The 57,076-nt window shown below is 64.3% G+C and carries 49 protein-coding genes and 2 tRNA genes (2 of these 51 running past the window's edge); 20 read left to right on the forward strand and 31 right to left on the reverse strand.

Annotation, left to right across the window (positions count from 1 at the left end; genetic code table 11):
• Positions 1–362, reverse strand: the beginning of a protein-coding gene (locus tag FJ417_RS14365) for a LysM peptidoglycan-binding domain-containing M23 family metallopeptidase (RefSeq protein ID WP_140783903.1). It extends 1,159 nt beyond the left edge of the window; the window shows 362 of its 1,521 coding nt (coding positions 1–362); it begins with the start codon at positions 360–362; its stop codon lies off the left edge, out of view.
• A 382-nt stretch (positions 363–744) separates the two neighbouring features.
• On the opposite strand from FJ417_RS14365, the gene FJ417_RS14370 reads away from it, so the two are divergent.
• Positions 745–1,452 carry an outer membrane beta-barrel protein gene (locus FJ417_RS14370; protein ID WP_140783904.1) on the forward strand — a complete coding sequence of 236 codons (708 nt, stop codon included), beginning with the start codon at positions 745–747 and terminating at the stop codon, positions 1,450–1,452.
• Positions 1,453–1,458: 6 nt separating this feature from the next.
• Here the strand turns inward: FJ417_RS14370 and FJ417_RS14375 are convergent, their stop codons facing one another.
• The 12 genes from FJ417_RS14375 to FJ417_RS14430 form a co-directional block, all read right to left on the reverse strand.
• Complete coding sequence (locus FJ417_RS14375; RefSeq protein ID WP_140783905.1) at positions 1,459–2,112, reverse strand: protein-L-isoaspartate(D-aspartate) O-methyltransferase; 654 nt, start codon at positions 2,110–2,112, stop codon at positions 1,459–1,461.
• 30 nt (positions 2,113–2,142) lie between these two features.
• Entirely contained in the window at positions 2,143–2,901 is a 759-nt protein-coding gene (gene surE / locus FJ417_RS14380; RefSeq protein WP_140646707.1) for a 5'/3'-nucleotidase SurE, read from the reverse strand.
• Between the two features lie 4 nt (positions 2,902–2,905).
• Positions 2,906–4,210 (reverse strand): serine--tRNA ligase, encoded by a 1,305-nt coding sequence (serS, locus tag FJ417_RS14385; protein WP_140783906.1) that lies wholly within the window; start codon positions 4,208–4,210, stop codon positions 2,906–2,908.
• 294 nt (positions 4,211–4,504) lie between these two features.
• Positions 4,505–5,368 carry a twin-arginine translocase subunit TatC gene (gene tatC / locus FJ417_RS14390; protein WP_140646705.1) on the reverse strand — a complete coding sequence of 288 codons (864 nt, stop codon included), beginning with the start codon at positions 5,366–5,368 and terminating at the stop codon, positions 4,505–4,507.
• Entirely contained in the window at positions 5,365–6,078 is a 714-nt protein-coding gene (tatB, locus tag FJ417_RS14395) for a Sec-independent protein translocase protein TatB (RefSeq protein WP_140783907.1), read from the reverse strand. Before tatB ends, tatC begins: the two co-directional genes overlap by 4 nt.
• 83 nt (positions 6,079–6,161) lie before the next feature.
• Complete coding sequence (locus FJ417_RS14400) at positions 6,162–6,380, reverse strand: twin-arginine translocase TatA/TatE family subunit (protein WP_027167260.1); 219 nt, start codon at positions 6,378–6,380, stop codon at positions 6,162–6,164.
• A 179-nt stretch (positions 6,381–6,559) separates the two neighbouring features.
• Positions 6,560–7,315: an SMC-Scp complex subunit ScpB gene (gene scpB, locus FJ417_RS14405; protein ID WP_140783908.1), complete on the reverse strand. Its 756-nt coding sequence runs from the start codon at positions 7,313–7,315 to the stop codon at positions 6,560–6,562.
• Entirely contained in the window at positions 7,312–8,112 is an 801-nt protein-coding gene (locus tag FJ417_RS14410; protein WP_140783958.1) for a ScpA family protein, read from the reverse strand. The genes scpB and FJ417_RS14410 overlap by 4 nt, the downstream gene beginning before the upstream one ends.
• Positions 8,113–8,173: 61 nt before the next feature.
• Entirely contained in the window at positions 8,174–9,193 is a 1,020-nt protein-coding gene (gene nagZ, locus FJ417_RS14415; protein ID WP_140783909.1) for a beta-N-acetylhexosaminidase, read from the reverse strand.
• 132 nt (positions 9,194–9,325) lie between these two features.
• Positions 9,326–12,805 carry an SPOR domain-containing protein gene (locus FJ417_RS14420; RefSeq protein WP_140783910.1) on the reverse strand — a complete coding sequence of 1,160 codons (3,480 nt, stop codon included), beginning with the start codon at positions 12,803–12,805 and terminating at the stop codon, positions 9,326–9,328.
• A 103-nt stretch (positions 12,806–12,908) separates the two neighbouring features.
• Positions 12,909–14,666 (reverse strand): arginine--tRNA ligase, encoded by a 1,758-nt coding sequence (gene argS, locus FJ417_RS14425; protein WP_140646701.1) that lies wholly within the window; start codon positions 14,664–14,666, stop codon positions 12,909–12,911.
• 61 nt (positions 14,667–14,727) lie between these two features.
• Positions 14,728–15,957 (reverse strand): deoxyguanosinetriphosphate triphosphohydrolase, encoded by a 1,230-nt coding sequence (locus FJ417_RS14430; RefSeq protein WP_140783911.1) that lies wholly within the window; start codon positions 15,955–15,957, stop codon positions 14,728–14,730.
• A 70-nt stretch (positions 15,958–16,027) separates the two neighbouring features.
• Between FJ417_RS14430 and erpA the strand changes: the two genes are divergently transcribed.
• From erpA to FJ417_RS14450, 4 genes are all read left to right on the forward strand, one after another.
• Positions 16,028–16,375, forward strand: coding sequence for an iron-sulfur cluster insertion protein ErpA (gene erpA, locus FJ417_RS14435; protein ID WP_140652519.1), 348 nt, complete (start codon positions 16,028–16,030; stop codon positions 16,373–16,375).
• 4 nt (positions 16,376–16,379) lie between these two features.
• Positions 16,380–16,772: a VOC family protein gene (locus FJ417_RS14440; protein ID WP_140652521.1), complete on the forward strand. Its 393-nt coding sequence runs from the start codon at positions 16,380–16,382 to the stop codon at positions 16,770–16,772.
• Positions 16,773–16,779: 7 nt separating this feature from the next.
• Positions 16,780–17,574: an exodeoxyribonuclease III gene (gene xth / locus FJ417_RS14445; protein ID WP_140783912.1), complete on the forward strand. Its 795-nt coding sequence runs from the start codon at positions 16,780–16,782 to the stop codon at positions 17,572–17,574.
• Between the two features lie 73 nt (positions 17,575–17,647).
• On the forward strand, positions 17,648–17,941 hold the full coding sequence (locus tag FJ417_RS14450) for a hypothetical protein (RefSeq protein WP_140783913.1): 294 nt from the start codon (positions 17,648–17,650) through the stop codon (positions 17,939–17,941).
• A gap of 323 nt (positions 17,942–18,264) precedes the next feature.
• On the opposite strand, the gene FJ417_RS14455 is transcribed toward FJ417_RS14450, so the two are convergent.
• From FJ417_RS14455 to FJ417_RS14495, 9 genes are all read right to left on the reverse strand, one after another.
• A complete protein-coding gene (locus FJ417_RS14455) occupies positions 18,265–19,104 on the reverse strand; it encodes a tetratricopeptide repeat protein (protein ID WP_140646696.1) in 840 nt (279 codons plus the stop codon).
• Positions 19,091–20,815, reverse strand: a complete 1,725-nt coding sequence (gene ilvD / locus FJ417_RS14460; protein WP_140783959.1) for a dihydroxy-acid dehydratase — start codon at positions 20,813–20,815, stop codon at positions 19,091–19,093. The genes FJ417_RS14455 and ilvD overlap by 14 nt, the downstream gene beginning before the upstream one ends.
• Positions 20,816–21,094: 279 nt before the next feature.
• A complete protein-coding gene (locus FJ417_RS14465) occupies positions 21,095–22,324 on the reverse strand; it encodes an OmpP1/FadL family transporter (RefSeq protein ID WP_140783914.1) in 1,230 nt (409 codons plus the stop codon).
• A 362-nt stretch (positions 22,325–22,686) separates the two neighbouring features.
• Positions 22,687–25,470 carry a valine--tRNA ligase gene (locus tag FJ417_RS14470; RefSeq protein WP_140783915.1) on the reverse strand — a complete coding sequence of 928 codons (2,784 nt, stop codon included), beginning with the start codon at positions 25,468–25,470 and terminating at the stop codon, positions 22,687–22,689.
• 235 nt (positions 25,471–25,705) lie between these two features.
• Positions 25,706–26,503, reverse strand: coding sequence for a PopZ family protein (locus FJ417_RS14475; protein ID WP_140783916.1), 798 nt, complete (start codon positions 26,501–26,503; stop codon positions 25,706–25,708).
• 285 nt (positions 26,504–26,788) lie between these two features.
• A complete protein-coding gene (locus FJ417_RS14480) occupies positions 26,789–28,171 on the reverse strand; it encodes a TolC family outer membrane protein (RefSeq protein ID WP_140646692.1) in 1,383 nt (460 codons plus the stop codon).
• A gap of 186 nt (positions 28,172–28,357) precedes the next feature.
• Positions 28,358–29,032 carry a protein-L-isoaspartate O-methyltransferase gene (locus tag FJ417_RS14485; protein WP_140646691.1) on the reverse strand — a complete coding sequence of 225 codons (675 nt, stop codon included), beginning with the start codon at positions 29,030–29,032 and terminating at the stop codon, positions 28,358–28,360.
• Positions 29,033–29,125: 93 nt separating this feature from the next.
• Positions 29,126–29,199, reverse strand: a tRNA-Cys gene (locus FJ417_RS14490).
• Positions 29,200–29,363: 164 nt separating this feature from the next.
• Positions 29,364–29,624 carry a hypothetical protein gene (locus tag FJ417_RS14495; protein WP_140646690.1) on the reverse strand — a complete coding sequence of 87 codons (261 nt, stop codon included), beginning with the start codon at positions 29,622–29,624 and terminating at the stop codon, positions 29,364–29,366.
• A 208-nt stretch (positions 29,625–29,832) separates the two neighbouring features.
• Between FJ417_RS14495 and FJ417_RS14500 the strand changes: the two genes are divergently transcribed.
• Positions 29,833–29,907: transfer RNA gene (locus FJ417_RS14500), tRNA-Asn, on the forward strand.
• A 364-nt stretch (positions 29,908–30,271) separates the two neighbouring features.
• On the opposite strand, the gene FJ417_RS33790 is transcribed toward FJ417_RS14500, so the two are convergent.
• Positions 30,272–30,403 carry a hypothetical protein gene (locus tag FJ417_RS33790; protein WP_264295969.1) on the reverse strand — a complete coding sequence of 44 codons (132 nt, stop codon included), beginning with the start codon at positions 30,401–30,403 and terminating at the stop codon, positions 30,272–30,274.
• 50 nt (positions 30,404–30,453) lie between these two features.
• Here FJ417_RS33790 and FJ417_RS33795 point away from each other — a divergent pair, with 50 nt between their 5' ends.
• The 5 genes from FJ417_RS33795 (at position 30,454) to FJ417_RS14525 (ending at position 35,609) form a co-directional block, all read left to right on the forward strand.
• Positions 30,454–30,576 (forward strand): hypothetical protein, encoded by a 123-nt coding sequence (locus FJ417_RS33795; protein WP_281405922.1) that lies wholly within the window; start codon positions 30,454–30,456, stop codon positions 30,574–30,576.
• Between the two features lie 544 nt (positions 30,577–31,120).
• A complete protein-coding gene (locus FJ417_RS14505; RefSeq protein WP_140648186.1) occupies positions 31,121–31,300 on the forward strand; it encodes a hypothetical protein in 180 nt (59 codons plus the stop codon).
• A 1,538-nt stretch (positions 31,301–32,838) separates the two neighbouring features.
• On the forward strand, positions 32,839–33,096 hold the full coding sequence (locus FJ417_RS14515; RefSeq protein WP_181181747.1) for a hypothetical protein: 258 nt from the start codon (positions 32,839–32,841) through the stop codon (positions 33,094–33,096).
• A 491-nt stretch (positions 33,097–33,587) separates the two neighbouring features.
• Positions 33,588–34,664, forward strand: coding sequence for a histidinol-phosphate transaminase (locus FJ417_RS14520; protein WP_246687460.1), 1,077 nt, complete (start codon positions 33,588–33,590; stop codon positions 34,662–34,664).
• Positions 34,665–34,691: 27 nt separating this feature from the next.
• Entirely contained in the window at positions 34,692–35,609 is a 918-nt protein-coding gene (locus FJ417_RS14525; RefSeq protein ID WP_246687461.1) for an allantoinase PuuE, read from the forward strand.
• A gap of 50 nt (positions 35,610–35,659) precedes the next feature.
• Here the strand turns inward: FJ417_RS14525 and FJ417_RS14530 are convergent, their stop codons facing one another.
• The 3 genes from FJ417_RS14530 to FJ417_RS14540 all read right to left on the reverse strand — a co-directional run bounded on the left by FJ417_RS14530 (position 35,660) and on the right by FJ417_RS14540 (position 40,952).
• Positions 35,660–38,077: an FAD-dependent oxidoreductase gene (locus tag FJ417_RS14530; protein WP_140783917.1), complete on the reverse strand. Its 2,418-nt coding sequence runs from the start codon at positions 38,075–38,077 to the stop codon at positions 35,660–35,662.
• 147 nt (positions 38,078–38,224) lie between these two features.
• Positions 38,225–39,880 (reverse strand): ABC transporter substrate-binding protein, encoded by a 1,656-nt coding sequence (locus tag FJ417_RS14535; protein ID WP_140783918.1) that lies wholly within the window; start codon positions 39,878–39,880, stop codon positions 38,225–38,227.
• A 184-nt stretch (positions 39,881–40,064) separates the two neighbouring features.
• Positions 40,065–40,952: a LysR substrate-binding domain-containing protein gene (locus FJ417_RS14540; protein WP_140652546.1), complete on the reverse strand. Its 888-nt coding sequence runs from the start codon at positions 40,950–40,952 to the stop codon at positions 40,065–40,067.
• Positions 40,953–41,122: 170 nt separating this feature from the next.
• Between FJ417_RS14540 and FJ417_RS14545 the strand changes: the two genes are divergently transcribed.
• Genes FJ417_RS14545 through FJ417_RS14585 form a run of 9 tightly spaced genes read left to right on the forward strand, consistent with a single transcriptional unit; the run spans position 41,123 to position 52,422 of the window.
• Positions 41,123–42,520: an MmgE/PrpD family protein gene (locus FJ417_RS14545; RefSeq protein ID WP_246687462.1), complete on the forward strand. Its 1,398-nt coding sequence runs from the start codon at positions 41,123–41,125 to the stop codon at positions 42,518–42,520.
• A gap of 8 nt (positions 42,521–42,528) precedes the next feature.
• Entirely contained in the window at positions 42,529–43,770 is a 1,242-nt protein-coding gene (locus FJ417_RS14550; protein ID WP_140711172.1) for an FAD-dependent oxidoreductase, read from the forward strand.
• 2 nt (positions 43,771–43,772) lie between these two features.
• Positions 43,773–44,039 (forward strand): sarcosine oxidase subunit delta, encoded by a 267-nt coding sequence (locus FJ417_RS14555; protein WP_140783919.1) that lies wholly within the window; start codon positions 43,773–43,775, stop codon positions 44,037–44,039.
• Positions 44,036–46,891 (forward strand): FAD-dependent oxidoreductase, encoded by a 2,856-nt coding sequence (locus tag FJ417_RS14560; protein WP_140783920.1) that lies wholly within the window; start codon positions 44,036–44,038, stop codon positions 46,889–46,891. Before FJ417_RS14555 ends, FJ417_RS14560 begins: the two co-directional genes overlap by 4 nt.
• Positions 46,892–47,479, forward strand: a complete 588-nt coding sequence (locus tag FJ417_RS14565) for a hypothetical protein (protein ID WP_140783921.1) — start codon at positions 46,892–46,894, stop codon at positions 47,477–47,479.
• Entirely contained in the window at positions 47,476–48,384 is a 909-nt protein-coding gene (locus FJ417_RS14570; RefSeq protein WP_140783922.1) for a dihydrodipicolinate synthase family protein, read from the forward strand. The genes FJ417_RS14565 and FJ417_RS14570 overlap by 4 nt, the downstream gene beginning before the upstream one ends.
• Positions 48,385–48,391: 7 nt before the next feature.
• Positions 48,392–49,360 carry a D-2-hydroxyacid dehydrogenase gene (locus FJ417_RS14575; RefSeq protein WP_140783923.1) on the forward strand — a complete coding sequence of 323 codons (969 nt, stop codon included), beginning with the start codon at positions 48,392–48,394 and terminating at the stop codon, positions 49,358–49,360.
• Between the two features lie 20 nt (positions 49,361–49,380).
• A complete protein-coding gene (locus FJ417_RS14580; protein ID WP_140783924.1) occupies positions 49,381–50,922 on the forward strand; it encodes a trimethylamine methyltransferase family protein in 1,542 nt (513 codons plus the stop codon).
• Positions 50,923–50,934: 12 nt separating this feature from the next.
• A complete protein-coding gene (locus FJ417_RS14585; RefSeq protein WP_140783925.1) occupies positions 50,935–52,422 on the forward strand; it encodes a D-aminoacylase in 1,488 nt (495 codons plus the stop codon).
• Here the strand turns inward: FJ417_RS14585 and FJ417_RS14590 are convergent.
• The 5 genes in view from FJ417_RS14590 to FJ417_RS14610 are tightly spaced (at most 7 nt apart) and all read right to left on the reverse strand, a layout consistent with a single transcriptional unit that may run on beyond the window.
• The gene (locus FJ417_RS14590) at positions 52,407–53,072 is read right to left on the reverse strand and encodes an isochorismatase family cysteine hydrolase (protein ID WP_140711178.1); all 666 of its coding nucleotides are present in this window, start codon (positions 53,070–53,072) and stop codon (positions 52,407–52,409) included. The two genes, FJ417_RS14585 and FJ417_RS14590, sit on opposite strands and share 16 nt — an antisense overlap.
• Positions 53,069–54,352, reverse strand: coding sequence for a Zn-dependent hydrolase (locus tag FJ417_RS14595; RefSeq protein WP_140783926.1), 1,284 nt, complete (start codon positions 54,350–54,352; stop codon positions 53,069–53,071). Before FJ417_RS14595 ends, FJ417_RS14590 begins: the two co-directional genes overlap by 4 nt.
• Complete coding sequence (locus tag FJ417_RS14600; protein ID WP_140783927.1) at positions 54,349–55,503, reverse strand: FAD-binding oxidoreductase; 1,155 nt, start codon at positions 55,501–55,503, stop codon at positions 54,349–54,351. Before FJ417_RS14600 ends, FJ417_RS14595 begins: the two co-directional genes overlap by 4 nt.
• The gene (locus FJ417_RS14605) at positions 55,500–56,819 is read right to left on the reverse strand and encodes a Coenzyme F420 hydrogenase/dehydrogenase, beta subunit C-terminal domain (protein ID WP_140783928.1); all 1,320 of its coding nucleotides are present in this window, start codon (positions 56,817–56,819) and stop codon (positions 55,500–55,502) included. The genes FJ417_RS14600 and FJ417_RS14605 overlap by 4 nt, the downstream gene beginning before the upstream one ends.
• Positions 56,820–56,826: 7 nt before the next feature.
• Positions 56,827–57,076, reverse strand: the 3' end of a protein-coding gene (locus FJ417_RS14610; protein ID WP_140783929.1) for a nitrilase-related carbon-nitrogen hydrolase. Its footprint extends 665 nt past the window's final position; the window shows 250 of its 915 coding nt (coding positions 666–915); its start codon lies off the right edge, out of view; it ends in the stop codon at positions 56,827–56,829.

Below are 57,076 nucleotides of genomic sequence, written 5' to 3' on the forward strand. Positions count from 1 at the left end.
GCAAGCGCCGGAGCCGGCGCGAGGGCGGGAGCCGAAGCGGTACGCATCGGCTTTGCCGGCGCCGGCGCCGAGGGAGGCGGCAATTGCTGGGCTGTAACCGGCTCAAGGCTCGAGCGGCTCACCGACTGGGTATGCGTGCCGTCGACCGGCGCAGGCGCGACAGTATCGCCCGGATAGGGCTGGTCGACATTCTGCTTGTTGATGATGGCACGCTGATTGTTGGTGGAGGATGTGAAGACATCATCGACACCGTTGAAGCGCATCGACTGGGAACTGCACCCGGCCGCCGCGCCGGCAATCATCAGGACAGCGCAACCGCGCGCCAGATTGCGTCTGTTTGCCTTCAAGTGATTGAATTGCATCGCACTAACCCGCACAGACCCGGTACAAACTGGCTGCAATTAAAGCGCGTTAATGTTACTGGCCGGTTAACCCATTAGAATCCGGCGAAAATTTTCTTAAAACATTGGCGGAAATTTTGGCGCGGCCAAAATCCGGGCGACGGCGACGCGGACATCTCGGCTTTCCGGCGCATTCGCGGCTGGTTCTTGGGACCGCGGGCTTCGCTTCATTTGCCAGGCCGGGAACAAAGTTCAATCGCCGAACATCGAAGTGATCGGCCCGGACGCCGCAGTCTCCTATCCAAGTATAGTTTGGATTCAAATATTCCCGAGTGTTGCTTCCAGGTAACGGGATTTCCGGATCGAGTTCCGATACCGTCAGGGAACTTGGGAGGGTCCTTCAATGAAATGTTTTCTCGTCGCCGCGGCGTTTGCCGCTGCCTTGGGCGCCGCCGCGCCTGCATCCGCCGCCGATCTCACCGAAACGCCTGTCGCCGCGAGCTATGACTGGAGTGGCTTCTACATCGGCGCCAATGGCGGCTGGGGATCGAGCCACTCATGCTGGGACGCTCAACTTGCCGGCCTTTCTTTCAGTGAGGGCTGTCACAACGCCACCGGCGGCACCGTCGGCGCACAGCTTGGCTATCGCTGGCAGCGCAACGACTGGGTGTTCGGGCTCGAAGCGCAAGGCAGCTGGGCCGATCTGAAGGGATCCAATGTCAGCGAATTCATTCCCCCTTTTATAGATCGTTCCCGCGTCGACTGGTTTGGGCTGCTGACGGCCCAGGTCGGATACAGCGTCGACAACGCTCTCATTTACGTCAAAGGCGGCGCGGCCGTGACTCACGACCGTTTTGAGGTCCTCTTTCCCCCGGATATCCCCGCTGGCAAGACCGGCGATCAGACCCGGTGGGGCGGCGCGCTGGGCGCGGGCCTCGAATACGGCTTCGCCCCGAATTGGTCACTCGCAATCGAATACGATCACCTGTTCATGCCCGACAAGACCACTGCTTTCGCGGCCGTCGGGCTGCCCTTTCCGTTCGGCACGGATCGGATCGGCCAGGACGTCGATCTGGTCGGCTTGCGGCTGAACTTCCACTGGAATGGTTGAGAAAAGCTAGATCACCGCGGCGATGCTGCGCAGGATCGGCTGCAGCCTGACCATGCCGATGTCCTCGCGCTCGAAGCGGCTGCCCACCTTGGTGAGTTTGGCCAGCACCTGCTCGCCTTCCTCCGGGCCGATCGGCGCGATGACGATGCCGCCGCTCGACAGCTGGTCGAGCAGGAAGCGCGGCAGGTTGTCGAAAGCCGCCCAGGCGACGATGCGGTCGAACGGCCCTTCATTGGGCAGGCCGTTGGAGCCATCGGCCTGGCGGGCGATGACGTTGCTGATGGCAAGCGCCTCGAAGCGCTGCTTGGCTTGCTCGGTCAGCGTCTTGTAGCGGTCGATGGTGATGACGCGCGCCGCAAGCCGCGACATGACGGCTGCCGTGTAACCCGAGCCGGTGCCGATCTCGAGCACGCGATTGCCCGGCTCGATGTGAAGCGCTGCGATCACCGCCGCCTGCAGATCGGCGCCCTCGATTGCCTCGCCGCATTCGATCGGCAGCATGCCGTCCGACCAGGCGATCGCATGGAACTGGGCCGACAGGAAACCACGCCTTGGCGTCGCCTCGAAGGCCGCGACCAGCGCTTTCGGCGCCGTGCCCCTGCCCCGCAGCCTGAGCAGGAAAGCGGCGAAACCTTCGCGGTCGTCCATGCCCGTGTTCATGCCAAAACCGTGTTCATGCCAACGCCTTGTTCATGACAGCGCCTTGGTCAGCTGGTCGCGGAGTTCATGGGCGGTGAGGTCGAGTTGCAGCGGCGTCACCGACACCAGCCGGTTGCGCATTGCATAAAGGTCCGTGCCCTTCTTGCCTTCGACCGGCTCGCGGCCGAAACGCAGCCAGTAGTAAGGCAGGCCGCGCCCGTCGCGCCGCTCGTCGACCCACAGGCTGTGCACCAGCTTGCCCTGCGCGGTGACGACGGTGCCCTCCACTTCGTCGGGGGCGCAGTTGGGGAAATTGACATTGAGCAGCACGCCTTCCGGCAGCGGCGTTTCCACCAGGCGCTTGAGCAGCGCCGGCGCCAGCGCCTCGGTCGTCTCGTAAGGAACGACGCGGTCCTCGCCGACATAGGAATAGGCCTGGCTGACCGCGATCGAGCGCACGCCGAGCAGCGCGCCTTCCATGGCGCCGGCAACGGTGCCGGAATAGGTGACGTCGTCGGCGATGTTGGCGCCGGAATTGACGCCGGACAGGATCAGGTCAGGCGGGCCGGGTAGGATTTTTTTCGTGCCCATGATGACGCAGTCGGTCGGCGTGCCGCGCACGGCGTAATGCTTCTCGCCGATCTTGCGCAGCCGGAGCGGCTCCGAAATCGACAGCGAATGCGCATAGCCGGACTGGTCCTGCTCGGGCGCCACCACCCAGACATCGTCCGACAGCGTGCGGGCTATGCGTTCGAGCGACGCCAGCCCCTCAGCGTGGATGCCGTCGTCGTTGGTCAGGAGAATGCGCATGCGGTCACTTCGATTCGATCTTGGTAAGACCACCCATGTAAGGCCGCAGCACTTCAGGAATGGTTACGCTGCCATCCTCATTCTGGTAGTTTTCGATGACGGCTATGAGAGCGCGGCCGACCGCGGTGCCCGAGCCGTTCAACGTATGGACGAAGCGATTGCCCTTGCCGTCCTTGTCCTTGTAGCGGGCATCCATGCGCCGGGCCTGGAAATCGCCGCAGACCGAGCAGGACGAGATTTCGCGATAGGCGTTCTGCCCCGGCAGCCAGACCTCGATGTCGTAGGTCTTGCGCGCGCCGAAACCCATGTCGCCGGTGCACAGCGTCACCGTGCGGAACGGCAGGCCGAGCCGCTTCAGCACCTCTTCGGCGCATTGCGTCATGCGCTCGTGCTCCGCGATCGAGCTTTCCTGGTCGGTGATCGAGACCAGCTCGACCTTGTAGAACTGGTGCTGGCGCAGCATGCCGCGCGTATCGCGGCCGGCGGAACCCGCTTCCGAACGGAAGCACGGCGTCAGCGCGGTGTAGCGCAGCGGCAGCTTCTCATGCGCGGTGATCTCCTCGCGCACGAGGTTTGTCAGCGGCACCTCGGCCGTCGGGATCAGGCCGAGGCGACTGTCGCCATGCGGCGTGAAGAACAGGTCCTCCTCGAATTTCGGCAGCTGATTGGTGCCGAAAAGCACCTCGTCGCGCACCATCAGCGGCGGGATGATCTCTTCGTAACCGTGCTCGGTGGTGTGCAGATCGAGCATGAACTGGCCGAGCGCGCGCTCCAGGCGCGCCAGCTGGCTCTTCAGCACCGTGAAGCGCGAGCCGGACAGTTTCGCCGCGCGCTCGAAATCCATCATGCCGAGTGCTTCGCCGACCTCGAAATGCTCCTTCACCCAGTTCGGGCGTGTCGGTACGTCGCCGACGAGGCGCTTGACGACATTGTCGTGCTCATCCTTGCCAATCGGCACGTCTTCGAGCGGCACGTTGGGCAGCACGGCAAGCGCGTCGTTAAGCGCCGTGTCGAGCTCGCGCTCGCGCGCCTCGCCATTCTGGATGAACACCTTGATGTCGCTGACTTCGCTCTTGAGCTTCTCGGCAAGTGCTGAATCGCCCGAACGCATGGCGTTGCCGATCTCCTTCGAGGCGGCGTTGCGACGCTCCTGCTTGACCTGCAGCTCACTGAGATGCGAACGCCGCGCCTCGTCCTTCGCGACCAGATCGTCGACCGTGGACTGCGCCTCGCCCGCCGACCACGAGCGCTTCACCAGCGCCTCGACAAGGGCCTTCGGGTTGTCGCGAATCCATTTGATGTCAAGCATGGTCGATCCTCAAACTAATGCATGTCGCCCAAAAGTGTGCAGCGGTTCCGGGAAAACGACATGCATGAAAATAGAGACTTAAACCGCGTCGCGCGCTTTAATGCATGTCGCGCAAAAGTGACCTCGGTTTTGCGACAACGACATGCATCAAGCAACGACCTAAAGCGCGTCGCGTGAATCCGTTTCGACGCGACGCGCTTTAAGGATCGAGGGCGTAAACCGCATCCGTCGTCGATGCAAGACGGCGGGCAAATGGACCGCTGCGATTTCCTGCCCCAGGCGGCGCCTTTTAGGTCAGGAGGCCGAGGTGTCCGGCGTGTCGCTCGAAACCGAACTCCCCGCCTCCGCCTGCTCGCGCGCCAGGCGGTCGCGCGCCTGGGCGCGCTCGATCATGCGCGAGGACCAGATGGCAACCTCGTAGAGGATGATGGTCGGGATAGCGAGGCCGCATTGGCTCATCGGATCGGGCGGCGTCAGCACCGCGGCGACCACGAAGGAAAGGACGATCGCCCATTTGCGCTTCTCGGCCAGCGCCTGCGACGACAATATGCCGACGCGCGTCAAAAGGCTGGTCACCACCGGCAGCTGGAACACCAGACCGAAGGAGAAGATCAGCGTCATGATCAGGCTGAGATATTCCGACACCTTCGGCAGTAGGGAGATCTGCACCTGGTCGTTGGTGCCGGTCTGCTGCATGGCGAGGAAGAACCACATCACCATCGGGGTGAAGAAGAAATAGACCAGCGAGGCGCCCATCAGGAACAGGATGGGCGAGGCGATCAGGAACGGCAGGAAGGCGCTGCGCTCGTTCTTGTAGAGGCCCGGCGCGATGAACTTGTAGATCTGCGTGGCAATCAGCGGGAAAGCGATCACCATGCCGCCGAACATGGCGAGCTTCACCTGGGTGAAGAAGAACTCCTGTGGCGCGGTGTAGATCAGCTCGACCTTGTGCGGGTCGAGGCCTGCCCATTGCGTCGCCCATTTGAAAGGGATGACCAAAAGGTTGAACAGGCGCTTGGCGAAGAAGAAGCAGACGAGAAAGGCGACAAAGAAGCCGCCCAGCGACCAGATCAGCCGGCGGCGCAGCTCGATCAGGTGTTCGATCAGCGGCGCGGACGATTTTTCGATTTCTTCCTTTTCCTTGTCCGAAACGCTCACTTGGTGTCGCCCGCCATCTTCTTGCTGTCGGTTGCCTTCTTCGCCGTGGCTGGCTTTGCCTCAGCCTTGGGCGCCGCCTTCCTGGCGGGCGCGGCGACTTTAACCGAGGCCGATGAGGGTTTGGCCGGCGCCTTTGCGGCCGGTGCCTTCGCTGCCGCAACTGCCTTTGCCGTGGCGCCAGTCGTCTTTGCCTTGGCGGTCACCGCCTTTTTCGCCGGCTTGGCCGGCACGGCGGCGTCAGAAACCGGTGCGGTGACGGAGGCGTCGGTCATGGCCGGGAAGGCTGGAGCGGCAGACGCAGCCTCGGGTCCACCGGCGCCAGGCAGGTCCGTCGCGCCGTTCTTGAGCGGCTCGGCGGCTTGCGGAGTCTCTGCCGCCGGTGCTGTCGGATCGGCGGCCGGCTTGGGCTTCATCATCGTATCGACGCCGGCCCGCACGTCGGCCGCGGCCTGCTCGAACGGATTGAGCTGCTTGCGCACCTCGTTCAGCGGATTGAGACCGCGAAGGCTATCGATCGAACTCTTCACGTCGTCGAGCTCTGCTTCCTTCAGCGCCTCGTTGAACTGCTTCTGGAAGTCGCCGGCCATGGCGCGCAATTTCGCCGCGGTGCGACCGAAGGTGCGCAGCATGTTGGGCAAATCCTTAGGCCCGACGACCACGATCATGACAACCGCGATCACCAGCAGTTCGCTCCAACCGACTTCAAACATGACAATCTATTCCGACGAGTGCCTACCGCCCAAAAATGCGAAGCGGTTTTGGGACAACGGCATGCTCAAACCAACAACCGGGATCAGCTCTTGCTGACCTTTTCCTTGGCCGGCGAAACAGTCTCGTCAGCGCGATGTTCGACGGTACGCTTGTCGTCGGCGTCGTCGTCGGCCATGCCCTTCTTGAAGCTCTTGATGCCCTTGGCCATGTCGCCCATCAGTTCCGGGATCTTGCCGCGGCCGAACACCAGAAGCACGATGACCAGCACGATCATCCAATGCCAAATCGAAAATGAACCCATTGCTATTCTCTCTCGAATGTTTTCCCTGGCGATGATCTATGCGTTTTCGCTCGGGGATTCAAACACAACCGCTAGGAAGTTGATAAAATGGCTAGCGGATGTCACGCACTTTCGGCGTGAGCGGCTTGCTACCAATCCGCGCAGCCTCTGCTAATAGACCATTCGCGGCGATTTGATGATCACTCGTCAGTGACGCGCGGCGTCAACAGCCCGAGTTCCTCGAGGTCGATATCGGTCAGCGCGTCCTCGTCTTCGGCGAGCGCATCGGGATCGGCCGGCGGCACCGGCATCGAGAAATTGGCCGGCATGCGCGTCGAGAGCAGGCCAGCGCCCTTCAGCTCCTCCATGCCGGGCAGATCGCGGATCTCTTCCAGCGCAAAATGATCCAGGAAAGCGTCTGTGGTGCCATAGGTCACAGGCCGCCCGGGCGTGCGGCGGCGGCCGCGCATCCTGACCCATTCCGTTTCGAGCAACGTATCGAGTGTGCCTTTCGACGTCTCCACGCCTCTGATGTCTTCGATCTCGGCGCGCGTCACCGGCTGGTGATAGGCGATGATCGCCAGCACTTCGAGCGCCGCGCGCGAAAGCTTTCTCTGCTGGACGGAGTCCCGGCTCATCAGGAAAGCCAGGTCGCCTGCGGTGCGGAAAGCCCAGGCATCGCCGACCCGTACCAAGTTTACGCCGCGCTTGGCATAGATTTCCTGCAGATCCGCCATTGCGGCGGCAATGTTCACGCCTTCCGGCAGGCGCGCGGCAAGCTGCTTTTCGCTGACCGGCTCGGCGCTGGCGAAAATGATCGCCTCGGCCATGCGCACGGCTTCCGACAATTGCAGCCGCTCGGCCGGGTTCTCGATGGAACCCTGCTCCGGCATCTCGTCTTCCGGCTCGTCCTCGACCTTGAACGGGATGACCGAAGCGTTGGCGCGTTCGCTCATGATACCACCTCGACTGCCCTTACCCCTTGCGCGCGGCCGCGCAGATAGATCGGCGCGAACACCTGATCCTGGCGCATGTCCAATTTGCCCTCGCGCACCATTTCCAGCGTCGCCGCGAAGGAACTGGCCATCGCCGTGCGCTTCTCTTCCGGCGCGGCCAGATATTCGATCAGGAAGCTGTCGAGCGTCGTCCAGTCGCCGACCGAGCCGATCAGCCGCGCCAGCACCTCACGCGCATCCTTCAACGACCAAACGGCGCGCCGGGCAATCGTCACATTGTTGATCGCCTGCTTCTGGCGCTGCTGCGCATAGGCGGTGAGCAGATCGTAGAGCGAGGCCGAAAAGCTGTTGCGCTTCTCGATGATCACCATTTCCGGCAGGCCGCGCGAAAAGACGTCGCGGCCGAGACGGTTGCGGTTGACCAGACGCGCCGCGGCGTCGCGCATGGCTTCCAGCCGCTTCAGCCGGAATTGCAGCACCGCCGCGAGTTCCTCGCCGCTTTCGCCCTCTTCGCCCGGCTGCTTCGGGATCAGCAGCTTCGATTTCAGGAAGGCGAGCCACGCCGCCATCACCAGATAGTCGGCGGCAAGCTCGAGCCTCAGCGCCCGCACCTTCTCGACGAAGGCCAGATATTGCTCGGCGAGCGCCAGGATCGAAATGCGCGCCAGATCCACCTTCTGGTTGCGGGCTAGATGCAAGAGAAGATCGAGCGGACCTTCGAAACCAGCCACATCAACGACCAGCGACGGGTCGCCTGTCAGGCGTGAATCGTCGTTCTCGGCCCACAGACGGTCCATCGGTGCGGCCTTCGCGGCCTTGCCTTCCAATGTCTCCGCCACTTGCCCTTCGTCCTTCGGTTCAGGCCACCGCTTCGAAATAGGTGGCGAATTCTGCGCGTATCGCCGTTTCGTCGGCGACGTCGCGATCCTTTATATAGGTCAGCGCCCGCTCGGCTCTCGCCAAGGACTTGCCCGACAGCGCCGTCGTGCGCGAGGCGATCCCCGACATCTCCTCGAAAACGCCGTTACAATGAAGGACGAGATCGCAGCCGGCCGCAAGGATCGCGGCCGCCTTTGTCGGGAAGTCCCCAGAAAGTGCCTTCATCGAGGTGTCGTCGCTCATCAGCAGCCCGTCGAAGCCGATCTCGCCGCGGATCACCTGATCGACGACCTTGGCGGATGTGGTCGCCGGATTATCGGGATCGACGGCGCTGTAGACGACATGCGCCGTCATCGCCATCGGCAGCTCCCTAAGCGCCGTGAACGGGGCGAAATCATGCCGGCGGAGCTCCTCCAGCGGCGTATCGACGGTCGGCAGCGCGAAATGCGTGTCGGCAAAGGCGCGGCCGTGGCCTGGAATATGTTTCATCACCGGCAGCACGCCGCCGGACATGAGCCCCTCGGCAGAAGCCCGGCCAAGCTCGATCGCGGCATTGGGCTCCTTGCCATAGGCGCGCGCGCCGATGACGTCGCTGGCGCCTTCGACCGGCACATCGAGCACCGGCAGGCAGTCGGCGGTGATGCCCAGGCGCGAGAGATCGAAGGCATGCAGCCGCGCCATCAGCCAGGCGGCGCGGCGGCCGGCCTCGCGATCGTCGCGCCACAACGCGCCAAGCGCGCCGCCGGCCGGATAGTTCGGCGCCAGCGGCGGGCGCAGGCGCTGCACCCGGCCGCCTTCCTGGTCGATGAAGACCGGAGCGTCCGGGCGGCCGACGCTGTCGCGCATCGAGGCGACAAGGTCGCGGATCTGCCCGGCTTCGCCGATGTTGCGCGCAAACAGGATGAAGCCCCAGGGACGTTCATCGCGATAGAAGCGGATTTCGTCTTCGGCGAGGGATTTCCCGGCGCAGCCGAGGATCATGGATTTTGATTCGCTCATGCACCAAAGCTTAAGGCTTTGGGCGGGCAAAGGGAATCACCCCTGCCCTCCGACCAGCCAAAGCCCACAACCGTCCACAACGAAAAGCCGGCGCGGCCTTGCGGCGCCGCCGGCTTTGGAAGCTGAAACCTGTCAGCGCGATACGAAGCAGTTGCCGCCGGCCGCCTTGTAGCTGGTGCAAAGGTTGATCGCATCGTTGCGCGACTGGGCCGGAACGCGGACGCGGTAGAAGGTGCCCTTGCCCGCGACCTCGGCCTTGACGATGTTGGCGGTGCGGCCGGAGAGCACGCTGCCGTAGCGGCGTTGCAGATCCTGATAGGTCGACTGCGCACTTTCGACCGTCGGCTGTGAGGCGATCTGCATCGACCACGAGCCGCCGCCGGCAGCTACCGCCGGATCGATCGAAGCGACCTGGTCCGGCTTGACCTCACCGACGATATCGACCGGCTGGTCGGACGGACGCGCCGGCGCCACCGGCACCACCGCCGGCGTGTTGGCCGACTGAGCCTTGGCTTCAACCTTCTTCGCGGGCTTCGCCGGCTTGGCGGCAGGCGCATCGGCCTGGTCCGCGTCGGAAGCCACGGTTCCCGTTTGCTGGCCGTCGGAGGCCGGTGCGACATGCTGCGGCATCGGATCGCTCGGCTCGGCCGCCGCGACCTTTGGCGCGGCCGGAGCCGGGTCTTCACGCGGCACCAGCGAGCCGTCCGGCTTCACCATCATGGTCTTCACCTTGCGCGGCGCGACGGCGACGACGTCGTTGTTGACGGTGTTGTCGGCATCCTGCTGCAGCACCTGGGCGATGCGGTCTTCCGACTTCGGCGCCGGCGCTGCCGGCTGCGCGCTTGCCGGCGCGGCAGGTTGCGCGCTTGCCGGCGCGGCAGGTTGCGCGCCTTGCGGCACGGTCGCTTGCGCGACGCCAGGCAAGGCTGCAGCTGAATCGTCGGCGGCGTCAGCGCCGGCCGCGGCGTCGTTGTCGTTGGGCGCGAGATCGACGACCCGGCTCGTCGGCGGTTCCTTCGATGCCAGGTCCACGGGCTGCTCGGTGGTGTTCACCAGCTTCTGCTGCACCGGCTCGGCGGGCTTGGCGGCGCCGCCGCCCTTGGCCACCGCGTCATAAACCTTGTTGTCCTGGTTCGGCACCACCGTGCCGCCCGGATTTTCGGGCTTCACCTTGATCGGCGAATTGTCGGCCTTGACGATAACCGGAGCCTCGCTGCCGCCCTTGCCGCCGAACGAGAAGGCCAGCGCGCCAAGGCCGCCGAGAACCACCACGGCGCCGACCAGCGCCGCGATCATCACGCCGCGCCGGCGCGGCTGCGCCGCCTCGCGCTCGGCAAGCCCGGGTATCGCCATCGCTTCCTCGAGCTCGGGATCGTAGTCGAGCTCATCGGCGGCGAAATCCTCCGCCTGCGAAACCGGCCGGCTGCCGGGCAGGTCGTCGGCGTCGTAATCGTTGGCGACGGCAAACGAAGCCGGGGCCACCGGAGCCGCCGGAGCCTCGGTGCGCAAGTCGCGACGGTCATAACCGTTGAAGCCGGCGCTGTAGGATTCGTCATCATAGCCCCGGTTCTGCGCGGGCGCCGGCGCGATCTCCGTCGCATTCATGTCGGTGAGCAGGCTGGCGAATTCCGCATCGAGATCGTCGTAAGCGGGCGCCGCCGGCTGGTCTTCCTCGAAGCTGAGCTCCGGAATGTCGAGGTCGTCCGCGAGCGCGACCACGCGCTCCGGCACATCGACCGTCTCGACATCCGGCACATCTTCGTGCTGGCGAGGCGGCGACGAAGGCACCGGCGGCTGCGCCGGCATGGCATAGGCGGAATAATCCGTTGCCGGTTCCCTGCGGTAGGCCGGCGCGGCCATCTGCACTGGCGCTGAAGGCGCGGCCATCTGCGCCGGAGCCGAGGGCGCCGGCTGCGCGGCAAACGAAGCCTGCACCGGCGGAGCCGAGGTCGGGGTCGAGCGGCTCCACGACTTGCCTGATTCCGTAGGCGTCGAATGCAGCCAATCGGAGGAATTTACCGGAGACCTTGCCGTGGCGGCAGCTGCCTGTTCAGCTTCGATGCTCTTGACGAAAGCAGCGCCGAAATCGTCATCGAAATCAACATCGACCTCGGTTTTGGCCGAGCTTGAGAAATCCTGGCGATCGAGTTCGCTGGCAAGCAGGTCGTCCATATCGCTTTCTGCCGGCTGAGCGCCCTTCCCGTTCTGCGCCGACTGGTGCTCGTCGAGATCCCAGTCGAGATCATCGGCCGCCGCCTTCCCGCCAGCGTAGCCTGCGGGTTCCGCAACCAGACGTGGCGCGGGAGCGGGCTCCTTGACCGCGGGCATCGGTCGCGCGGTCATGGCGCCGAGCAGCGCATTGAGCTCGTCTTCCAGGCTTCGTTCGCTGGCCGCCGGCCTCGCCGGTTCGACGGCGGCGACAGGCGGAACCAGCGCGGCGGCGACAGGCGGAACCGGAGCGGCGACGACAGGAGCCGGCTCGACCGCGGCCGGCTGCAGCGCGGCGGCGGGCTCGACGGCCGGAGCTTGCGGCTCCTCGTTCAGCGCATCGCGGAAACTCAGTTCGAAATCGTCATCAAGGGTCAGCGCGGCGGCAGGTTCAGGCGCGGCGAACTCCGGCTCGGCGGCGAAATGGGCCGTCTCGGTCGGCACCTCGACCATCGGCGCCGGGTCATCGTCAACTGCCGGCTCCGGCTCCTGAAAACCCTGAGCCTGGCCGAGATTGACATCGACATCGGTCATCGTCTGGTCGAAGTGACCGGCAAAATCGTCCTCGGAAATCAGCGGATCGGCCGCGGAGACTTCGACCGGCTCGACGGCTTGCGCCTGCTGCTCCGGCTCGTGGCTCTCAAACGACAGCTCGTCTTCGAGCGACATCTGGACGGCATTGTCGAAATCGGCGTTGAACGCCTCATCGCTCGCGGCCTGCACGGCTTCGACGGCGGCCTGACGGGCGTCAGCCGGCTCGTGATAGTCGAGATTGGCGGGTTCGTGATGGTCGAGCTGGAAATCCTGGTCCAGCGAAGCCGCCATTTCCTGATCGATCGGAAGTTCGTCTTCGAGCGGCGAGGCATCCAGCGAACTGGCGACGGCCTTGTCGAAATCATCGTCAAAAGCGACTTCCGGCTCGGGAGCTTCTTGTGGCTCCGGCGCGAAATGCGGCTCAGCTGCAAAATGCGCCTCCGGCGCGCCTTCCGGCTCCGGCGCGAAATCCGCCTCCGGCACATGGGCCACGGCGAAATCGGCATGATCCGCCGCGTCGTCGAACACGAAATCCTGCTCGAAGGACGCAGTCAACTCGTCGTCATTCGCGGCGGCGCTTGCGGCCTCGAAAGCCGGCTCATAGCCGATCTGATGCAGGGCAGCCTGCTGAGCGACCGGCTCGCTTTCCTCGACGGAATCGAACTCTCCCATCAACTCCTTTTCGAGGTCGATGTCGAAATCGTCCGCCGCTGGAGCCTGATTGACCGGCGCGGCCTTCTCGGCCGCAGGAGCCGGCTGCCGCACCGGCTGGCGCGGGTCGAAACCCATGATCCGGGTCAGTTCCGCGAACGGATCATCATCGGCGATGTCGTTGTGGTCGGCTACTTTCAGCGGGGTTCTGTCTGCCATTATTGTTCCCGAACTCGCACACAGTCGGACGCCATGGACGTCGCGCAGGGTTGGCCCTTACCAGCGCAATGTGGGCAAAAGGTGACAGGTTTTTTAGTTAAACCTAACGCATTTCAGTGGGCGCGTCTGCCCCGATCAGCGTCAGGCCGGAAGTCAAAACATCCGAAACAGCCTGCACCAGCCCTAGTCTGGCATAGGTTGATTCTCGGTCGTTAACCTTAACAAAACGTAAGTCCTGGTTGTCGTGGCCGCGATTCCACTGTGCATGGAAGCCGGAAGCCAGATCGTAGAGGTAGAATGCGAGCCGGTGAGGCTCCAGCGAAAGCGCCGCGGATTCGATCAGCCTTGGATATTCAGCCAGCTTCCGGATCAGCGCGATTTCGCCCTCGTCGGTCAGCGCAGCCACGGAAGCCGCCAGCCGGTTGCGGTCGAAATTCGCCTCGCCGAGCTGCTCGCTCGCCTGCCTGAAGACGGAATGGCAGCGCGCCGACGCGTACTGCACATAGAACACCGGATTGTCCTTCGACTGCTCCGTGACCTTGGCGAAGTCGAAATCGAGCGGCGCATCGTTCTTGCGGTAAAGCATCATGAAGCGGATCGGGTCGCGGCCGACCTCTTCCACCACATCGCGCAGGGTGACGAAATCGCCGGACCGCTTCGACATCCGGACAGGCTCGCCGTCGCGGAACAGTTTCACGAGCTGGCAAAGCAGCACGGTGAGCTTGACCGTGTCGCCTGCAACCGCCCGCGCCAGCGCCTCCAGCCGCTTCACATAGCCGCCATGGTCGGCGCCGAGCACATAGATCAGGTCGACGAAGCCGCGCTCGACCTTGTCCTTCAGATAGGCGACGTCGGCGGCGAAATAGGTGAACGAGCCATCGGACTTGACCAGCGCCCGGTCCATGTCGTCGCCGACCGCCGTCGAGCGGAATAGCGTCTGCTCGCGGTCTTCCCAGTCGTCCGGCTTCTCGCCCTTGGGCGGCGGCAGCTTGCCCTTGTAGATGTGCCCTTTCAGCGTCAGGTCGGCGATCGCCGCCCGGATTCTCTTGGCGTTGTCGGCATGCAGCGTGCGCTCGGAGAAGAACACATCGTGATGTACGTTAAGCAGCGCCAGATCCTCGCGGATCATCGCCATCATCGCGTCGACGGTGCGGTCCTTGACGATCGCCAGCGCTTCCTCTTCCGGCATCTGCAGCAGGCCGCGGCCGAATTCCTTGGCCAGCGCCTGGCCGACGGGGACCAGATAGTCGCCCGGATAGAGACCGGACGGGATCTCGCCGATGTCGTCGCCGAGCGCCTCGCGATAGCGCAGGAACGCCGAGCGGCCGAGCACGTCGATCTGCGAACCGGCGTCGTTGATGACATATTCCTTGGTCACGTCGTAGCCGGCGAAGGCCATCAGATTGGCCAAGGTGTCGCCGACCACGGCGCCCCGGCAATGGCCGACATGCATCGGGCCGGTCGGGTTGGCCGAAACATATTCGACATTGGCCTTGCGGCCGCCGCCGATGGTCGAGCGGCCATAGTTGCGCCCCTCGCCGAGCAACGTCGTCAGATGCGCGTGCCAGAACGCGTCCTTGAGCCTGAGATTGACGAAGCCCGGCCCGGCGATCTCGGCCGAGGCGACGTCTGCATCGGCGCGGAGCGCTTCGGCCAGTCTTTCGGCAAGCGCGCGCGGGTTCTGTCCGGTGGGCTTGGCCAGCACCATCGCCGCATTGGTAGCGAGATCGCCATGGCTTGCATCGCGCGGCGGCTCGACCGCGACACGCGACAGGTCGAGCGCAGCCCCCTCCTTGTCCTTGAGATCAAGGGCTTCGACGGCCTTTACGATCCGCGCGTTGAAATCGGCGAAGATATTCATTGGATATGCTCTGGGCTTTAAGAGACGACCGGCAGCGTGGCCGGCAAAATCGAGGCTCGCCCTAGCTCAAATCGGGCGTATGGTCAAACAGACGCCGATGTTCCTTGAGCGCATAGGTGTCGGTCATGCCGGCCAGGAAGTCGGCGACGCTGCGCGCCTTGATGCGATCCTCGGCCCTGTCGAGCCCTTCGCGCCAGCCATCGGGCATGGCGCGTGGATCGGCGAAATAGACGTCGAACAGCTCGCGCACGATGCGCTCGGCCTCGGCCCGCACCCGCATCACTTCCGGGTGCCGGTAGAGATGCTTGTAGAGGAAGGCCTTCAATTCCTTTTCGGCCGCGGCCATCCCTGGCGAAAAGGTCACCAGGGTCTCGCCTGCCGCGCGCACCGCATCGGCGCTGTCCGGTTTGAGACGCTCGATGTTGGCAGCGGTCGATGCAATGACATCCTCGACCATCAGCGTGATCTGCCGGCGCAACAGTTCGTGGCCGGTGCGGACATCGTCGAGCTGAGGATATTTGGCGCGCACGCCGTTCAGGATCGAGCCCGGCAGGCCGACGCCTTGCAGCATGTCCAGCGTCAGCAGGCCGGCGCGCAGGCCATCGTCGATGTCATGGGTGTTGTAGGCGATGTCGTCGGCGATCGCGGCGCACTGCGCCTCGATGCCGGCGAAGCGGTCGAGCTCGAGGTCGTGCAGTTCGGAATAGTCGCGGATCGCCTGCGGCACCGGGCCCTTGAGCCCCTTCCCGCTCGCATCGGTCAACGGGCCGTTATGCTTGACCAGCCCTTCCAGCGTTTCCCAGGTGAGGTTCAGACCGTCGAACTCGGCATAGCGCCGCTCGAGCCGCGTGACCACGCGCAGCGACTGGGCGTTGTGGTCGAAGCCGCCCCAGGCGGCCATCTTCTCGTTGAGCGCGTCCTCTCCCGTATGGCCGAAGGGCGTGTGGCCGAAATCATGTACAAGGGCGACTGCTTCGGCGAGGTCCTCGTCGCCGCGCAGCGCCCGCGCCAGTGCTCGTGCGATCTGCGCCACCTCGATCGAATGCGTCAGCCGCGTGCGGAAGTGATCGCCCTCATGCGCCACGAACACCTGCGTCTTGTGCTTCAGCCGGCGGAATGCGGTGGAATGGATGATGCGGTCGCGGTCGCGCTGGAACGGCGTGCGGGTCGGACTCTCGGCCTCCTCGAACAGGCGTCCGCGCGAGCGCGCCGGATCGCTCGCATAGACCGCGCGCGGCCGATAGCCGAACCCGATGTCGCCGAGAGCATCCTTGCCCTGCCGCTCGTCCATTGATCCACCAGTTGACTTGGCCACGCCCGCTTCATACCTATCATGTGAAACCGAAAGCAAGGTGACGCCGATGGGCGCGGATGCCAAGACTGCCATGAAGGTCGAGATGACCGATGCCGCGGCCAAGCGGATCGCCAGGATCGTTGCCGGCGAACCGGGCAAGACGGCGTTGCGCGTCTCCGTCGAAGGCGGCGGTTGCTCCGGCTTTTCCTACAAATTCGATCTCGTCGGCAGCCGCAACGATGACGATGTCGCCATCGAGAAGGATGGCGCGACGATCCTGATCGACGACCTGTCGCTGGTTTATATGGGCGGCTCGGTGATCGACTTCGTGGATGACCTGATGGGCCAGTCCTTCCAAATCAGGAACCCCAACGCTGTCGCCTCCTGCGGCTGCGGCACCAGCTTCTCCATATAGCCCAATGCCTGCCGTCGGCGCGGTCCGTCAGGTCGCGCTCTCGGCTGGCCGCGACCTCGATGCGACGCTTGCTTTCTGGCGCGACGTGCTTGGTCTGAACCTGCATGCCCGCTACGACCCGCCCGGTATTGCCTTCATTATGGCCGGTGATGTGCGTCTGCTCTTCACCGACGGCGTTCCGGGCGGCACCGTCTATTTCGACATCGCCGGCCTCGAAGCCTTCCACGCGGAGGCGAAAGCCGCGGGCATTCCCTTCACCGCGCCGCCGACGCTCGTCCACCGCGACACCGAGGGGCAGTTCGGTCCGGCGGGGGAAAGCGAATGGATGGCCTTTCTAAAGGACCCCGCAGGCAATACGATCGGCCTCGTCGAACGCCTGCCGTCCGAAGAGCATTGAGGTCCTCATGAAGATCGTCACCTGGAACATCAACGGCGTTCGCGCCCGCATCGGCAACCTCACCCACTGGCTGACCGAAAGCGCGCCGGACATCGTGTGCCTGCAGGAGATCAAGACGGTCGACGACCAGTTCCCGCGCGCCGAGATCGAGGCGCTGGGCTACAATGTCGAGACCAACGGCCAGAAGAGTTTTAATGGCGTCGCTCTCCTGTCGAAGCTTCCCTTCGACGAGGTGAATCGCGGCCTGCCTGGCGACGATGCGGATGATCATGCCCGCTTCATCGAAGGCGTTTTTTCCACCGACCAGGGCGCCTTGCGTGTCGCTTCGCTCTATCTGCCGAACGGCAACCCGATCGACGATGAGAGGAAGTTTTCCTACAAGCTGGCGTGGATGGCGCGGCTGGAGCGTTGGGCGCAGGAACGGCTGCGGCTCGAGGAGGCGCTGGTGCTGGCCGGCGACTACAACGTCATTCCCGAACCCGCCGATGCCCGGTTTCCCGAAAACTGGCTGGGTGACGCGCTGTTCCAGCCGCAGACGAGGCAAGCCTTCCGCCGGCTGAAGAATCTCGGTTTCACCGAAGCGGTGCGCACCGTGACCGACTCGGCCGGCGTCTACACCTTCTGGGACTATCAGGCCGGCGCCTGGCAGAAGAACAACGGCATCCGCATCGACCACCTGCTGCTGTCACCCGAAGCCGCCAACCGTTTTGCGTCGGCCTCGGTGGAAAAACATGTCCGCGCCTGGGAAAAACCGTCCGACCATGTGCCGGTCGCCATCGAGCTCAGCCTGCAGCCCGCCTGAGACGTTGCCAGGCTCCCGGACCCCAGTATCGCCACAAATCCAGTCTTTGATGCGGGCTTGCTGTGGGGGTTGAATGGCGATCCGATTTCTTTTTGGGCCGGTCGGGCTTGCCTTGGCGCTTGCCGCGCCGACGCCGTTGCTGGCGGCGCCAACCTGTCTTGCCAACGGCAAATCCTTCAACGTCGGCGAGACGGCGTGCCTGATGCTGGCCGGCGAGAGCTACCTCGCCCGTTGCGACATGGTTCTCAACAACACGTCCTGGACCAGGATTAAGGACGAATGTCCGGGCGAAGCGCCAAAGCCGCACCCGACGTCGCTTTCCACCCCGACGCCCGGCCAGACGCCGACGGAGCCGACCGAGAACTGAGGCTTCGTTGATCTCCCCACCATCCAGGTTACGCTATGCACACATCTTCTGTGACTGGCGCGACTGATCAGGCCGAGGCTTGATTGCCAGGTGGTTCCCCCAATCCGTCGCCGCTTCGCAGCGCCACCTTTCCCCCCTCCGGAGGGAAAGGAAGGGAGCGTTGCCGGACGGGCGTTGACGGCAAAAAAGCTTGGCGCCTTTCCTCTACCCCGTCGATCGGGGGAGAGGTGGCTCGGCGAAGCCGAGACGGAGTGGGGGTCGACCAGCGCTGCATTAGCCATTGCATGCGCCAAGCTGCCATGCACGCTATCGCCAACCTGCGCTTACTGGTCGCCGTTGTTGCCCTTGGTCAGGATATCGTCGGCGAGCGAGATCGCGGTCCGGCGATCGGCCTCGCCGGCCGCGGCGAACGCCTCTTCCTGCATGTTGCGGATCCAGGGCTGGTCGGCCGCCGGAGCCCGCTCGAGTGCGGCCGTCATCATCGCCAGGCCGCGCACCACCTTGCCGCTCTGGAACAGGAGGTTGCCGAGCGTCGCCTGCGCGCCGGCATGGCCCTTCTCGGCCGCGAGCTGCAGCCAGCGGCCGGCTTGCTTGACGCTGGCCTTCACGCCGCCCTCGCCCTTGAGGAACATCTGGCCGATCTCGAACTGGGCGTTCGGATTGCGGTAGTTGGCGGCGGCGCGCATGTAGTATTCCTGCGCCGCGACGTCGTTCTCCTCGACCGGCGTGCCGGGAATGCCCTTGCGCAGATAGTCGCCCAGCGCCACCAGCGCGTCCGACACATAGCTCTCTTCCGGCGAGCCGGGCTCGACATCCTGATCGACGATTTCCGAGAAGAACTTGAAGGCGGCGTAGTCGTCGCGCGTCACGCCGTCGCCTTCGGCATACATGCGCGCAAGCTTCCAGGTGGCGCCGATCTGGCCGTTCTCGGCGGCGTATTTATAGGCTTCGACCGCCTGTTCCTTATGGCCGCTCTTGTAGGCGGAGAAGCCGAACTGGAACACCGCCCAGGGGCTCGACTGCGGCTTCACGCCGGTCTTGTCGTCGAACACCTTGTCGTCGAAGGCCATGGCCTGCCCGACGGCGCCCAAGGTCGCGCCAAGACCGGCGATCACGACCAGTGCCGAAAAGACAGACGACCTCAACACCTCAGATGTCCGCATAGCAGTGCGTTTCTTCTGCGGCGCCCGGATGGGTCACCGCGCCGTCGCGGGCCGGCCCTACGGCCTGCGCATATTTCCAGATCGCGCCGGACTGATAGTCGGTCTTGCGCGCCTTCCAACTCTTTGCCCGGGCCGCCAGCTCGGTGTCCGACAGGGCCACTTCGATCGTGCCTTTCACGGCGTCGATCGAGATCACTTCGCCATCCTTGATCAGCCCGATCGGCCCGCCGACCGCCGCCTCCGGCCCGACATGGCCGATGCAGAAGCCGCGCGTGGCGCCGGAGAAGCGCCCGTCGGTGATCAGCGCCACCTTGCCGCCCATGCCCTGGCCGTAGAGCGCGGCCGTCGTCGACAGCATCTCGCGCATGCCCGGACCGCCGCGCGGCCCCTCATAGCGGATGACGAGAACCTCGCCTTCGCGGTAGTTGCGCTGCGTGACCGCTTCGAAGCACTCCTCTTCCGAATCGAAGCAACGCGCCGGACCGGAGAATTTCAGTTCCGACATGCCCGCGACCTTCACGATCGCACCTTCGGGGGCAAGGTTGCCCTTCAAGCCCACAACGCCGCCTGTCTTGGTGATTGGCCGATTGGCGGGACGCACAACATCCTGGCTCTCATTCCAGGAAACGTGCTCCATATTTTCGGCCAAAGTGCGGCCAGTGACCGTCATGCAGTCGCCATGCAGATAGCCATGGTCGAGCAGCGTCTTCATTAGGAGCGGAATGCCGCCGGCCTCGAACATGTCCTTGGCGACATATTTGCCGCCCGGCTTGAGGTCGGCGATGTAGGGCGTCTTCTCGAAGATCGCCGCCACGTCGAACAGGTCGAACTTGATGCCGGCCTCATGCGCGATCGCCGGCAGATGCAGCGCCGCATTGGTCGAGCCGCCGGTGGCCGACACCACGGTCGCCGCGTTCTCCAGCGCCTTGCGCGTGACGATGTCGCGCGGCCGGATGTTCTTGGCGATCAGCTCCATCACCTTTTCGCCCGAAGCGAAATTGAAGCGGTCGCGCATTTCGTAGGGCGCCGGCGCGCCGCAGGAATAGGGCAGCGCGAGGCCAATCGCTTCAGCAACGGTCGCCATGGTATTGGCGGTGAACTGGGCGCCGCAGGAACCGGCGGAAGGACAGGCCGCCTGCTCGATCTCGAGCAATTCGGCATCGCTGATCGTGCCGACCGAATGCTGGCCGACCGCCTCGAACACGTCCTGCACGGTGATCTGCCGGCCGCGATAGCTGCCGGGCAGGATCGAGCCGCCATAGATGAAGATCGAGGGCACGTTGAGGCGCACCATCGCCATCATCATGCCGGGCAGCGACTTGTCACAGCCGGCGAGCCCGACAAGGGCATCGTAGCAATGGCCGCGCATGGTGAGCTCGACCGAATCGGCGATCACCTCACGCGACACCAGCGACGACTTCATGCCCTGGTGGCCCATGGCGATGCCGTCGGTGACGGTGATGGTGCAGAACTCGCGCGGCGTGCCGTTGGCGGCCGCAACGCCCTTCTTGACCACTTGCGCCTGGCGCATCAGCGAGATGTTGCAGGGCGCCGCTTCGTTCCAGCAGCTGGCGACGCCGACCAAAGGCTGCGCGATCTCGGCCGCCGACAGGCCCATGGCATAGAGGTACGAACGATGCGGCGCGCGCGCCGGACCAACGGTCACGTGGCGGCTGGGCAGCTTGGCCTTGGAGATTGCCTTGGCGTCCATCATCGTCCTTGCCGCACACCCCGCGGCCGGTCCCCTCGCCGCGCCAACCTGGCACGCATCTCGGGTGCTCCGGGTTTATGGCGGGAAATGGGCAGTTCCCTCGGCAAGTCTTTTAGCGCGGGGGTTGTTCATAAACTGTTGCCAAAACGTCACAATCATATTGGGTGCCGGTTGCGCGGCGAATCTGCAACAGCGGGCGGAAGGGCGAAGCCAAAGCATCAGCCTTGCAAATAAAAAGACCGGGCATTGCCCGGCCTTTTTTGTTGAATTTTCAGAAACTTAGAACTTGATCTTGATCCCGCCCGAAATTGCGGTGATCAGATCATTGCCGAAATCGTAGCTGGCGTCTGCACCAACAATCTTATCGTTTTCGCCAATCAATATGCCGGAATGACCGCTGGTCAACACACCGATCGCGCCAGCCAAACGAACCTCGATATTGGGTTGCGGTGTATAAGCGACTCCACCGCCAAGTGTCCAAGTATCAGTCTGGGCGCCATAGCCATGCGAAGTGCCACGATCCCAACTGAGCTGAGCGGCGGCGCTCCACTGATCATTGAACTTATGGCCAATACCACCCGAAACAGTCCAGCCGTCACGATACATCAGGTCTAGCGATGTCGTCTCTCCCAGACCATTCGTCACGCAGAACTGGGAAGGAGTGCCCACTATACAGATCGGAACGCTTTGCAGTACACTCCAGTTCACCCATTTGATCGAACCGAAAGCTAGCCAGCCCGGCGCAACACCGGATTGCAATTTCAATTCCACAGAGTCCGGCATGTATTGTGTGCTGCCGTAGATCGGCGCAGAGCCAGTGGGTAAAACCGGTGCCGTGAGTGTACCGGAGATATTGTCGAGCTTGACTTGTGAATTATAGACCAAGCTGGCCCGAAGTGCGATCTCGGGGATTTCGTAGGCCACTCCGGTGCGCCAGCCCCAACCACTTGCGTCCAGATCGACGCGACCAACTGCGCCGCCTAGGGATATCAAGTTCTCCTTAAAGCCCGAGATATCCTGGTAGAACAAACCGCCGATAAAACGGAGTTGACCCTTACCGACATCAAACTTGTAGGAGCAGGTACCTGCGTAGTTATTGCTCTTGATATCGGTTTCTATATTGGAAAACGCCCCGCTCCACGTGCTACCTGGCGCGGTATGTGCGCCCCAAGGCTGCGAGTAATCGACCATGCAGTCGACGCCTTGGACAACTTGGGCTTTGACGCCGATGCGCGGCACCCAATAAGGCTCCGCGCCGTCGGCCGTGGTGCTGAAGCCGAGGGGACTAAGATCGGCCCCTCCCGGACCTTTCGCATTCTTGTACTTGCGATCCGGCATCACATAGGTCGCTTCAGCCTCAGTCGCGACCGGCGCCGGATCGAAAAGCAGGTCGATGTCGTAGCCGCCGCGCTCCAGGCCGCCGGCATGCGCGGGATGCATCACCGCGCCGATCAACGCGATCGAAAAGCAGCCTGCCCCCGCCAGAGCTTTGAGCCGCAAGATGTTCATGGAAATCCCTCCCCGAAATACAAGTGGCTCAAGCTAGAACCAATTCGGGTTAACGACGCAACAACGATTTCAAGAGCTGTACATGTACATCTTGACAGCACGTATTTTCGCCATGGTGGCTGGCACCGCAATCGGCGCCTGAATCGCGCCAACCGGGGTCGAACGGTCGAAAAAATCCGAAGAAACTACCCAAAACAGGGCAAAAACAGCCGATTTTAGCGCTCGCGGGCCGCATTGTTACATTATGGCAACAATGGGGCGCAAACTTTCCGTTTACGTCAAAATTAACGTAGCGGCACGCCCATTTTCGAGGCAGCAAACGTACCGGAAAGCGCCTTTGGAGCGAGGCCGAATCTTGCCGCTCAGCCAGCGTTGCGGACCCTGGTCAAAGCCACCGAAAGCTTCTCCTGCGCCTCGCGATATTCGGCGAGTTTCTCACGCTCGGCTTCGACCACCTCTTCCGGCGCATTGGCGACGAACTTTTCGTTCGACAGCTTCTTGTGCAGGCGAGCGATCTCCTCGGTCACCTTGGCCAGTTCCTTCTGCAGCCGCGCGGCCTCGGCCTGGAGGTCGATCAGGCTGCCGAGCGGCAGGCTCACCGTCGCCTCGTTGAGCACGATCTGGGCCGAGCCCTTCGGCGGTGCATCGGCGAGCGCGATATCGCCGATGCGCGCCAGCCGCTTGATCGCCTGGGCGTGACGCTCCAGCCGCTCTTGCGTCAGCGTGTTGGCGCCGATCACCATCAGCGGCGCGATCGCCGCCGGCGGCACATTCATTTCCGAACGCACCGAGCGGATGCCCGAAACGAGGTCGACCAGCCAGTTGATGTCGGCGGCGGCCTCTTCGTCCCCGAAGTCGGGCGACGGCCAGGCGGCGTGGCAAAGCAGCGACGAGCGCTGCTTGCCCTCGCCAGCGGTCTGCGCCCACAGTTCCTCGGTCATGAACGGCATCATCGGATGCAGGAGCTTGTAGATCTCGTCCAGCACGAAGGCGACGCAGGCCCGGCTCTCGGCCTTGGCGGCCTCGTCCGTGCCCATGAACACCGGCTTCAACAGTTCCAGGTACCAGTCGCAGAACAGGTTCCAGACGAACCGATAGGCCGCGCCCGCCGCTTCGTTGAACCGGTAGCTGGTGATGCCTTCGGTGACAGCGCGCGCCGCCCGCGTCAGCTCGGTCAGGATCCAGCGGTTGACCGGCAGCTTGGCGTCGTTCAGCCAGAACTCGTCGTCGCGCGCGACCTCGTTCATCTCGGCGAAGCGCGTCGCGTTCCACAGCTTGGTGCCGAAATTGCGGTAGCCGGCGATGCGGGCCGGATCGAGCTTCACGTCGCGCCCTTGCGCCGCCATGACGGTCAGCGTGAAGCGCAGCGCGTCGGCGCCATATTCGTCGATCAGGTCGAGCGGATCGATGACGTTGCCTTTCGACTTCGACATCTTCTGCCCGTTCTTGTCGCGCACCAGCGCATGCACATAGACGGTGTGGAACGGCTCCTCGTCCATGAAGTGCAGGCCCATCATCATCATGCGGGCGACCCAGAAGAAGATGATGTCGAAGCCGGTCACCAGCACGTCGGTCTGGTAATAGGTCTTGAGCTCCGGCGTCTGATCGGGCCAGCCGAGCGTCGAGAACGGCCACAGCGCCGACGAGAACCAAGTGTCGAGCACGTCCTCGTCGCGGGTCAGGATCTCGCCCGGCTGGAAGTTTTCCAGCTTGTCCTCGACCCAGGCCTTCCACGGCCCTTCCAGCGCAAGGTAATATTCGATCGCCGCGGCTAAAGCCTCTTCCTCGGTCTTTTCGACAAAGACATGCCCGTCCGGCCCGTACCAGGCCGGGATCTGGTGCCCCCACCAGAGCTGGCGCGAGATGCACCAGGGCTGGATGTTCTCCATCCAGTCGAAATAGGTCTTCTCCCAGTTCTTCGGCACGAAGTTGGTACGACCTTCGCGCACCGAGGCAATCGCCGGCTTGGCGAGCTCGGCGGCGTTGACGTACCATTGGTCGGTCAGGAATGGCTCGATCGGCACGCCGCCGCGGTCGCCATGCGGAACGGCATGGCGATGCGGCTCGACCTTTTCCAGAAAGCCGCCGGCCTCCATCAGTTCGACGATCTTCTTGCGCGCCGCGAAGCGGTCGAGCCCGTCCAGCTCGTCCCACACGGCCTGGCGCTCCGGCGTGACCTCGAGACCGGCGAGGAAATCCTCATTGTCCTTGAGCTTGAGGTCCGCTTCGACCGTCAGGATGTTGATCGCCGGCAGCTTGTGACGCTTGCCGACCTCGAAGTCGTTGAAGTCATGCGCCGGCGTGATCTTGACCGCGCCGGAGCCTTTCTCCGGATCGGAATACTCGTCCGCGACGATCGGAATCTTGCGGTCGACGATCGGCAGCACGACGTTGCGACCGACCAGATCGGTGAAGCGCCCGTCGTCCGGATGCACGGCCACGGCGGTGTCGCCGAGCATCGTCTCGGGACGCGTCGTCGCCACCGTGATGAACGTCTTCGGGTTCTCAGGGTCGAACGCCTCGCCTTCGATCGGGTAGCGGAAGTGCCAGAGATTGCCGTTGACCTCGTGCTGCTCGACCTCGAGGTCGGAAATGGCGGTAAGCAGCTTCGGGTCCCAGTTCACAAGGCGCTTGTCCTTGTAGATGAGGCCTTCCTTGTAGAGCGTGACGAAGACTTCCAGCACCGCCTTGGACAGGCCTTCATCCATAGTGAAGCGTTCGCGCGACCAGTCGGCCGAGGCGCCGAGCCGCTTCAGCTGGTTGAAGATCGCGCCGCCCGATTCGGCCTTCCACTCCCAGACTTTCTCGATGAACTCCTCACGCGTCAGATCGCGGCGGTGGATCTGCTTTTCCATGAGCTGGCGCTCGACCACCATCTGCGTGGCGATGCCGGCATGATCCATGCCGGGCTGCCAAAGCACGTTCTTGCCGCGCATGCGCTCGAAGCGCACGAGAATGTCCTGCAGCGTGTTGTTGAGCGCATGGCCCATATGCAGCGAGCCGGTGACGTTCGGCGGCGGGATGACGATGGTGAAGGCTTCGGCCCCCTCTTCCGCGCCGGCGCCTGCCCGGAAGGCATCCGCCTCTTCCCAGATTTTGGCGATCTTCGGCTCGACGGCTTTGGCGTCGTAGGTCTTATCAAGCATGGAGGAGGTCCGAACTGTCGGGAACAAGCGTCCGGTGTAAATCGGAAGGTCTTGGCCGAGTCAACCGCGAGAACTGCGATCGCTCTTACAGATAGGCATGCCGCGACCGGCGACAATCCCGGCCGGTGCCGCAATGGCGGCTCGCCTGATGCATGTCGACTGCAAGGGCGCAGCGGGTCCCAAAGCAAAAGCGCCGCCCGAAGGCGGCGCTTTTCAGCGTGCATGTTGCGGCAGCTTACTGCGCCCCGCGCGCCACGCGCTCGATCTCCTCGCGCACCAGCCTTTCGACCAGCGTCGGCAGGTTGTTGTCGAGCCAATCCTGCAGCATCGGCCGCAGCATCTCCTCGGCCATCTCGTCGAAACTCTTCTTGCCGCGGCTGGCAAAAGCATCGGAAAGCTCGCCGAAAGCCGCGGCAACCTGCCGGCCCGTATGCTCGGAAAGGATCGCGGGCCGGGCCGGCTGTGTCTCCGGTTCGGATGCCCGGGGAGCGCTGGCATGCGCGGCAGCTTCAAACGCCGGCTCTTGCTTCTCGATCTCGACCCTCGGCGCGGCTTCCGGGACCCGGACGGCCGGTCTCGCGGTAACCGTGCTGCCGCCGACCGCCGCTATTTCGCGCCGCCAATCGGCGACTATGGTCTCGGCCGACTGCGTCGCATTTGCCGCGGCCGGCCTGCTCGTGGCCGCTTGCGCGCTCGGCTCGGCGCCCTCGGGATCGACCGCGGCCAGAGCCGCCTTGACCGGCTCTCGACGAGCCTCGGCGCGTGCGACCGCCGGATCGGCCGCGGCCAGCTGGGCCTGGACCTCCGCCAGCGTCGCTGGCTTGCGCGGGCCGGCGTCGGCATGCAATTCGGAACGAAAGGCGTCGACCTCGACCGTGGGTACGCTAACCGCGGCCGGCTCCAGATCCTGGCGCAGTTCACCAGCCTCGGCCGGCTGCTTGCGCCCGGTGTCGCTGTCTTCGATGATCCTTCGGATGGAAGCCAGTATCTCTTCCATGGAAGGTTCGCGCTGCGCGCTGCTTGCCGTCGCCATCGTCACATCCGCCGCCCCAGTGACCTGCCCAAGAACTCGACCCTGTCCAAGAACTGACCCGTTCAAGAACTTGACCCATTCAGGAATTCCGTTCCTGCCCGGGTCGGAATTCGAATCAATGGCGACAGCGTAACCGACCTATCGTCATCCGAGAATCCCCAATCTGGGGACGCGTTGGATTTCAACAGATTAGGCGGTTCGCGGCCCGACGAGCCCGTGCCATCGACAAAGAAAAACGCCGCGCGTCCATCGGACACGCGGCGCTTGCTGGAAGCATACCGGAAATCAGCGTCCGTCGGGCGTGCGCAGTCCGAACCACTTGTCCTTGACGGCGTTGTAATGCTCTTCGGGCCTGTATTTGGTGACCGCCAGCCCAAGACGATCGACCGACAGCCGGCCCATCGCCGACAGGATGGCATAGCTCGCCACGACCACGTCGCGTTCGGAGCTGGCCTGGTTGATCTTGGCGGTGATGACCGCGTTCTGCGCGTTCAACACATCCAGCGTCGTGCGCTGGCCGACATTGCGCTCTTCGATGACGCCGTTGAGCGCCAGTTGCGCGGCATCGATCACCTGCCTGTTGGCATCCACGCTTTGGCGCGCGGCGACATATTGCGTCCAGGCCGAGACCACGGCCTGGCGCACCTGGTCGCGGCTGACATCGACCTGGATGCGCGCCTCGCCCAGTGATTCCTTGCTCTGCCGCACCAGCGCCGAGGTCCGGCCACCCGAATAGATCGGAATGGTGAGCGAAGCGCCGATATTGGCCGATGTCGAACTACCGTTGGGGCTGCTGATGGAACTGGGAACGGTGTGGCTGTAGTCGTCCGAAACGCCGGCCGAGGCCGTCACCTGCGGCAGCAGCGCGCCTTCCGACGACTTCACCGAAAAGGCGGCGGCATCGACGAGATGCTGTGTGGCCAGAATGGCGGGATGTTCGGCGGAAGCGATGGCCAAGGCCGAATCGACGCCACCTGGCAGCAGCTTGCCAAGCGGCGAGGCTGCCTTGAGCTTGCCCGGCTCGTCGCCGACGATCTGGTGGTAGGTTGCGGCGCTTGCCAGCGCCGTCGCGCGGGCGGCGCTCAACTGCGCCACGGCCGTCGCGCGGGAGGCATCGGCCTGGGCGACGTCGGTGCGGGTGCCCTCGCCGACCTCGAAGCGCGAGCGGGCGGCGCGCGCCTGCTCGGTCAGGAACTGCAGGTTCTGCTCGGTCAGCACCGCGATCTGACGGTCGCGAATCACGTCCATATAGGCGCTGGCCGCGTTGAACAGGATGTTCTCTTCCGTGTTGCGCAGGCTTTCGACCGAAGCCTTTACTTGCGATTCGGCGGCGGCGACATTGTTCTTGGTCTGAAACCCGTCGAACAGCGTCTGGTTGATCTGCACGCCGAAGCTGCCCGTCGTTATTCTCCTGCTGGTGCCAAAGCCATGTATATTGGTGTAGTCGATGTTGGCCGAACCGGTGACGGTCGGACGCCAGCCCGACTTGGCAATGGCTACGCCCTCGTCAGTGACGCGCACGCCAGCGCGGGCAGCATTCAACTGCGAGTTATACTGATAGGCTTTGGCGAGCGCGCCCGTAATGGTTTCAGCGGAGGCGGCCAACGGCGAAAGCGCGGTGGCCGAAACAAGGATAGCTACTAAAACACTCTTGCGTAGAGGCGGCACGTTATTTCCCTCATTCGTTTTGCATGGGAACCACGCCACGTCAGCCTACCCATACGGATCGGCCGGCGCCGCGTTGTTTATCGTTCCCCCGCTGTCGGCCTCCCGAAAACACCCGGTTAACCAAATCAGCAACGATTGTCAGGCGCAAGCCATCATGACAGCGCATTCGCTGCAAGGCAAAAACGCTCAGAATTCAAACGCGTGAGCACGTTCGAAGCCCGGTAGTGGCTTAATTGCCGCATTAAAGGCCCTTCTTCCGGTTACAACCCCTCCTGCCTTGAAAAATAGACGGGCCACGCCAGAGTTGCCCCGCCCTTCGACCACAACCAGGCGGCCTTCTTCCGCAAGCTGGTCGAGCAATGCCGGCGGCACTTCCTCGACGCTGCCGCCGATGAAAATGGCATTGTAGGGTCCCTTGGCGGCCTGCCCCTGCGGCAGCGGCCCGGTGACCACCGTGACGTTCTGGCAGCCAAGACTGGAAAGGGTGGATTTGGCGGCCTCCGCCAGCGCGGGATCGCTTTCCAGCGCGACGACCGAGCGCGCGAGCCTGGAAAGCAACGCGGCGGAATAGCCGGTGCCGCAACCGACATCGAGCACCGAATCGCTCGCGTCGATTTCAGCCAGCTGCAGAAGCTTGGCGAGCGGCGACGGCTCCATCAGGTAGCGTGCACCGCCGCCATTCGCGCCATCGGAAATGCGGATGTCTTCGTCGATATAGGCCAGATCCCGCTGTCCGGCGCCGACAAAGGCCTCGCGCGGGACGGTCAGCATCGCCTCGATGAGCGGCGCGCTGGTGACATCGGTGGTACGGACCTGGCCGTCGACCATCTTCACGCGGCGTTCGGAGAAATCAGCGTTCATGTCCCAACAATCCGCTCCCCGCGCCAGGCGCGCGGCCAAAACTTCGACTGGAACCCCTGCCCCAGCGCGGTTGCGCTGGAGCCCGCAAGCATCTGGAGGCCTCGCCCGGAATCGAACCGGGGTGCAAGGATTTGCAGTCCTCTGCGTAACCACTCCGCCACGAGGCCTCGCAATGCTCCCGGCGTTCCGAGCGAACTCATTATGTTGGCGCTCAAAGGTCGTCAAGCGCTCGCGCGTCATTCCCGACGCTTTCGTATGGAGCAGCCAAAGTGGTGATTACCAATCGGTTGTCATGGGTCCGGCATCGCCGCGGCGGAGCCGCCGCAGGCGCTCAGTCGGGCCGGCGCCGGCGTTCCCACCAGACGACGAAACGCCGCCGGTGGCGCCGGATCATGGCGAATTCGTAGGACAGCACTAGGAGACCGAGCGGAACCATCCAGAAGCCGAGAATCGGCAGAAAGCCCAGAATCCCGCCAAGGGTGAGCAGCATGCCGATCGCGATTCGCCAGCCGCGCGAGCGCGGCATGGTGAACTCGCGGCCGAAAACCGAAATCTTCCGCGCCGGGGCACTGTCGTCGTCAGCTGCCGTCATTCAAAATCAGATCCCATCTGCCGCCAATGCCATGTCAAAGGCCAACCGGCCGCTTTGTTCCGTGCCGGTGTGAAGCCCTTCATATGTGGGCATGTTGAACGATGGCACAAATAGCCGCGTTAAAAACTGGAGAAAAATTGCGAATTGCTGCTTTGCAAAGCCGAAAGGTGTTTGCTATAGGCTGCGCCACTCACGTCAGAGCCTCCGTTCCCCGGTAGCTCAGTGGTAGAGCAACCGGCTGTTAACCGGTTGGTCGCTGGTTCGAATCCGGCCCGGGGAGCCAAAATTTCCAAGGGATACAGAGTTTTCAGGATTGGCCGAAAAATGGCTGATCTACAGCATATCTACACAACTCGACTCCGCTAGGCGCCGATCTACGCGAAGGAGAGAAATTCCGATGGACCACGTTTTTGACGAGCTGATCAACCTGCAGAGAACTCTGCCGAGAGGCAATTGGCGCGCCGCCGCGATATCCTGCGCGCTCCGCTTGGCCGGAAACTTGACAACCGGCATCGCGATCGGCGTCGGGACTTCGGTCGGTCTAGCCCTGGGCTGACGAAGCAAATAGATTTCAGCCCTCGCTCCTTTGTCTGCCTTGATCGCTGCGTGGCAGTCCTTCAGCTTCTGAGATGCGCCGCTACCGGCAGTCAGACCAGCCCCGTCATACGGATGAGTCGAAAAACCCCATGGCCGATCGCGAGCACGAATTCACCATCATTGGCGGCCAAATCCCAGCCGAAGAATGCAGCCCAACAAAAGAGCACCAGGGTGAAACGCATTAGAGAATTCTAATACACGGTGGTGGTTGACCAAACGTTTACCCGCGTCGATGAGGGGCAAAGCGACGGTCAATCTCGGCGTGCCGGTCACTGTGAACGCCGATAAGGTCAGACTGGTGACCGCCTACGTTCCGCCGAAGAGAAAGACGCCACTGGTCGACAAGCCGACATGATCCAGAGACGATGGGTAGTGTCTCAGTTTGAAATTTGTCCTCCCGCACATCCCGTTTGATGACATAGGCGCTTACCCGCCAGCCACAGGCCGCACGCCCCCACACCCCGTCCTATTTTGAGGCGGCTCAGTTCATGACACCCGATCTCGGGGCAGCTCGAGCGCGGCAGCGGCAAGCAGTCTGAGTTCCTCTCTTGTCAGGGCTATCTCGTAGTGCTGCTTGGATTTCTTTGTGTAGATGTCATCAGCAGTCACAGAGATTATAACAACGCCTTCCTCTTCCACCTGCACATTATCGATCGGTAGTGGCCCCGAAAATATGCATTTCGACGCGCCAGCCCTTCGGCTCGGCCGAGTATGTATCCGCATCTCGTCATCCCTTTCCGCTCTCGAAAGGGTCCAATGCAGGAAAGATGCCAGATCGTGGCTATTTCAACCTTGGGCCTCAACACCGTCCACGCCTTCGCGGGCTGAATATTAGCAACTGCTTGTATTTGTCCTACCGCAGGCAGATAATGCCATTCGGGACTTTGAGGGAGGTTCCGATGCGCTGGCCCCTTATCGTGATCGCGTTCATCACTGGCTTCATCCTCTGGGACCGCTTCGAAAACGACGGCACCTATACCGCCGACGTCGAGCGAAGTTTCCGTGAGGCATCCTTGGATATGCCGGGCGGGTGGAGGCCACCTACCATCACCATCAATCGCGATTTGCTAAAGCGATAGCCGAGGGGCCATCGTCTCGCTCCGGCCCCTTTTCATCACAGGAATGAAGCCGCAGCCACCCGCTTTAGATTGCTGCCAGCGCGGGTGTGTATCATTTTAATACAATCCTCAATTTGTAGACTCCTGCGATTTATTGGCGGCCATTGGCCTCGATCCGCTTTATGGAGGGAAAGCCCCCGCGGGAGGAATACCAATGACCATCCAAAAGGAAGACTATCGAACCAACAGAGCCGACTATGCCATCGCATCGATGCAAGGCCAATCGGCCGCTTTTGATGCTCGCCATGAGAGACGGGAAAGCAAGAAATCCCTGTGGCTGAGAGATCGGCGGCTCGCCAGATTGGCCGAAAATCCGTGTGAAACCGTGCCAGGATCAAGAGCCAGACGGCGCGGGAATTAGCGCGCTGGTTGTCGTTAGCCGGTGCCGTGTCTCGCCCCCGAGACCCATCGGCTAGGCCCGGCGTTTGCTGGCAGCTGCCAGCCTGCCGGGCCGCTCCTGCTGTCCTTTGCTCATCGCGCCAGATCACCCGCTTCTCCCGCCGGATTTCGACAAGCCGCCGAAAGCGGATCGTATGGGCCTGCTCACCGGTCGCGTGAAATAGCTGCGCGCTCATCCACTCTCGGCTGCCGCACTTCTGACAGCGGCTAAAACTGGGGAAAATGGCAGCCCAGGGTTTTTATGCGCAGCCGCTAATATTACGCTACGACTCAGCCGGCCTCCAGCCCTTGGCCGGTTAGGCCCGGCGGCCCGTCCGCTTCCTACCCCAACAGGCTGTCGGGCTGCTTCGTCGGAAAGATGCATCAGATACTCACAATGAAGGAAGTGACGCATATTCCGGGGCGCGCAATCATCAACATCCTTCCGGGCGCGGGAACTACGGCTCGCCTGAGCCCGCGTTCAGCGGAAAAGAGCAGGGTCCGCACCTGCGTAGCGTTTTGGTGCGGACCTTTTCCACGCCAGCCATTTCTCTCAGCGGTGACCCGGCTAATCGTCGCGGAATCCCGCAGTGACGCGTGGCGCAGCATCTCCTCGCCCTTCCTTGGCGAGCCACTTGGGTGGCAGCGCGCCGGTCTTGCCCTGCACCCTGTTCCCAAAGCCGCTCTCGAATCGCCAAGTCATCTGGCATGTGCAGCCGGGGCATAAGCCCACTGGAGATCGATAGCTAAGAAAGACCCGCCGACCGAAGCCGGCGGGCCATCTCCCTCATGCTTGCGCCCCTAGTTCCAGACGGTCCGCCGTGTCCAGGAAACCCTACGCAACCTCGTTTGTAGAACAAAATCCGGATGCTGCGCTGTAGCTCTGCGGCAACACTCGCCTCAGATGTGTCTCGTTTCGGGACGAAAGAGCCGGCACGCGAGGCTGAGGGAATTACGGTGACACTGCACCTTTTCCTTTTGCAGCCGGCCTCGGATTGCTGAATCCAGGAGCGCTGGCTTTGATCATTAGCCACCGCAATTCGCCAATCCGACGACGGGTATTTCGATTGCTCATGAGTTGAAGACAAACAAGGGTAGAGACCGACGTTAGGCCCAACGGAATGGGCATTCAGTCCAAATTGCTGGTCTTCACGACGCCAAATAACCTCCCGAAAGGAAGGCAGGGGCACATGGCGGGAAAACGGGCAATTGCAGTCAAGGATTGGTCGTGCGCCATGAGCGACGAGATTGGCCGCGTGGTCTTGGCCATAAACTCGACCGAAGGTGAAACGACCTACGTTCTTATGACGGTCTTCCAAGCGGCAAAGATGGCCCAGGAACTGCGATCGCCGAAGCTGGTCCCCCGATACGACATCTAGCCATCTCTGGCTAAAACACTGAGCAGCGCATGGCGGGGAATCGGAACCGGCGGCCAATACCCCGCGAGGCGCCCAGTGGGGCCGCCTCATTCCTCCCCACTATTCCGCCTCCGTGCAGCAAGCTACAATCGCTCCTGCTTGCGATAGGCTGCGGCCGTGGGGATAGCTTGGGAAAATACGAGGGCGCCAATCAAGCCGATCGTTGGCGAAAACGCATGAGACAAGGTCGCCGCTGGCGCCTGTCCGCAAACATGGTGATTTGGACATTCATCGTGCTTTTGATGACGGTCTCGATCGTGCTGATAGCGAATAAAGCTGGCTGGCCCCGCTAGTCGAGAGAAGAGAGCCTAGTCGGCCGCCGCCTCCACACCCGCATGGGCCAAATTCCCATAGTCATTGTGCCGGCGAATTTTGCTTTGCGGGTTGGCCGCCCTGCCTTAGCCTCATTGCGGAAAACCTTGCGGACAAGCCGATAGCCGGACCTTTATGCCGTGCCCCTGAAAGCCACCGCCCATATCGAGGCCATGTCCGCTTTCGCGCTGGCGAATTTCGGCGGGTATGACCGGCCGACGCTGGCCCAGAACGAGAGCGCCTTCCCGCCCAGCCCCAAGGCGATCGAAGCCGGCCGGGACGCCGTGGCGCGCAGCCACCTTTATCCGGACCCGGACTGGACCTTGCTGCGCGATGCGATCGCCAGGGCCTATGGGGTCGATCGCGATCTTGTCCTGTGCGGCGCCGGCTCGATGGAGCTGATCGCCTGCATCTTAGCGGCCTTCGCCGGTCCGGGCACGCAAGTGCTGGGCACGGACTATGCCTATAATTTCGCCGCCTCGGCGGCCGCGCGCGTCGGGGCGACCTACGTCAAGGCCGCGGAGTGCGGCTTCGAGGTGTCGATCGATGCCATCCTTGCGGCTCTCACGCCGGCAACGCGCATCGTCTTCGTCTGCAACCCGGGCAACCCGACCGGCACGCGCATCAAGAACGCCGAGCTGCTGCGCCTGCGCGCTGCACTTCCCGGCAACGTTCTCCTGGTGATCGACCAGGCCTATGGCGAATTCGACGACCAGGATCCGCAAGCCGTCTTTGCGCTGGCCGGGCGCGGCGACACCGTGGTCCTGCGCACCTTGTCCAAGGCCTACGGGCTGGCCGGCGCGCGCATCGGCTGGGGGTTGTTCGCGCCGCAGGTCGCCGCCGAAGTGCGCAAGATGCAGAATTCCAACCAGGTCTCGACGGTGAGCCTCGCCATGGGTGTCGCGGCGGTCGAGGACCAGGCCTATACGCGCGGCATCGTGGCGCGCACCGCCGACATCCGCGACCGCTTCGCCCAGGGCTTGCGGGCCGCCGGATACGAGGTTCCCGAAAGCCGGACGAATTTCGTCCTGGTCCGCTTTGCCGACGCGGCGGCAGCCACCACCGCCGACGACGCTTTGCGCGGCGCCGATATCATCACGCGCGGCCTCTCCGGTTACGGCCTGACCGACTGCCTGAGGATAACGGTCGGGCCGCAGGACGTCATGGACCGCACGCTGCGCGCCCTGACCGCCATGCGCGGCCGGCAATGCTGGTAGGGCTCCATCCGAGGGGATTTTCAAGACGTGACGTCACATATGCCGTATCTGCCCGCCCGCGATTTCATCGGCTATGGCGAGCAGCCTCCGCAGGCTGAGTGGCCCGGCGGCGCGAAACTGGCGCTCAACATCGTCGTCAACTATGAGGAAGGGGCCGAATACAGCATCGGCGAAGGCGACGGCGTCTCCGAAGCGATCCTGTCCGACCTTGCCGTGGCGCCCGCCGCGCCCGGCCTGCGCAACCGCAACATGGAATCGCTTTACGAGTACGGTTCGCGCGTCGGCGTCTGGCGGCTGATCTCGCTGTTCCAGGACAAGGGTGTGATCCCGACCTTCTACGTCGTCGGGCGCGCGGTGGAGCTCAACCCGGCCGCGGGCAAGGCGATCGCGGCACTTGGCAGCGACATTGTCTGCCATGGCTGGCGCTGGATCGACTACGCGCCGCTCAGCGAAGAGGAAGAGCGCCAGCATATCGCCATGACGGTGGATGCGGTCCGCAAGGTCACCGGCATCGATCCGCAGGGCTGGTACACCGGCCGGCCAAGCCTCAACACGAGGCGGCTGGTGGTCGAACATGGCGGCTTCCTGTTCGACTGCGACGACTACAATGACGACCTGCCCTATTTGGTCGACGTCGGCGCCAGGCGGCACCTTGTCTTGCCGCACAGCTTCGACAACAACGACAGCCGTTTTTCGCGCGGTTCGGGCCTGGAGACGGGCAGCCAGTTCTTCGAATATGTCAGCGACGGCGTCGACTGGCTTCTGAAGGAAGGCCAGAAGACCCCGCGCATGATGACGGTGTCGCTGCATTGCCGGCTGGCGGCGCGCCCGGGTCGCATGATCGGGCTGGAGCGCTTCCTCGACAAGGTCACGTCGAATCCGGATATTTGGGTCTGCCGCCGCTCCGACCTCGCCCGCCACTGGCTGGGCCGGTTCGGCGGCTGAGCCGTCGGCGGCACGGTCGCCGCCGACCAATTCTCAAGCAATAGCGGCCACTACGACCGCAGTCGCTTGCCTTCCGGGTCGAACGGCGGATGCGCGAGCAGCACCGCGTCATGCGGCCGCCCGAGGATGGCGACGGTCACCTTGTCGCCCGCCTTGGCGGTTCCGGCCTTGACGTAGCCCATCGCCAGCGACTGATCGACGAAATAGCCATAGGCGCCGGACGACACCTGGCCGATCGGCGTGCCGTCCGGCAGGAAGATCGGCTCGCCGCCGGTGGCGTCGGCGTCCTTGGCCGAGACGGAAAGCATGATCAGTTCGTCCCGCGCCGGCTTGTCGGCGACGGCGAGATAGGCTTCGCGGTTGAGGAATTCCTTGTCCGTCTTGATCAGCCTGTCGAGCTTGACCTCCTGCGGCCAGTATTCCGGCGAATATTCGCGGCTCCAGCTGCCGTAGCCCTTCTCGACGCGCAGCGACATCAGTGCCCGCGAGCCGACCGGTCCGGCGCCGACTTCCGCGCCTGCCTTGAGCAACGCGCGATAGAGCTCGACCTGATCGGCTGCCTGGCAATGCAGCTCCCAGCCAAGATCGCCGGTGAAGGAGACCCTCAGCGCCACGACATCGACGCCGGCGACCGCAATCTGGCGCGAGCGCATGAACGGGAAGGCCTCGTTCGACAGATCGTCATTGGTCAGCCGCTGCAGCAGTTCGCGCGATTTCGGCCCGGCGACGTTGAAGCCGCCAAGCTCCTCCGTGCGCGAGCGGAAGGTCGTGCCCGCCGGCAGCGGCACGGACTTGAAGAAGCGCTGGTGGAAGCGCTCGGCCATGCCCGAGCCGATCACCATGAACTCGTCGTCCGCCAGCCTCGTCACGGTGAAGTCGCCGGCGATGCCGCCACGCTTGCCGATCAGCGGCGTCAGGCAGGAGTTGCCGACCTTGGTCGGCATGCGGTTGGCGAAGACCGCATTCAGCCAGGCTTCCGCGTCCGACCCCTTCACCTCGTATTTGGCGAAATTGGAGATGTCGATGATGCCGGCATGCTCGCGCAGCATGCGGGCTTCGCGGCCGACCGGCGCCCACCAGTTCTGGCGCGTGAAGCCGATCGTCTCCTCGCGCGGCTCGCCTTCCGAGGCGAACCACAGCGGATGTTCCCAGCCGAAATTGAGGCCGAACACGGCGCCCATTTGCTTCTGCATCTCGTAGACCGGACGGGTCCGCACCGGACGGCCGGCGGCGCGCTCCTCGTTCGGGAAATGGATCTTGAAACGGTGGCTGTACTGGTCCTGCACGCGGGCCTTGGTGAAGGCCTTGCCGGCCCAATGGCCGAAGCGCGCCATGTCCCAGCCGAACATGTCGAGCGTCGGCTCGCCCTCGATCATCCATTCGGCCGCGAGCTTGCCCATGCCCCCCGACTGCGAGAAGCCGGGAATGATGCCGTTGCAGCAGAAATAGTTGCTGAGCTCCGGCACCGGCCCGAACAGCACCGCGCTGTCCGGCGACCAGATCATCGGGCCGTTGATCACCTTCTTGACGCCGGCGGTAGCGGCGGCCGGGACGCGCTGGACGGCGCGCATCATGTTTTCCTCGATGCGGTCGAGGTCGTCGGGAAACAGCTCGTGGCCGAAATCCATCGGCGTGCCGTCCTCTGCCCAGAATTTCATGTTGCGCTCATAGGCGCCGATGAGCAGCCCCAGGCCTTCCTGGCGCAGATAATACTCGCCGTCGCGATCGGCGACCGACGGCAGGCGCCGGCCCATCGCGGCGATCTCGGGAATGGTCTCGGTGACGAAATACTGGTGTTCGGTCGGGATCAGCGGCAATTGCAGCCCCGCCATGGCGGCGACCTCCCTGCCCCACAGGCCGGCGGCGTTGACTACCCATTGCGTGCGGATGTCGCCCTTCGGCGTGCGCACGATCCAGCTGCCGTCCGCTTGCGCCTCGGTCGCCGTGACCGGTGTGAAGCGATGGATCTCGGCGCCGCGCTGGCGGGCACCCGCGGCATAGGCCGCCGTCACCCCCGACGGATCGACATTGCCGCCCTCCGGCTCATACATGATGCAGCGAATGCCGTCGAAATCGACCAGCGGATGCAGCCGCTCGGCTTCGTCGCGGCCGATTTCGTAGAAATTCATCTTGTAGCGCCGCGCCTTGGCTTCCTGCAGCCTCAGCTGATGCTCGCGCGCCTCCGTCTGGGCGAGATAGAGCGAGCCCGGCTGGAAGATGCCGCAGCCCTGGCCGGTCTCGGCCTCCAATTCCTTGTAGAGCGCCATCGTGTAATGCTGCAGGCGGCTGATGTTGGTTGAATCATGCAGGCCGTGGATGTTGGCGGCCGCGTGCCAGGTCGAACCGGAAGTCAGCTCGCTGCGCTCCAGGAGGACCACATCCGTCCAGCCGAACTTGGCGAGATGATAGAGGATCGAGCAGCCGATCAGACCGCCGCCAATGACAACGGCTTGTGCATGAGTACGCATATCGAGGTTTCTTCCCTTTGTTCGGCGACTTGTCTCGCGTTCTTTCGAAACGCTCTGCGAGTTGGTTTAGCCGACTGGGCAATCACAGTCGCCGGGTGAATTCAGGGGCGCAACACGCCCCTGAGATACTTGTCGCGATTGACCGCTTTAGGCCTTGTCCAGCCAGACCTTGTCCAGTTGCAGTTCAAACGTCTGATGCATGCCAAGGTTCTTCACATAAGCGGCGTGGTGGCGGTAAAGCGAGCGCCAGAACGCCTGGACGAGGATGCCTGAGTCCTGCAGGATGAACTCGACGTCCTTCATCAGTTCCTTGCGCTTCTCGGGGTCGGCGATGGCCATCGCCTCGTTGAGCTTCTTGTCGAAGTCGGGATTGGCGTAGCCGGACTCGTTCCACGCCTCGCCGCTGCGATAGGCGATCGCCAGCACCTGGACGCCCAGCGGCCGCATGCCCCAGTCGGTGGTCGACCACGGATATTTCGTCCAGTCGTTCCAGAACGAGGAGCCTGGAATGATGGTGCGCTTGACCTTGAATCCGGCGTCGCGCATCTGCGCGGCGACGACGTCGGCCGGATCCTTCACATAGTCGGCGTCATAGGAAATGAGCTCGAACTCGTGGTCCGTCTGGCCGGCCTCGGCCATCAGCGCCTTTGCCTTGGCGAGGTCGCGCGGGACTTTCGGCAGCGCGTAATACTCCGGATGGATCGGGCAGACATGGTGGTTCTCGGCAACCTGCCCGAGGCCGCTATAGCCGAGCTTGAGCACGGTCTCGTTATCGACGGCGAGTTGGATGGCGTTGCGCACCCTTTTGTCGTCGTAGGGCTTGTTGGTCACGTTGGTGCGCAGCACGATCGTGCCGGCGGTGACCACCTGCTCCTTGACCAGGCCCATGCTGTCATAGAGGTCGACGGTGCCGCCGACGGTCTGGTAGTTGCAATCGATCTCGCCGGCCTCGAAGGCGCTGCCGATGGCGGGGTTGGACGCATCCGAGCCGTAGTCGGTCCAGTCGACGCCATCGAGATAGGGCTCGCCGCCGAACCAGGTGAAATCCTTGCGCCGCCGCACCGAAGCCGACTCGCCGACCTTGTAGGAGATCAGTTCATACGGGCCGGTGCCGGGCGTCTTGAGCATGTCGGCGCCGTTCTTGTCGAAGTCCCGATGGACGATGACCGCCGGATAATCGGAGAAGCCCGGGATGATGGTGACGTCCGACTGGTTGCATTTCAGCTTCACCGTGTGGTCGTCGAGCTTGGCGATGGCGCCGGCGGCGGCCTTCTTGGTGGCGGGATCGATCAGCGAGCCCATGCGGCCGGCCATCGAATTACCCTCGGCCGCCTTATCGCACCAGCGTTCGATATTATGGACGATGTCGTCGGCGTTGAAGTCGTCGCCATTCGACCATTTCACGCCCTTGCGCAGATGCAGCGTGTATTCGGTGGCGTCGTCGCTCACCTCCCAACTCTCGACCAGATGGCCCTCGAAGGTGAAGTCGGTGGTGTAGCGGATCATGTAGTCGTTGCACTGGCGCATGACGTTGGCGATTTCCGACCAGTCCCAGGCGCGCGGATCCTTCATGTCCTTGATGATCATCTGCATCTTCAGGATGCCGCCCTTCTTGCCGGGCACGATCGCCGCGGCCTTGGCCGGCTCGATCCCCGCCATCGAGTAGGCGAGCGCCGTGGAAGCGCCCATCACGCTCGCCATGGCCAGGAATTCGCGGCGGTCCATCTGGCCGCTTTTGACTTCGGCTGCGTAGCTTTCGATGACCGTCGGGACGCGGTCACCGTTGCTCTTGAACATTGTCATCGTTGTTCTCCGGTTCAGGGCTTTTCCGCCCGTTACATTCCCCTTGCGGATACGCATGTTAGGGGCGATGCAAAAATCCCGGAAGGGCTTGTCATTTCACAAACCGCAGAAAGCCGGCCGTAAAGGCCTAAAAAAACAATGCCATTGGCCCGTCAAATTTTTGAAGGCGATGACGCTGCCGCGTTCAGGCAGCGTCTTCCCTGGCCCTGGACAGGATCCATTCCTTGACCGTGCGCGCGATGTTTCCCTTGGAAAGCTGGCTCTCGGTCAGATAGTAATTCCAGGGGCTTGGCGGCCGGACCGGAAACGGCTCGACGAGCAGCCCTCGGCGCATATAGGCATGCGCGAGCGAGCGCTGCGTGGCGACGAGGCCGGCCCCCATGGCGGCAAGCTCGAGCGCGATGTTGGAAGCATTGGTCGACAGGCCCTTGTCGTGGTCCTCCAGGTCGACGCCGAGCGCATCGGTCACCACCTGCCAATATTCCTGGCGGCCATGCACGAAGATCCAGTCCACCTTGAGCATATCCTGCGGCGTCTTCAGCGCATGCTCGCCCTCGAGCACGGCGGGAGCGCAAAGCAGGACCAGTTCGTCGTTCCAGAGCGGGATTGCCGAAGGCGGCCTGTCGTCGAAGCGCCGCGTCGAGATGGTGATGTCGGCGATCTGCTCGCTCAAGTCTTCCCAGATCGTGCCGTGCAGCACGATCTCGATCTCAGGGTGCTTCTTGCGGAAGGCGGCCATGCAACCGGCCAGCCAGTTCTCGGCAAGGCTCATCGGGCAGGAAACGACCACCGTGCGGTTGCGCGAGGACGCGACGATCGCCTCGGTCGCCTGGTCGATCTGGTCGAGCGCCTGGCGCAAGGTCGGCAGGAACGCCTCCCCCATCTCGGTCAGCTTCAGACTGCGCGGATAGCGGATGAACAGCTGCCGGCCGATATAATGTTCAAGGGCACGCACATGCGTGCTGACCGCCGCTTGCGTGTAGCCCAACTCCTTGGCCGCCGTGGTGAAGCTCAAATGGCGGGCCGAGCTCTCGAACGAGCGGATATAATTCAACGGGGGCGGCGGCTTCATCCGGGTCTCCTGCTCCACGATCGCCATAGCTATCGCATGGGCAACCGGCCATTCAATCGCAGACAAGCGACATGGCATCAATATTTTTGGTCAAAGCCGCCAAACTAATCGCGTGCTTGCGCGATGAACCCAATTTATTGATGTTGTGGAGAGACAGGGGAGATTAGCGCGTGGCTGTGCCGTCATACCGGCGTGAGGGGCCTGTCGTCAGTTCCGATACGTTCACGCGCCTCGCCGATTTCGTGCTGCGGCGCCCCGCTTCCGTCTTTCCCCAACCGGTGCTGGCACAGGCGCGTTACCTGCTGCTCGACACACTCGGCATCGCCATCGCGGCCGGGCCGATGGACGCGGGCCGGATCGCGCGCGACGCCGCCGTGCTGCTCTATGGTTCAAGCGATCCGCAATATTCGGCCCGCATGCTGTTCGACGGACGCCGCGCCAGCATTGCCGGCGCGGCCTACGCCGTTGCCACGCAGACCGATAATCTCGATGGCCACGATGGCTACAGCCCGACCAAGGGCCATATCGGCGTCGCGGTCGTGCCGGCGCTTGCCGCGCTCGCGGAAGCGAGGCCCGACCTTACCGGGCCGGAGGCGCTGGCGTCCCTGGTCGTCGGCTACGAAGTCGCCGGCCGGGCCGGCATCGCCTTGCATGCGACGGTGAGCGACTACCATACCTCGGGCGCGTGGAATGCCTTGGGCGTGGCCGCCGTCGCGGCACGCCTGCGGCGGCTCGATGAAACGCAATTGCGCGAGGCGCTCGGCATTGCCGAGTATCATGGCCCGCGCAGCCAGATGATGCGCGAGATCGCCACGCCGACGATGCTGCATGACGGCTCCGGCCCCGGCGCCCTCATCGGTCTTTCGGCGGCGGTGCTTGCCGAGCGCGGCTTCACCGGAGCGCCGGCGATCACGGTGGAGGCACCTGACGTTGCGACGCATTGGCAGGATCTCGGCGTCTTCTGGCAGGTGCTGCACCAATATGTAAAACCCTACCCGATCTGCCGCTGGGCGCATGCGGCGATCGACGCGGTGCGCGGGCTCTGCCTGGCGCACAATCTCGCTCCGTCCGACATTGCCCGCGTCCAGGTCAACAGCTTCCATTATGCGGCCACGCTGTTCGACGGCATGCCGGACACGACTTCGAAGGCGCAGTACAGCCTGCGCTTCGCCGTCGCTACCTTCATCATCCATGGGCGCATCGGACTGGAGCATATTTCCGGCACCGGGCTCGCCGACGCCGCGGTCGCCGACATGCTCACCCGCATCGCGGTGACCGAATCCGAACGCCACAGCGCCCGCTTCCCGGCCGGCCGCTGGGCCGACGTCGTCATCTCGACGACGGACGGACGCGTGCTGGCGTCGGGCGACGTGCATGCGCGCGGCGGCCCTGAGGCACCGATGACGGCGCAGGACGTCGAGGCCAAATACATGGAGTTCGCCGCACCTGTGCTCGGATCCGGCCGCGCCGCGGCGATCCGCGACGCGGTGCTCTCGCTCGACGACCGCGACAGCCGCTTCTCCGATCTCTCGGCGCTGCTCTACGATCCTCCCAAGACTTTGAGCTGAGCCGTGCAATGCCCCTCAGGCTTCTGAAATACGGTCTCAGCAGGGACTATCCGGTCAGCGGCGACATCCCCGCCACGCCCGAGCTGAAGCCGGCCTACGATGTCGTCATCATCGGCGGCGGCGGGCATGGACTGTCCTGCGCGCATCATCTTACCAAATATCACGGCATAAAGAGTGTTGCGGTGCTGGAGAAAGGCTACCTCGCCGGCGGCAACACGGCGCGCAACACCACCACCATCCGCTCCAACTACATCACGCCTGAAGGCATCGCCTTCTACAAGGAGGGCGTCGAGCTGTTCGAGCGCCTGTCGCAAGAACTGGACTTCAACGTCATGTTCTCGCAGCGCGGCCAGCTCACGCTTGCGCATAGCGAGGCGACGATGCGCAGTTTCCACATGCGCGCCGAAATGGGCAAGCACATGGGCACGCGCACCGAGGTCGTCGACCAGAAGGGCGTCGAGGAACTCTGCCCGCTGCTGAATATGGACTATGGCGGCCCGCTCGAAATCCTCGGCGGGCTCTGGCATGCCGACGGCGGAACGGCGCGCCACGACGCCGTCGCCTGGGGCTACGCCGCCCAAGCGTCGCGGCGCGGCGTCGAGATCCACCAGCGTACCGAGGTGCAGGGCTTCGAGGTCGTCGGCGATCGCGTCCAGGCCGTCAAGACGAACAGGGGCCGCATCGCCTGCGGCCAGCTGCTGATCGCCACCGGCGGCATGAACTACGACGTGGCGCTGATGGCCGGCGTCGAGCTTCCCATCCGCTGCTATCCGCTGCAGGCGATGGTGACCCAGCCCCTGAAACCCTGGCTCAACACGCTGGTCTCGTCGGTGTCGCTGCACACCTATCTCGTGCAGTCGTCGCGCGGCGAGGTCGTCATCGGCGGCGGCTCCGATCCCTACCAGCTCTATTCGACGCGCTCGACACTCGACATGAAGGAGCACCTCGCCGAAGGCGCCGTCCACCTCTTTCCTTTCCTGCAAGGCGTGCGCCTGCTCAGGCAATGGGCCGGCATCACCGACATGACGCCGGACTACAGCCCGATCATGGGTGCGAGCCCGCTCGCCAATCTGTGGCTCGACTGCGGCTGGGGCACATGGGGCTTCAAGGCGACGCCGGTCGCTGGAAAGCGGATGGCCCAAACCATCGCCGAAGGTCGCGTGCCCGATATCCTGAAACCATTTGCATTGGAGCGGTTCGAGACCTTCAGGCTGCTCAATGAAATGGGCGCGACCGCGGCGAGCCATTGACGATGAAGCTTTTGACCTGCCCGATGAATGGCCCGCGCAACATCGACGAGTTCCAGTCCTTCGGACCGGTGTGCGCGAGGCCGGATCCGAACGACACCGCAGACAGGGAATGGTCGCGGCACCTGTTCCGCGCCGAAAACCGCAAAGGCATCGTGGTCGAGTGGTGGCGGCACGTGCCGAGCAACTATTTCTTCCTGGCCGAGCGCGATCTCGTCAGCAACGAGATCATCCGCACCTTCGACCCTTCCGAGCAGCGGGACCGCGCATGAACCGGCTGCCCGCCCCTTTCGGAAGCCGGATCGATCGAAGCCGCCGCATCCGCTTCACCTTCGAGGGCAAGCCCTTCGAGGGCTACGAAGGCGACAGCATCGCCAGCGCGCTCGCCGCTTCCGGTCAATGGGTACTGTCGCGCTCGTTCAAATACCACCGCCCGCGCGGCATCCTGTCGATGACCGGAGCCGACGCCAACGCGCTGGTGCAACTGCCGTCAGAGCCGAACGCCGCCGCCGAGCGCACGCCGATCAGCGAAGGGCTGCGGGTCAGCGCGCAGAACGTCAACGGGTCGCTCGAACGCGACCGCGACGCCGTGATCGACAGGTTCGGCCGCTTCCTGCCGGTCGGCTTCTACTACCGCACCTTCATGGGTCCGCGCCGCGACAGCTGGCTGAAATTCTGGGAGCCGATCATCCGCCGCAAGGCAGGCCTGGGCGTGGTCGACACCAAGGCTCCGCATCGGCATTTCGACAAGACGCACCTGCATTGCGATGTGCTCGTCGTCGGCGCCGGTCCGGCAGGACTGAGCGCCGCGATTGCCGCCGCGGAGGCCGGAGCCGATGTGGTGCTGTGTGACGAGAACCCCGAGGTCGGCGGCTCGTTGAGCTACGGCCGCTGCGATCCAGCCACCCTCTCCGGCCTGTCGTCGCGGTTAGAGCTGCTGCCCAATCTCAAGGTGCTGACCGGTACCGTTTGCAATGGCTGGTACGAAGACAACTGGCTGCCGCTGATCGAGGGCAATCGGCTTCATCGCACGCGTGCCCGCGAGGTGATCCTGGCGACCGGCGCAATCGAGCAGCCGGCTGTCTTCCGCAACAACGACCTGCCGGGAATCATGCTCGGGGGTGCGGCCCAGCGGCTGATCCGGTACTATGGCGTGCGGCCCGGTCACAGCGCCGTGGTGCTGGCCGCGAATGAAGACGGCTATCGGGCGGCGCTCGATCTGCTGGACGCAGGCGTATCGGTCGTCGAGCTCGTCGATCCGAAACCGGCCGGCGATGCCGGCCCGCTGGAGGCCGAACTCCGCGGCAAGGGTGTCGCCATCCGGAAAGGCGCAACCGTCGAGGCGGCGGAAGGCACGGCCGGAAACCGCCATCTCGCCCGCGTCCGTGTCGGCGGAAGCTGGATCGCCTGCGACCTGCTGGCTGTTTCGATCGGCCAGGCGCCGGCATGGCAGTTGCCGTGCCAGGCCGGCGGCAAGGTCGGCTACGATGCCGGCACGCAAAGGATGACGATCACGCTCCCAGAAGGTCCCGTCCAACTCGCCGGCGCCGTTGCCGGAACGCACGAGTTGCAGGACGCAATCGCCAGCGGCCGGCATGCGGCTGCAACCGCGCTTTCGCGGCTCGGCCATGCGGTGGCGGTAGAACCTCCGGTCACGCCGACGAGCGTTCGGCCGCGCTATGTGCAGCCGGTCGTCGCCGATCCCAGGGGACGCGACTTCGTCGACTTCGACGAGGACCTCCAGGTCAAGGATCTGCAGAACGCGACCAAGGACGGCTATCGCGAGATCGAGCTGGTCAAGCGCTTCACCACCGTCGGCATGGGCCCGAGCCAGGGTCGCCATTCGGCCCTGGCGACCGCCCGGATCGTCGCCGAGGCAACCGCCCGGACGGTCGGCGAGATCGGCATCACCACGGCGCGTCCTCCGGTTGGGCCGGAAACGCTCGGCGTGCTCGCCGGCCACCACGAGGTGCTGGAACGCCGCACGGCGCTGCATGCGAAGCATGTCGCGCTGAACGCTGCGATGAAGCCGGTCGGCGCATGGTGGCGGCCCTATTATTACGGCGCTGCAAGCAGCGCCGAGGAAGCTGTCCGCGAGGAAATACTCGCCGTGCGCGAAGGCGTCGGCCTGCTCGACGTCTCGACGCTCGGCAAGCTGGAGATCCGTGGGCCGGACGCCGGTGAATTTCTCGACCGCCTCTACACGATGGCGCATGCCAACCAGCCCACCGGCCGCGTCCGCTACTGCCTGATGCTCAACGAGATGGGCTCGGTGATCGATGACGGCGTCGCCTACCGGATGGCTGAGGACCAGTTCTATGTGACGGCGACCACCGGGGCCGTGGCGCGCGTCTATGCCGACATGCTGTTCTGGAACGCCGAGTGGCGCCTGAAGGTCGACGTGCTCAACCTCACCGGCGCATTCTCAGGCCTCAACGTCACCGGACCCAAGGCGCGCCTGGTGCTTGAGGCGCTTGACGGCGACATCGATTTCAGCCGCGACGCCTTTCCTTATCTCAGCGGCCGCGACGGCACCGTCGCCGGCGTCCCGGTGCGGGTGATGCGCATCGGCTTCACGGGCGAGCTAAGCTACGAATTGCATTGCCCTTCGAGCCTGGCGCCCAGCCTCTGGGACGCGGTGATGGCGGCGGGCAGACCGCACGGCCTGCGTCCCTATGGACTGGAGGCGTCGCGCATCTTGCGTCTCGAGAAAGGCCACATCCTGATCGGCCAGGACACCGATGCGATCACCACGCCGGACGAGCTGGGCTTCGGCTGGGCGGTCTCGAAGAAAAAGCCGTTCTTCGTCGGCAAGCGCTCCATCGAGATGCGCGCAAGGCTCGGACAGACCCGCAAGCTGGTCGGCCTGCAATTCCCCGCCGGCAGCCGCAACATTCCCGGCGAAAGCTGCCTGGTGTTGCGCGGCGGCGCCCCTGTCGGCCAGATCACATCGGTCGGATACTCGCCGTCGCTTGAGGCTCATATCGCGCTCGCCTATGTCCATGTCGACGACCAGGCGGAAGGCAGTCGCGTGACGGTGAAGTGCCGCAATGGCGAGCTGGTCGAGGCCCCGGTCGTCGCTCACGCTTTCTTCGACTCGACCAACGCGCGGCAGGAGATCTAGATGGCCGCCGGCACCGCGACACGCGTCTACCCCTTCATGCCCGGCGGCGCGGCCGACGGCACGAAGCTGATTTCCGGCGCGGTCGCGCTGAGCGATCTTACAGACAAGCCGCGCTTCGGCCTGAAAGGCGGCGGCAGCGCCGCATGGCTTGCCGCGCAGGGCGTTACGCTGCCGGCTATCAACCGCATCGGCGACCATCGTGGCATGCGGGTTCTGCGCCTCGGCAACGAGGACATCCTGCTTCTCGCTGAGAGCGCCGGCGAGACGCTCGCCGAAGTCAAAGCTACCTGGCAGGCCGCGGCGGCGCCGAAAGGTTTTTCGTCACGGCGCGAGGAAGGCTGGGCATGGATGCGCCTTTCGGGCCCTGGCCTTGCCGAAGCGATGAGCGGGCTTTGCGCGCTGGACCTGAGGGCCGAAAAATTCGGTGCAGACGATATCGCACAGACCCGCGTCGGCCATATCGAGGCCGTGACGTTCCGTTCGCCGGCAGGTTTCGACATACTCTTCGACATCACCGCCTCGGCCTACTTCGCCCGCGCCGTCGCGGCGATGGCCGGCCACACAGACCAGCATAGAGGACATTCATGACCCGCCCGCAAGGAACCATCGCCCCGATCCTGACGCCGTTCGAAGACGACGGCCGCATCGCGCGCGATCTCTGGATATCCCACGCCAAATGGGTGCTCGGCCAGGGCGCGCATTTCCTCTCGCCCTTCGGCACGACGGGCGAAGCGCTGTCTGTCTCCCTGCGCGAGCGCATGCAGGCGCTGGAATGGTTGGTCGAGGCCGGCATCGCGCCGGATCGGCTGATGCCCGGCACTGGCGTCACCGCGCTGCCGGAAACGGTCGAATTATCGGCCCATGCCGTTGGCCTCGGCTGCGCTGCCGTCATGGTGCTGCCATCCTTCTTCTACACCGGCGCCGGCGACAACGGTCAGGCGCGCTACTACAGCGAGCTGATCGAGAAGGTGGCAAAACCTTCGATGCGCATGATCCTCTATCACATCCCGCAGAACTCGGGCGTGCCGGTCAGCCCGGCCCTGACGGCAAGGCTGAGCAAGGCATTTCCGGACACTGTGGTCGCCTACAAGGACAGCGCCGGCGACTGGAACAACACGGCCGCCGTTATCGCCGCCGCGCCCGGTATTTCGGTCTTTCCGAGTTCCGAGGCGCAGCTCACCAAGGGTCTGGCGAGTGGCGCGGCGGGCTGCATTTCGGCGACCGTCAATCTGAACGCCGCCGCCATCCGCCACCTCTATGACGCGGCCCGGAAGGGCGAGGACGTCGCCGAAGCGGATGCCGCCATCAAGGCGTTCCGGAAGGTGATCCAGGACGCCGGGCTGATCCCGGCGATGAAGGCGGTGCTTGCGGTCAAGTCCGGCGACCGGCGCTGGCTGAACCTGCGCGCGCCGCATGAGAACGCGACGCTGGAAAACGGCCAGGCGCTGCTTGCCGCCCTCGGCAGCGCCGCCGACCATATCGGCCGCAAGTGAGGTCGCGATGTCGGCGCGCCCAACCGTTATCCTGCACACCGACAAGCCGGCCGGCGCGTTTGCCGTGCTCGCCGAAACGCATCCGGACCTCGATGTCCATGCCTGCGACACCTATGCCGGTCTTCCCGCGCTGATCGAGCGGACCGCCGCGGAAGTGGTCTATTCGATCCGTTTCGACGGCACGCCGCGCTATCCGCGCCAGGCGCTCGTCGAGAGCCCGACAGTGAAATGGGTGTCGATCGGCGGCTCCGGCACCGACCATCTCGGGCGTTGGGATCCTGCGCACGTGACCGTCACGAATTCAGCCGGCGTCGCCGCCGGCATGCTGGCCGAATATGCGCTCGGCGCAATGCTCTCCTTCTCGCTCGACCTGCGCGGTTTCGAGCGCCTGCAGCAGGCCCGCCAATGGGGCGGCGGCCGCGTCGAGCCGATCGAGGGCAAGACCGTCCTCATCCTCGGCCTCGGCAAGACCGGCGAGGCCGTCGCGCGCCGCGCGCAGGCAATGGGCATGCGCACGCTCGGCATCCGCGCGCGACCGAAAGCGATGCCGGCGCTCGACGAGGTGCATGGCCCCGATGCGCTGCTGGTATTGATCGGCCGTGCCGATTTCATCGTCTGCTGCGTGCCATTGCTGCCTACAACGCGCGGCCTGCTTGGCGAGGCCGCCTTTGCCGCGATGAAGCCGTCCGCCGTGCTGATCGACATTTCGCGCGGCGGCGTCGTCGAGGAAGCCGCACTGCTCAACGCGCTCGACAACGGGCGGATCAAGGGCGCTGCGCTCGATGTCTTCGCCACCGAGCCGCTGCCGGCCGGGCATCCTCTCTGGGCCTACGACAACGTCGCCATCACCCCTCATGGTGCAGCGGTCTATGACGGCTGGGACATCAAATCGGTGCGCATGTTCGCCGACAATCTGGCGCGCTACCGCAAAGGCCATCCGCTGGAAAATGTGGTCAATCCGGAACGCGGGTACTGAAGCCGGAAGGAAACAAACTTATGTCACAGGACAGGCGTGGCGGCGGTCGCCGATCGAAACTCGGGCGCGGCGGTGGTGGCATCGCGCAACTGCCTTGGCAGAGCGTGAAAAACCCCTACCCGCCCATGCAGCTTCTCGACGAGGAGCGTATGGAACAGCTGCACAAGACCTCGATGCGCATCCTGTCGGAGCTCGGCATCCGCGTCATGAGCGAGAAGGTGATGGACCTGTTCGCCGCTGCCGGCGCCATCGTCGATCGCGAGGAAAAGACCATCAGGATCGATGAAAGCCTGGTGACCGAGGCCCTGCGCAACGTGCCGTCGTCCTTCACGCTGACCAGCCGCAACCCGGAAAAGCAGGTCCATCTCGGCGACAATTCGTTGGTTTTCGGGCTGGTCGCCGGCCCGCCCAACGTGCATGACCGCATCAATGGCCGCCGCCAGGGCAATCTTCCCGACTACCAGAACTTTATCCGGCTGGCGCACCACTTCAACGCCATCCACATCATCGGCAACCAGGTGGTGGCGCCGATGGAACTGCCGGCCAATGCGCGTCACCTCGACACTTACCACGCCAATCTGACGCTCAGCGACCTCTCCTTCCACTGCACCGCGATCGGCCGCGCCAGGGCAATGGACGGCATCAACATGATGGCGATCGCCCGCGGCATCAGCGTCGAGGAGATGCGGACTTCGCCCGGCGTGACAACGATTATCTCGATCAACTCGCCTCGGCTGTTCGACGACGCGATGGCCGAAGGCCTGATCGCCATGGCTGAGCACGGCCAGCCGGTGACCGTCACGCCCTTCACGCTGATGGGCGCGATGACGCCGGTGACGTTGGCCGCAGCACTCTGCCAGCAGAACGCCGAAGCGCTGTTCGGCGTCGTGCTGACGCAGCTCGTCAATCCCGGCACGCCGGTGATGTATGGCGCCTTCACCTCCAATGTCGACATGAAGTCCGGCGCGCCGGCTTTCGGCACGCCGGAGAACGCCAAGGCCAACATCATCGCCGGCCAGTTGGCGCGGCGCTACAACCTGCCCTACCGCACCTCCAACGCGAACGCCTCCAACGTGGTCGACCTGCAGGCGGCCTATGAGACCGAGATGGCAACCTGGGGCGCGGTTCTCGGCGGCGCCAATTTGATCTACCACGCGGCCGGCTGGCTGGAGGGCGGGCTGACGGCGTCCTACGAAAAGCTCGTGCTCGACGTCGAGATCCTGCAGAACATGATGGAGTTCCTGCGGCCGCTGCCGTTCCAGGAAGACGATCTCGGCTTCGAGGCGATCAAGTCGGTGCCGGCCGGCGGCCATTTCTTCGGCGCCGAGCACACCATGTCGCGCTACACCACCGCCTTCTACCAGCCGATGCTTTCCAACTGGCAGAACCATGGCGCGTGGCAGGAAGCGGGCGGCAAGGATGCGCTGGAGCGGGCGACCGAGCTCTGGCAGCAGGCCCTGCACGACTATGAGGAACCGGTGATGGACCCCGCGATCCGCGAGGAGCTCGACGCCTATGTCGCGCGCCGCCGCGAGGAGATCGCCGCCAACCCGGAAAGCTAGGAAAGCCGCCCAATGCCCTATGATCTCCTCATCCGCCGCGCAACGCTGATTTCCGGAGACGGTTCTGACCGCTTCGAGGCAGACATCGCCATCACGATGGGCCGGATCGCCGCCATCGGCCGGCTGGAAGACGCGCAGGGCATCGAGGAAATCGATGCAAAGGGCAAGGTGGTCGCACCCGGCTTCATCGACGTGCATACCCATGACGACGGCGCGCTGCTGGCACCGCGCGGCATGGATCCGAAGATCAGCCAAGGCGTGACGACGGTGATCGCCGGCAATTGCGGCGTCAGCCTTGCACCGCTGCTGCTCGACAGGCCGCCGCCACCCTTCACGCTGGTCGGCGGCCGCGAGAACTTCCGTTTCGACCGCTTCGCCGATTATGTCGCGGAGCTGAAGCGCCGCGGCATCGCCACCAACGCCGCCCTGCTCGTCGGCCACACCACCTTGCGCCAGCGCTGCATGCCGGTGACCGACCGGCCGGCCAACGAAGCGGAAACGGTGGCGATGCAGGAAGCGGTCGCCGCGGCGATGGCCGAGGGCGCCTTCGGCCTCAGCACCGGGCTCGACTATCCGCCTGCCGTCAACTCATCGACCGACGAAGTAAAGGCCTTAGCCGCCACGGCGGCCGGCCTCGGCGGTCCCTATGTCACTCATACGCGCAACTATTTCGAGACGATGGACGAGGCGATCGAGGAAGCGATCGACATTGCCGATCATGCCGGCGGCAAGCTCTTCATCTCGCACCACCAGTGCACCGGCCGCGCCAATTTCGGCAAGAGCCGGCCCTCGCTGGAAAGGATCGACCAGGCGCGCGAGACGATGGACATCGGCATGGACGTCTACCCCTATGCCGCGAGCTCGACCGTGCTCCGGCTGGGGCGCTGCGACACCGGCTTGAAGATCCTCGTCACCTGGTCCGAACCGCATCCGGAGATGGCGAGGCGCGAGATGGCCGACATAGCCCGCGAATGGAACTGCACCGAGCGTGAGGCCGGTGAGCGTCTGCTGCCGGCCGGTGCTGTCTATTTCCAGCTCGACGAGGACGACGTCCGCAACATCATCGCGCATCCGCGCACCATGATCGGCTCCGACGGCCTGCCGCACGACATCCATCCGCATCCGCGGCTGTGGGGCACCTTTCCACGTGTGCTCGGGCACTACGCGCGTGACATCGGGCTATTCAGTCTGGAGGAAGCCGTATTCCGAATGACCGGCCTGCCCGCGCGTGAATTCGGCATCCAAGAGCGCGGCATCCTGGCGGAAGGCAATTTCGCCGACCTCGTCATCTTCGATCCCGAGACGATCATCGACAGCGCCACTTTCGAGGAGCCGCGCCGACCCGCCGCCGGCATCGAACATGTCTTCGTCAGCGGCGTATCGGTCTGGCGCGGCGGCAGGGCGACCGGAGCGCTGCCGGGGGCGGTTCTCAAGCCCGCGGCTTCAAAGACGGTCGTCAGAGGCGCGTGCGGCTGCGGCGCCGATCACAGCGCCTCGTAAATCCGGTCGACGCTCTCCAGCGTGTAGGCGAACTCCACCGGCCGCGTGCAGCGCCAGCCATCGAAGGACTGGCCGGCCAGCGCCTTCAGGGCTTCGGGCAGATGCAATATACCGCCGCCATAGAGCCGGTTCGCCATGTCGAGCATGCCGGTGCGGTGCATCGCCTCCGTCATGCTGCCGCAGGCTTCCATCACCAGCCACACGCGAAAGCCCTGGTAAACCGCATCGAACACGCTTTCGGTCACGCAGCTGTCGGTCAGCACGCCGGCGACGACGAGGTTTTCGATGCCGAGCACGGCGAGCCGCTGCGAAAGCTCGGTGCGGCGAAAGGCGCTCGGCCAGTGCTTGTGGATGACGATGTCGCCCGGCTGCGCCGCTACCTCGGCGCAGATCGCGGCGCCGTCGCTGCCCGCGACGGCAGAGCGGAATTCCTCGGTGAGTATCTCTTCCTGCCGCGCATAGCCTTCACGCTCTTCCGGCTTGACCCAGGCCTGCGCATGGATGACGGACACGCCAGCCTTGCGGGCGGCCTCGATCAGGGCGGCAGCGTTGGCGAGCACGGCGTCGTAGCCGACGACCGGCCAGGCCGCGCCGGGACGGTATTCATTCTGCAGGTCGATGACGAGCAAGGCAGTCTTGGCGAGGTTCATCGCTGGTCCGGTGAGTTGTCGAAATCGGTGACGAAACGCAGGAGCAGCCGGATCGCCTGATCGAGGTCGGCGATCTCCATCGCTTCATGCGGATTATGGCTGCCATTCTCGTTGCGCACGAAGAGCATCGCGGTCGGAATGCCGGCGCCGGCGAAGGTGGCCGCATCGTGCCCGGCCCCGCTCGGCACATGCGGGGCGCGCATTTGCAGTTCGGTGGCAGCACGGTCGAGCCTGCCGATCAGGTCCAGCGACATGGTCGCCGGTTCCCAGGTGAAGCGCGGCCCGGGCTCGAAGGTGACGCCGCGCGTGGCGCCAACCTTGGCGAAAATGGTCTGAAGCCGATTTTCGATGCGATCCAGAACGGCCGGCTCGGCGCTGCGGACATCCAGCGTGAAACCAAGCTCGCCAAGCACACGGCTGCCGCCATGCTGTGTCGGATCGGACTGCACGCGGCCAAAGGTGATCGTCGCCTCGTGGCCGTCGCGTTCGAGCGCGTCCCACTCTGCCTCAAGACCCGCAACCAGATCGGCAAAGCCGAGCACGCTGTCATGGCGGGCGAAGCGCGGCTCGGCGCCGGAATGGGCATAGGCGCCAAGACATTTCGCGTCGACATAGCGGAAGCCGCCGGCGATCCCCGTAACGATGCCGACCGGTGCTCCGGCGGCGACCAGGCGTGGTCCCTGCTCGATATGCACCTCGACGAAAGCAGCGATCCGGCCTGCATCGATGCCCGGCACGCCGCGTCGCACGGCGTCTGGGTCGAAACCTTCCTCGCGCATGTGCTCGGCCAGCGTGCGGCCGCTATCGGAACGCCTGGCTTCGAGCGCCTGCGGATCGAGCAGGCCAAGCGCCGCCTGGCTGCCGGGATAGGAGAGCGGAAACCAGACCGCTTCCTCGGCGCGAGCTGCCAGCACGATGAGATCGCGCGCCAAGTGGATATTTTGCCCGACCAGTTCGGCCATTACCGCGAGCCCCGCCACGACGCCGCCGGCGCCATCGAAATTGCCGCCATGCGCCACGCTGTCGAGATGCGAGCCGATGACGATCGCCGACAGGTCAGGGTCACGGCCTTTCAGCGTCAAATAGAGATTGCCGGCGGCATCGACGCGCGCAACGGCGCCGAGTTTATCCCCCTCGTTGCGCACGAGATCGTGGGCGAAGCGCTCGCCCGGCCCGTAAGCGACGCGCGTGATCCCCGGCGCATCGGTGGTGGCTTGCGCGAGTGTCTCCAGGAGACGCCCGGCCAGCCTGCCGCCGGCCGTCAATGCGGCGCTGCTCATGAGGCGGCCAGCCGAGACTGAGCACCGCGCAGCCGATGCGGCGTGAGTTCCGCAAGCGAAACGCCTTGCCTCGCGACATCGTCCGGCAGGCCGTCGTCGGCGATCAGGCTGGCGCAGACACGCGACAGCGCCGGCGAGGTCTTGATGCCGTAGCCGCCCTGCCCGACCAGCCAGACGAAATCCGGAAACTCGTCGTCCGGACCGACCACCGGCGAGCCGTCGGCGACGAACGTCCTCAAACCCGCCCAGGAGCGCGAAACGCGTTGCACCTCGATCGTCGTCGCCCGTTCGAGACGCTCGGCGCCGATCGCCACATCGATGTCTTCGGCAAAGGCGTCCACCGGCTCCGATGACGTCGCATCGGCCGGCGAGACGAAGAGCTGCCCGGCATCCGGCTTGAAATAGAACTCCGCGCCGACATCGTTGACCAGCGGCCAGTCGCTAATGTCGAGACCAGCCGGCACTGGAATGTTGAAGGCGGTGCGGCGCTTCGGCTGCAGGCCGACCGGACGCACTCCGGCCATCGCCGCGATCTCGTCGCCCCAGGCGCCGGCCGCATTGACGATCAGCGGCGCAAGGAATGTTCCCGCTTCCGTCTCGACCCGCCACTGTCCGCCCTGCCGCCCGATGCCTCTCACGCCGGCCTTGGTGACGATGCGCGCGCCCCGCGCCCGCGCGCCGCGCAAGAACCCCTGGTGCAGGCCGTTGACGTCGATATCCATCGAATGCGGTTCGATGTAGGCGCCGGCGAGATAGTCCTCGCGAAGCACCGGCACGCGCGCGATCGCTTCGGCCGGCGTCATCGCCACGATCGATGGCACCAGCGCCTGCGCCGCCTCCAGATCCTCGCGCAGCAGGTCGAGCTGGTCGGCCCGCGCCACGGTGATCATGCCGCGCTTGCTGAGCAGCGGATAATCGCAAAAACCTGTCGGCGGCTCGGTAAGAAACGCCCGGCTTGCCAGCACGATGCGGCGGATGACGCCATTGCCGTAGTTCTCGGTGAAGCTTGCGGCCGAACGTCCCGTGGTGTGGTAGCCGCAATGGCTCTCGCGCTCGAGCAGCACGACTTTCGAAGTGCATGAAATCTCGAAGGCAGCACCGGCGCCGGCCATGCCGCCGCCGATGACGATCACCTCGGTCTGCTCGCTCATGGTTGCCCATCCTTTGAAACTGTTTCGCGCTGCACCGCAGGCGGCTCACCCAGGCGGCCGCGCCGGGCTCGATCGCGGGCGCCACGTCCCTCGGCCAGATTCTCGGCCGCTGAATTCTGTGACGCGCATTCGCGCAAGGCGAGACCGGCGACGAGAGGCACCGGCTTGCCGGCGATCTCCATGCCCTTCAGCCGCGCCCAGACCGCGCGGCGTTTGCGCACCTGATGCGACTGCAACTCGCTGATCTCGGCGATCCCGCTCTCCCGCTTGATCTGCACCGCGCCGGCCTCGACAGCTGCGTCGAACAGCTCCAGCCCGCGCTTGGTGCGCACGATGATACCGTTGAGCGGCTCATCCTCGACGGCCGGTCCGCCATTCAACCAGGAATCCGATACCGCGATATCCGCCACCTGGCCGATCGCGTCGGGGCAGATCTTGCAGCGCGGCTGGATCATCCATTTGTCCTCGTCCTCCCAGAGCTGCCGGTAGCTGATCTCGAAGGCGCGGCCGTCTTTGGTTTCGATGCGGTTGAGTCCGGGATTGCCATGGCCCCGGTAGCGGAACAGAGCAAGCTCCTCCTCGCCGAGGCCAAAACGCTGCAGCACCTGTTCCGACTTGGTCAGCTCCGAGGCGCCGCCGCAGACGAAGGCGAGCGCATAGCGCATATGCTCGTCGACGCGCGGATCGAGCCGCGCCAGATTGCGCACGGCGGTGATGTCGCAGGGCTTGGCGATCAGCGCGAAAGGCTCGCCGCGGTCGAGAATGGCGTTGAAATCCACCAGCGTCGCCGCCGGCCCATAGCGCGAGCCGGCGCCTTCGAGCACGGAAGCGGCGTCGAAGCTCAGCTTGCGTTCCGTGCGCATCGGCATGGAACGCGAGGCCGCGACATGCAGCACGAACTTGACCCGTCCCGAACTGAGCAGGAACTGTCCGAGCGCCGTCAGCGCCCCGCCGCCGGAGCCAATAAACCGCACTGTGGGATTTCCAGCGGAGCCGAGCACAAGCCGTTCGACCGATCCCCAGACCGTGTCCGCCAACGCGGCGTCATTCATCTGCGCCGGTGGCGGACCGGCGATGCGCGTTCCCGGGCAGATGGCGTTGATCTTCGCCAGTGTCGACTTGTTCAATTCCTGCAACGCCACGGGCCGCTCGCGCCCTTCCGGCGTCATCACCATGTCGACGTGGCCCGCACCTGCGATCGAACGGCAGAGGCCACAGCCGATGCAAAGGCCGTTTCCGACGATCTCGCCGAGCGTCAGCGGATCGGTCGAGGGCGGCGGTGTGCCTTGGCGTTGGCTTGTTTCGACGAGGCCCATCGCGGTCTCAGACCGGTTCCGAGATGCGCTTGTATTGATCGGGGCGGCGATAGAGCGCGAAGTTGAAATTCACTTTCCGGCAGGTCTCGATCAGGTCCAGATCGGCGCGATGGACGATGACTTCGTCGTCGAGCGACATCGCCAGTGCCGCGATCTCGCCGGTCGGCGCGATGATGCAGGAGCCGCCGATCAGCGCCTGCCCGTCTTCCAGACCCGCCTTTGCCGCGGCGGCGACCCAGAGCGTGTTCTGGTAGGCA

The sequence above is a fragment of the Mesorhizobium sp. B3-1-7 genome (assembly GCF_006439385.1).
Taxonomy (GTDB): Bacteria; Pseudomonadota; Alphaproteobacteria; order Rhizobiales; family Rhizobiaceae; genus Mesorhizobium.

What these genes read in the sequence shown, in the direction of transcription:
- FJ417_RS14370 (WP_140783904.1), top strand. Translation starts at nt 745, where the DNA reads ATGAAATGTTTTCTCGTCGCCGCGGCGTTTGCCGCTGCCTTGGGCGCC.
- FJ417_RS14375 (WP_140783905.1), bottom strand. Translation starts at nt 2,112, where the DNA reads ATGAACACGGGCATGGACGACCGCGAAGGTTTCGCCGCTTTCCTGCTC.
- surE (WP_140646707.1), bottom strand. Translation starts at nt 2,901, where the DNA reads ATGCGCATTCTCCTGACCAACGACGACGGCATCCACGCTGAGGGGCTG.
- serS (WP_140783906.1), bottom strand. Translation starts at nt 4,210, where the DNA reads ATGCTTGACATCAAATGGATTCGCGACAACCCGAAGGCCCTTGTCGAG.
- tatB (WP_140783907.1), bottom strand. Translation starts at nt 6,078, where the DNA reads ATGTTTGAAGTCGGTTGGAGCGAACTGCTGGTGATCGCGGTTGTCATG.
- FJ417_RS14400 (WP_027167260.1), bottom strand. Translation starts at nt 6,380, where the DNA reads ATGGGTTCATTTTCGATTTGGCATTGGATGATCGTGCTGGTCATCGTG.
- scpB (WP_140783908.1), bottom strand. Translation starts at nt 7,315, where the DNA reads ATGAGCGAACGCGCCAACGCTTCGGTCATCCCGTTCAAGGTCGAGGAC.
- FJ417_RS14410 (WP_140783958.1), bottom strand. Translation starts at nt 8,112, where the DNA reads ATGGACCGTCTGTGGGCCGAGAACGACGATTCACGCCTGACAGGCGAC.
- nagZ (WP_140783909.1), bottom strand. Translation starts at nt 9,193, where the DNA reads ATGAGCGAATCAAAATCCATGATCCTCGGCTGCGCCGGGAAATCCCTC.
- FJ417_RS14420 (WP_140783910.1), bottom strand. Translation starts at nt 12,805, where the DNA reads ATGGCAGACAGAACCCCGCTGAAAGTAGCCGACCACAACGACATCGCC.
- argS (WP_140646701.1), bottom strand. Translation starts at nt 14,666, where the DNA reads ATGAATATCTTCGCCGATTTCAACGCGCGGATCGTAAAGGCCGTCGAA.
- FJ417_RS14430 (WP_140783911.1), bottom strand. Translation starts at nt 15,957, where the DNA reads ATGGACGAGCGGCAGGGCAAGGATGCTCTCGGCGACATCGGGTTCGGC.
- erpA (WP_140652519.1), top strand. Translation starts at nt 16,028, where the DNA reads ATGGGCGCGGATGCCAAGACTGCCATGAAGGTCGAGATGACCGATGCC.
- FJ417_RS14440 (WP_140652521.1), top strand. Translation starts at nt 16,380, where the DNA reads ATGCCTGCCGTCGGCGCGGTCCGTCAGGTCGCGCTCTCGGCTGGCCGC.
- xth (WP_140783912.1), top strand. Translation starts at nt 16,780, where the DNA reads ATGAAGATCGTCACCTGGAACATCAACGGCGTTCGCGCCCGCATCGGC.
- FJ417_RS14450 (WP_140783913.1), top strand. Translation starts at nt 17,648, where the DNA reads ATGGCGATCCGATTTCTTTTTGGGCCGGTCGGGCTTGCCTTGGCGCTT.
- FJ417_RS14455 (WP_140646696.1), bottom strand. Translation starts at nt 19,104, where the DNA reads ATGCGGACATCTGAGGTGTTGAGGTCGTCTGTCTTTTCGGCACTGGTC.
- ilvD (WP_140783959.1), bottom strand. Translation starts at nt 20,815, where the DNA reads ATGGACGCCAAGGCAATCTCCAAGGCCAAGCTGCCCAGCCGCCACGTG.
- FJ417_RS14465 (WP_140783914.1), bottom strand. Translation starts at nt 22,324, where the DNA reads ATGAACATCTTGCGGCTCAAAGCTCTGGCGGGGGCAGGCTGCTTTTCG.
- FJ417_RS14470 (WP_140783915.1), bottom strand. Translation starts at nt 25,470, where the DNA reads ATGCTTGATAAGACCTACGACGCCAAAGCCGTCGAGCCGAAGATCGCC.
- FJ417_RS14475 (WP_140783916.1), bottom strand. Translation starts at nt 26,503, where the DNA reads ATGGCGACGGCAAGCAGCGCGCAGCGCGAACCTTCCATGGAAGAGATA.
- FJ417_RS14485 (WP_140646691.1), bottom strand. Translation starts at nt 29,032, where the DNA reads ATGAACGCTGATTTCTCCGAACGCCGCGTGAAGATGGTCGACGGCCAG.
- FJ417_RS14495 (WP_140646690.1), bottom strand. Translation starts at nt 29,624, where the DNA reads ATGACGGCAGCTGACGACGACAGTGCCCCGGCGCGGAAGATTTCGGTT.
- FJ417_RS33790 (WP_264295969.1), bottom strand. Translation starts at nt 30,403, where the DNA reads ATGCGTTTCACCCTGGTGCTCTTTTGTTGGGCTGCATTCTTCGGCTGG.
- FJ417_RS33795 (WP_281405922.1), top strand. Translation starts at nt 30,454, where the DNA reads ATGAGGGGCAAAGCGACGGTCAATCTCGGCGTGCCGGTCACTGTGAAC.
- FJ417_RS14505 (WP_140648186.1), top strand. Translation starts at nt 31,121, where the DNA reads ATGCGCTGGCCCCTTATCGTGATCGCGTTCATCACTGGCTTCATCCTC.
- FJ417_RS14515 (WP_181181747.1), top strand. Translation starts at nt 32,839, where the DNA reads ATGGGCATTCAGTCCAAATTGCTGGTCTTCACGACGCCAAATAACCTC.
- FJ417_RS14530 (WP_140783917.1), bottom strand. Translation starts at nt 38,077, where the DNA reads ATGCGTACTCATGCACAAGCCGTTGTCATTGGCGGCGGTCTGATCGGC.
- FJ417_RS14535 (WP_140783918.1), bottom strand. Translation starts at nt 39,880, where the DNA reads ATGACAATGTTCAAGAGCAACGGTGACCGCGTCCCGACGGTCATCGAA.
- FJ417_RS14540 (WP_140652546.1), bottom strand. Translation starts at nt 40,952, where the DNA reads ATGAAGCCGCCGCCCCCGTTGAATTATATCCGCTCGTTCGAGAGCTCG.
- FJ417_RS14550 (WP_140711172.1), top strand. Translation starts at nt 42,529, where the DNA reads ATGCCCCTCAGGCTTCTGAAATACGGTCTCAGCAGGGACTATCCGGTC.
- FJ417_RS14555 (WP_140783919.1), top strand. Translation starts at nt 43,773, where the DNA reads ATGAAGCTTTTGACCTGCCCGATGAATGGCCCGCGCAACATCGACGAG.
- FJ417_RS14560 (WP_140783920.1), top strand. Translation starts at nt 44,036, where the DNA reads ATGAACCGGCTGCCCGCCCCTTTCGGAAGCCGGATCGATCGAAGCCGC.
- FJ417_RS14565 (WP_140783921.1), top strand. Translation starts at nt 46,892, where the DNA reads ATGGCCGCCGGCACCGCGACACGCGTCTACCCCTTCATGCCCGGCGGC.
- FJ417_RS14570 (WP_140783922.1), top strand. Translation starts at nt 47,476, where the DNA reads ATGACCCGCCCGCAAGGAACCATCGCCCCGATCCTGACGCCGTTCGAA.
- FJ417_RS14575 (WP_140783923.1), top strand. Translation starts at nt 48,392, where the DNA reads ATGTCGGCGCGCCCAACCGTTATCCTGCACACCGACAAGCCGGCCGGC.
- FJ417_RS14580 (WP_140783924.1), top strand. Translation starts at nt 49,381, where the DNA reads ATGTCACAGGACAGGCGTGGCGGCGGTCGCCGATCGAAACTCGGGCGC.
- FJ417_RS14585 (WP_140783925.1), top strand. Translation starts at nt 50,935, where the DNA reads ATGCCCTATGATCTCCTCATCCGCCGCGCAACGCTGATTTCCGGAGAC.
- FJ417_RS14590 (WP_140711178.1), bottom strand. Translation starts at nt 53,072, where the DNA reads ATGAACCTCGCCAAGACTGCCTTGCTCGTCATCGACCTGCAGAATGAA.
- FJ417_RS14595 (WP_140783926.1), bottom strand. Translation starts at nt 54,352, where the DNA reads ATGAGCAGCGCCGCATTGACGGCCGGCGGCAGGCTGGCCGGGCGTCTC.
- FJ417_RS14600 (WP_140783927.1), bottom strand. Translation starts at nt 55,503, where the DNA reads ATGAGCGAGCAGACCGAGGTGATCGTCATCGGCGGCGGCATGGCCGGC.
- FJ417_RS14605 (WP_140783928.1), bottom strand. Translation starts at nt 56,819, where the DNA reads ATGGGCCTCGTCGAAACAAGCCAACGCCAAGGCACACCGCCGCCCTCG.